The sequence below is a fragment of the Pseudomonas sp. GL-R-26 genome (assembly GCF_019947365.1).
Lineage (GTDB): Bacteria > Pseudomonadota > Gammaproteobacteria > Pseudomonadales > Pseudomonadaceae > Aquipseudomonas.
Genome location: NZ_JAGYGI010000006.1, coordinates 169711 through 227381 on the forward strand (window position 1 = coordinate 169711; position 57671 = coordinate 227381).

45 protein-coding genes (2 of these 45 only partly in view) are annotated in these 57671 nt (G+C 61.9%); 19 read left to right on the plus strand and 26 right to left on the minus strand.

The features are described from left to right. The 5 genes from KGA96_RS09010 to KGA96_RS09030 all read right to left on the minus strand — a co-directional run. Nucleotides 1-1015, minus strand: partial view of an amino acid adenylation domain-containing protein gene (locus KGA96_RS09010; RefSeq protein ID WP_223512475.1) — the 5' portion only. It extends 10787 nt beyond the left edge of the window; the window shows 1015 of its 11802 coding nt (coding positions 1-1015); the start codon lies at nt 1013-1015; its stop codon lies beyond the left edge, outside the window. After that, nucleotides 1012-4110 carry a non-ribosomal peptide synthetase gene (locus KGA96_RS09015; protein ID WP_223512477.1) on the minus strand — a complete coding sequence of 1033 codons (3099 nt, stop codon included), beginning with the start codon at nt 4108-4110 and terminating at the stop codon, nt 1012-1014. Before KGA96_RS09015 ends, KGA96_RS09010 begins: the two co-directional genes overlap by 4 nt. Before the next feature lie 11 nt (nt 4111-4121). Then, on the minus strand, nt 4122-5180 hold the full coding sequence (locus KGA96_RS09020) for a TauD/TfdA family dioxygenase (protein ID WP_223512479.1): 1059 nt from the start codon (nt 5178-5180) through the stop codon (nt 4122-4124). A 52-nt stretch (nt 5181-5232) separates the two neighbouring features. Further along, the gene (locus KGA96_RS09025) at nt 5233-14481 is read right to left on the minus strand and encodes a non-ribosomal peptide synthetase (RefSeq protein ID WP_223512482.1); all 9249 of its coding nucleotides are present in this window, start codon (nt 14479-14481) and stop codon (nt 5233-5235) included. A 243-nt stretch (nt 14482-14724) separates the two neighbouring features. Next, nucleotides 14725-15459, minus strand: coding sequence for a thioesterase II family protein (locus KGA96_RS09030; RefSeq protein WP_046043178.1), 735 nt, complete (start codon nt 15457-15459; stop codon nt 14725-14727). A gap of 502 nt (nt 15460-15961) precedes the next feature. Here KGA96_RS09030 and KGA96_RS09035 point away from each other — a divergent pair. Next, nucleotides 15962-16351 (plus strand): hypothetical protein, encoded by a 390-nt coding sequence (locus KGA96_RS09035; RefSeq protein ID WP_046043179.1) that lies wholly within the window; start codon nt 15962-15964, stop codon nt 16349-16351. Nucleotides 16352-16362: 11 nt separating this feature from the next. Beyond that, complete coding sequence (locus tag KGA96_RS09040) at nt 16363-16995, plus strand: BRCT domain-containing protein (RefSeq protein ID WP_046043180.1); 633 nt, start codon at nt 16363-16365, stop codon at nt 16993-16995. A 38-nt stretch (nt 16996-17033) separates the two neighbouring features. Here KGA96_RS09040 and KGA96_RS09045 read toward each other — a convergent pair whose 3' ends face one another. Further along, nucleotides 17034-18017: a GlxA family transcriptional regulator gene (locus tag KGA96_RS09045; RefSeq protein ID WP_046043181.1), complete on the minus strand. Its 984-nt coding sequence runs from the start codon at nt 18015-18017 to the stop codon at nt 17034-17036. Between the two features lie 89 nt (nt 18018-18106). On the opposite strand from KGA96_RS09045, the gene inhA reads away from it, so the two are divergent. Next, nucleotides 18107-18793, plus strand: a complete 687-nt coding sequence (inhA, locus tag KGA96_RS09050) for an isonitrile hydratase (RefSeq protein WP_223512484.1) — start codon at nt 18107-18109, stop codon at nt 18791-18793. A gap of 286 nt (nt 18794-19079) precedes the next feature. On the opposite strand, the gene KGA96_RS09055 is transcribed toward inhA, so the two are convergent. After that, nucleotides 19080-19568, minus strand: a complete 489-nt coding sequence (locus tag KGA96_RS09055) for an SRPBCC family protein (protein WP_046043183.1) — start codon at nt 19566-19568, stop codon at nt 19080-19082. 198 nt (nt 19569-19766) lie between these two features. Here KGA96_RS09055 and KGA96_RS09060 point away from each other — a divergent pair, with 198 nt between their 5' ends. Next, entirely contained in the window at nt 19767-20165 is a 399-nt protein-coding gene (locus tag KGA96_RS09060) for a GFA family protein (RefSeq protein WP_223465804.1), read from the plus strand. Between the two features lie 62 nt (nt 20166-20227). After that, a complete protein-coding gene (locus KGA96_RS09065; RefSeq protein WP_223512492.1) occupies nt 20228-20629 on the plus strand; it encodes a lysozyme inhibitor LprI family protein in 402 nt (133 codons plus the stop codon). A gap of 119 nt (nt 20630-20748) precedes the next feature. Here KGA96_RS09065 and peaD read toward each other — a convergent pair whose 3' ends face one another. The 5 genes from peaD to KGA96_RS09090 all read right to left on the minus strand — a co-directional run bounded on the left by peaD (nt 20749) and on the right by KGA96_RS09090 (nt 25775). Further along, nucleotides 20749-21867: a quinohemoprotein amine dehydrogenase subunit beta gene (gene peaD / locus KGA96_RS09070; RefSeq protein WP_223465799.1), complete on the minus strand. Its 1119-nt coding sequence runs from the start codon at nt 21865-21867 to the stop codon at nt 20749-20751. A gap of 23 nt (nt 21868-21890) precedes the next feature. Beyond that, entirely contained in the window at nt 21891-22214 is a 324-nt protein-coding gene (qhpC, locus tag KGA96_RS09075; RefSeq protein WP_008016081.1) for a quinohemoprotein amine dehydrogenase subunit gamma, read from the minus strand. Nucleotide 22215: 1 nt separating this feature from the next. After that, entirely contained in the window at nt 22216-23646 is a 1431-nt protein-coding gene (peaB, locus tag KGA96_RS09080; RefSeq protein ID WP_008056152.1) for a quinohemoprotein amine dehydrogenase maturation protein, read from the minus strand. A gap of 96 nt (nt 23647-23742) precedes the next feature. Continuing rightward, a complete protein-coding gene (gene peaA / locus KGA96_RS09085) occupies nt 23743-25323 on the minus strand; it encodes a quinohemoprotein amine dehydrogenase subunit alpha (protein WP_223512494.1) in 1581 nt (526 codons plus the stop codon). Further along, nucleotides 25323-25775, minus strand: a complete 453-nt coding sequence (locus KGA96_RS09090; protein WP_223465795.1) for a hypothetical protein — start codon at nt 25773-25775, stop codon at nt 25323-25325. The genes peaA and KGA96_RS09090 overlap by 1 nt, the downstream gene beginning before the upstream one ends. A 15-nt stretch (nt 25776-25790) precedes the next feature. On the opposite strand from KGA96_RS09090, the gene KGA96_RS09095 reads away from it, so the two are divergent. Further along, complete coding sequence (locus tag KGA96_RS09095) at nt 25791-27281, plus strand: aldehyde dehydrogenase family protein (RefSeq protein ID WP_223465793.1); 1491 nt, start codon at nt 25791-25793, stop codon at nt 27279-27281. A gap of 103 nt (nt 27282-27384) precedes the next feature. Here KGA96_RS09095 and KGA96_RS09100 read toward each other — a convergent pair whose 3' ends face one another. The 9 genes from KGA96_RS09100 to KGA96_RS09140 form a co-directional block, all read right to left on the minus strand. Further along, nucleotides 27385-28383 carry an acyltransferase family protein gene (locus tag KGA96_RS09100; RefSeq protein ID WP_223465791.1) on the minus strand — a complete coding sequence of 333 codons (999 nt, stop codon included), beginning with the start codon at nt 28381-28383 and terminating at the stop codon, nt 27385-27387. Nucleotides 28384-28476: 93 nt separating this feature from the next. Continuing rightward, the gene (locus KGA96_RS09105; protein WP_223512497.1) at nt 28477-29775 is read right to left on the minus strand and encodes an NAD(P)/FAD-dependent oxidoreductase; all 1299 of its coding nucleotides are present in this window, start codon (nt 29773-29775) and stop codon (nt 28477-28479) included. Beyond that, nucleotides 29772-30449, minus strand: a complete 678-nt coding sequence (locus KGA96_RS09110; protein ID WP_223512500.1) for a S8 family serine peptidase — start codon at nt 30447-30449, stop codon at nt 29772-29774. The genes KGA96_RS09105 and KGA96_RS09110 overlap by 4 nt, the downstream gene beginning before the upstream one ends. Beyond that, complete coding sequence (locus tag KGA96_RS09115; protein WP_046043196.1) at nt 30439-32157, minus strand: ABC transporter ATP-binding protein; 1719 nt, start codon at nt 32155-32157, stop codon at nt 30439-30441. Before KGA96_RS09115 ends, KGA96_RS09110 begins: the two co-directional genes overlap by 11 nt. Beyond that, nucleotides 32157-34061, minus strand: coding sequence for a sigma-54-dependent Fis family transcriptional regulator (locus KGA96_RS09120; protein WP_223512514.1), 1905 nt, complete (start codon nt 34059-34061; stop codon nt 32157-32159). Before KGA96_RS09120 ends, KGA96_RS09115 begins: the two co-directional genes overlap by 1 nt. 244 nt (nt 34062-34305) lie before the next feature. Continuing rightward, on the minus strand, nt 34306-35331 hold the full coding sequence (locus KGA96_RS09125; protein ID WP_223512516.1) for a histone deacetylase family protein: 1026 nt from the start codon (nt 35329-35331) through the stop codon (nt 34306-34308). A gap of 151 nt (nt 35332-35482) precedes the next feature. Continuing rightward, on the minus strand, nt 35483-36712 hold the full coding sequence (locus KGA96_RS09130; protein ID WP_223512517.1) for a Zn-dependent hydrolase: 1230 nt from the start codon (nt 36710-36712) through the stop codon (nt 35483-35485). 25 nt (nt 36713-36737) lie between these two features. Beyond that, complete coding sequence (locus KGA96_RS09135) at nt 36738-36920, minus strand: hypothetical protein (protein WP_223465788.1); 183 nt, start codon at nt 36918-36920, stop codon at nt 36738-36740. A gap of 401 nt (nt 36921-37321) precedes the next feature. Further along, entirely contained in the window at nt 37322-38095 is a 774-nt protein-coding gene (locus KGA96_RS09140) for a ParA family protein (protein WP_046043201.1), read from the minus strand. A 179-nt stretch (nt 38096-38274) separates the two neighbouring features. Here KGA96_RS09140 and KGA96_RS09145 point away from each other — a divergent pair, with 179 nt between their 5' ends. The 6 genes from KGA96_RS09145 to KGA96_RS09170 all read left to right on the plus strand — a co-directional run bounded on the left by KGA96_RS09145 (nt 38275) and on the right by KGA96_RS09170 (nt 44139). Then, nucleotides 38275-38544 (plus strand): hypothetical protein, encoded by a 270-nt coding sequence (locus KGA96_RS09145; protein ID WP_046043202.1) that lies wholly within the window; start codon nt 38275-38277, stop codon nt 38542-38544. Between the two features lie 370 nt (nt 38545-38914). Then, complete coding sequence (locus KGA96_RS09150; RefSeq protein ID WP_046043203.1) at nt 38915-39766, plus strand: sugar phosphate isomerase/epimerase family protein; 852 nt, start codon at nt 38915-38917, stop codon at nt 39764-39766. Between the two features lie 14 nt (nt 39767-39780). After that, complete coding sequence (locus tag KGA96_RS09155) at nt 39781-40851, plus strand: isopenicillin N synthase family dioxygenase (RefSeq protein ID WP_046043204.1); 1071 nt, start codon at nt 39781-39783, stop codon at nt 40849-40851. Between the two features lie 46 nt (nt 40852-40897). Next, nucleotides 40898-41692 carry an ABC transporter substrate-binding protein gene (locus KGA96_RS09160; protein WP_046043205.1) on the plus strand — a complete coding sequence of 265 codons (795 nt, stop codon included), beginning with the start codon at nt 40898-40900 and terminating at the stop codon, nt 41690-41692. A 64-nt stretch (nt 41693-41756) separates the two neighbouring features. After that, nucleotides 41757-43304 (plus strand): amino acid ABC transporter permease/ATP-binding protein, encoded by a 1548-nt coding sequence (locus KGA96_RS09165; protein WP_046043206.1) that lies wholly within the window; start codon nt 41757-41759, stop codon nt 43302-43304. A 46-nt stretch (nt 43305-43350) separates the two neighbouring features. After that, complete coding sequence (locus KGA96_RS09170) at nt 43351-44139, plus strand: SDR family oxidoreductase (protein ID WP_046043207.1); 789 nt, start codon at nt 43351-43353, stop codon at nt 44137-44139. A gap of 76 nt (nt 44140-44215) precedes the next feature. Here KGA96_RS09170 and KGA96_RS09175 read toward each other — a convergent pair whose 3' ends face one another. Genes KGA96_RS09175 through KGA96_RS09195 form a run of 5 tightly spaced genes read right to left on the minus strand, consistent with a single transcriptional unit; the run spans nt 44216 to nt 49938 of the window. Beyond that, complete coding sequence (locus KGA96_RS09175; RefSeq protein WP_223465786.1) at nt 44216-45049, minus strand: class I SAM-dependent methyltransferase; 834 nt, start codon at nt 45047-45049, stop codon at nt 44216-44218. Beyond that, nucleotides 45043-46200 (minus strand): acyltransferase family protein, encoded by a 1158-nt coding sequence (locus tag KGA96_RS09180; protein WP_223465785.1) that lies wholly within the window; start codon nt 46198-46200, stop codon nt 45043-45045. The genes KGA96_RS09175 and KGA96_RS09180 overlap by 7 nt, the downstream gene beginning before the upstream one ends. Beyond that, on the minus strand, nt 46197-47063 hold the full coding sequence (locus tag KGA96_RS09185; RefSeq protein WP_046043210.1) for a class I SAM-dependent methyltransferase: 867 nt from the start codon (nt 47061-47063) through the stop codon (nt 46197-46199). Before KGA96_RS09185 ends, KGA96_RS09180 begins: the two co-directional genes overlap by 4 nt. After that, the gene (locus KGA96_RS09190) at nt 47060-48364 is read right to left on the minus strand and encodes a glycosyltransferase (protein ID WP_223512520.1); all 1305 of its coding nucleotides are present in this window, start codon (nt 48362-48364) and stop codon (nt 47060-47062) included. Before KGA96_RS09190 ends, KGA96_RS09185 begins: the two co-directional genes overlap by 4 nt. After that, nucleotides 48358-49938: a glycosyltransferase gene (locus tag KGA96_RS09195; RefSeq protein WP_223512531.1), complete on the minus strand. Its 1581-nt coding sequence runs from the start codon at nt 49936-49938 to the stop codon at nt 48358-48360. The genes KGA96_RS09190 and KGA96_RS09195 overlap by 7 nt, the downstream gene beginning before the upstream one ends. 424 nt (nt 49939-50362) lie before the next feature. Between KGA96_RS09195 and KGA96_RS09200 the strand changes: the two genes are divergently transcribed. The 7 genes in view from KGA96_RS09200 to KGA96_RS09230 are tightly spaced (at most 3 nt apart) and all read left to right on the plus strand, a layout consistent with a single transcriptional unit that may run on beyond the window. Beyond that, entirely contained in the window at nt 50363-51277 is a 915-nt protein-coding gene (locus tag KGA96_RS09200; protein ID WP_046043232.1) for a GDP-mannose 4,6-dehydratase, read from the plus strand. Further along, nucleotides 51274-52245: a GDP-mannose 4,6-dehydratase gene (gene gmd, locus KGA96_RS09205; RefSeq protein ID WP_223512534.1), complete on the plus strand. Its 972-nt coding sequence runs from the start codon at nt 51274-51276 to the stop codon at nt 52243-52245. The genes KGA96_RS09200 and gmd overlap by 4 nt, the downstream gene beginning before the upstream one ends. Nucleotides 52246-52248: 3 nt before the next feature. After that, nucleotides 52249-53691: a mannose-1-phosphate guanylyltransferase/mannose-6-phosphate isomerase gene (locus tag KGA96_RS09210; RefSeq protein WP_223512537.1), complete on the plus strand. Its 1443-nt coding sequence runs from the start codon at nt 52249-52251 to the stop codon at nt 53689-53691. Beyond that, nucleotides 53692-54489: an ABC transporter permease gene (locus KGA96_RS09215; protein ID WP_046043217.1), complete on the plus strand. Its 798-nt coding sequence runs from the start codon at nt 53692-53694 to the stop codon at nt 54487-54489. It abuts the gene before it with no gap. After that, nucleotides 54489-55748 carry an ABC transporter ATP-binding protein gene (locus tag KGA96_RS09220; RefSeq protein WP_223512541.1) on the plus strand — a complete coding sequence of 420 codons (1260 nt, stop codon included), beginning with the start codon at nt 54489-54491 and terminating at the stop codon, nt 55746-55748. Before KGA96_RS09215 ends, KGA96_RS09220 begins: the two co-directional genes overlap by 1 nt. Beyond that, the gene (locus KGA96_RS09225; RefSeq protein WP_223465782.1) at nt 55745-57121 is read left to right on the plus strand and encodes a glycosyltransferase family 4 protein; all 1377 of its coding nucleotides are present in this window, start codon (nt 55745-55747) and stop codon (nt 57119-57121) included. Before KGA96_RS09220 ends, KGA96_RS09225 begins: the two co-directional genes overlap by 4 nt. Further along, on the plus strand, nt 57105-57671 hold the 5' portion of the coding sequence (locus KGA96_RS09230; protein WP_046043222.1) for a glycosyltransferase family 4 protein. The gene runs 564 nt beyond the window's last position; the window shows 567 of its 1131 coding nt (coding positions 1-567); the start codon lies at nt 57105-57107; its stop codon lies off the right edge, out of view. Before KGA96_RS09225 ends, KGA96_RS09230 begins: the two co-directional genes overlap by 17 nt.

Sequence of the window (57671 nt, forward strand, 5' to 3'; positions counted from 1 at the left end):
CCTGGGTGTTGACGAAAAAGCCCAGCAGGTTTTCCACGTCCTGGCGGGTGCGGTTGGCAATCGGCACGCCGACACGGATGTCCTGCTCGCCGCTGTAGCGATGCAGCAACGTCTGCAATGCCGCCATCAGCAGCATGAACAAGGTGCAGCCTTCGCGGCGGGCAAGATCACGCAGTTGAGTGGTCAACGCGGCAGGGATATCCAGCTCGACACTGGCCCCCTGCTGACTCGGGATCGCCGGGCGACGACGGTCGGTCGGCAGGTTCAGTGGCGGGTGTTCATTGCCCAACTGCCCACGCCAGTAATCGAGCTGGCGCTCGGCCTCGCCGGCCTCCAGCCACAGGCGCTGCCAGCGGGCGAAGTCGGCGTACTGGATGCCCAGCTCCGGTAGCTGCGGGGCCTGCCCGGCACTGAGCTGTGCATAGAGCCGGGTGAACTCCTGCAACAGGATCGGCAGCGAGCCGCCGTCGGTGACGATGTGGTGGAAGGTCAGCACCAGCACATGTTGCTGCGCATCGAGGCGGATCAAGCGGCAGCGCATCAACGGGCCGTGCTGCAGATCAAACGGCTGCTCGGCGTTGAGGGCGATCTGGCGTTGCAATTCGACCTCGTTGGCCGCCGAGGCCTCGACCAGCGGTGCCTCCATCTGCGGGTGGATGTGTTGCAGCACCTGCTGTCCGTCGAAGACAAAGGTGGTGCGCAGCACTTCATGACGCTGCACCAGTGCGGTCAGGGTTTGCGCCAGCGCGTCGCGGTTCAGCTCACCGCTCAGGCGAAAGGCACCGGTCAGGTTGTAGGCCGTGGCCTGGGGCTGCATCTGCCAGAGGAACCACAAGCGCTGCTGCGCGTAGGACGCCGGCAACGTGTCGACGGCGCGGTCCCGTGGCGGGATCGGCAGCAGTTCCAGGGTCAGCCCCTGGGCGTGCATCTTCTGTTGCAACGCACGCCGGGCGTCCGCGCTCAAGCCGCAGAAACGCTGGGCCAGGGTCATCATTCTGTCCGGTGCAGCACTCATCGCGCGTGTTCCTCATCCACTTCGTCGAACAACGCTTCGAGGGCGTCTACATCGTTTTCTTTATGGTCACTTTGCTCACGGAACTGCTCGATCTGCGCCGCCAGCCGTTCCAGGGTGTCACCGTCGAAAAACAGCTTGAGCGGGATCGCCAGGTTCAGTTCTTCCTGAATCCGCGCACGAATGCGCGTGGCCAGCAGCGAGTGCCCGCCGAGTTCGAAGAAGTTGTCGTACACGCCGACGCGCTCGACGTGCAGCGCTTCGGCCCAGATCGCCGCCAGGGTTTTTTCCAGGTCGTTGCGCGGCGCGACAAAGACGCTGCGGCGCACATCGAGATCGAGCAAGGCCTGGCGATTGAGTTTGCCGTTGGGCATCAGCGGAAAACGCTCCAGCACCTGCAAGCGCGCCGGTTGCATGTGCTCGGGCAGCGTTTCGGCCAGATGGCTGCGCAATTCGTTGAGGCGGATGTCGGCGGTGTCGGTCGGGGACACCACGAAGCCCAACAGTTGCGGGCCGGTCGGGGTTTCCCGGGCAATCACGGCGGCGTCTTCTATGCCGGGAGCACCGCGCATGGCCGACTCGATTTCGGCCAATTCAATGCGGAAGCCGCGGATTTTCACTTGGTGATCGACCCGCCCCAGATACTCCAGCACGCCATCGGCGCGATAGCGCGCCAGGTCACCTGTGCGGTACAGGCGCTGACCGGCGCTCGCGGTGAAGGGGTCCGGAACAAAGCGCTCGGCTGTCAGCGTGGCGCGCTGCAAATAGCCCCGGGCAATGCCGGCGCCGCCGACATACAACTCTCCTTCGACGCCAACGGCCGCCGGTTGCAGGTCCGGGCCGAGCACATGGATGCGCATGCCGGCAATCGGTTGACCGATCGGCACACTGTCATGCTCTTGACCGAGGGGCAGCTCCCAGGCCGAACACCACACGGTGCCTTCGGTCGGGCCGTATTCGTTGACCAGCGCCACCCCCGGCAATGCCTCGCGATGTCGCTGTACCAGTGCATTGCCGCAGGCTTCGCCGGCGACGATCACACAGGCCAGCGCCTGGTGGTCGAGGTGTTCGAGAATCTGCGCGTGGTAGGACGGCAGGGTCAGGTAGTGGGAAATCTCTTCGCGCTGGATCAACGCCGCCAGTCGGGCCGGGTCCTTGTAGCTGTCTTCGTCCGGCAGGCACAGGGTCGCGCCCTGCCCCAGCGCCCAGAAAACCCCGGCCACCGAGCTGTCGAAGGAGAACGACGAGAGCATCAGGAATGCCCGCAGCGGCTGGCGATAGAAAGTGTTGCGCGCCAGGGTCGAGGCCACGGCGTTGGAATGGCTGATCATCACGCCCTTGGGCTTGCCGGTGGAACCGGAGGTGTAGATGACGTAGGCCAGATTGGCGCTGTCGCCCTGTGGCTCAGGCCGGGTTGGCGTGGCGGACCAGACTTCGGCCCCCGGCATCAGGGAAACAATCCGTTCACTGTGCAACGTTTCGGGTAGCGGCTGGCAGGCCAGCACATGGCGCGCGCCGGTGTCGGCAAGCATGAACGCCAGACGTTCGATCGGGTAGTTCGGGTCCAGCGGCAAGTACGCGGCGCCGGCCTTGAGCGTGCCCAACAAGGCGATGACCATTTCCAGGGAGCGCTGGCCGTAGACCGCCACGATCTGGTCCGGCGCCACGCCTTGGGTGCGCAGGGTATTGGCCACCTGGTTGGAACGCGCATCCATCTCGGCGTAAGTCAGGCGCTGACCGTTGACACTCAGGGCGATGCGTTGCGGATGCAGGCGCGCCTGTTCGCTGAACAGTTCTTGCAGAAAGCGACACGGCAATGCCTGCTCGGTAGCGTTCGGGTTGAAGCCTTCGATCAGGCGAGTTCGTTGCGCAGCACTCAGCAGATCAGCCTGCCCCAGGGTCAGTTCGGGCGCCCCCAGCAATTGGTGGCTGAACTCGACAAACTGCTCCAGCCATTCGGCCAACATCGATTCCGGCAGCGCACCGTCAAGACACGACAATTGCAACTGATCGCCCAGCACCCGCAGGCGCAGGACTTCGGGGTTGCCGTCGTCCACCTCGATAGCGCTTTCAATGGCGGCCTGATAGACGAAGCCGTAACGCAGCGGCGCGGTGCCTTCGGCGCTCAGTTCAAACTCATTGAGGCAATCGAGCCACGACAGCGACTGTTCGACGCTGGCGGCAAACGCCACCAACGCTTGCGCCAGGGTCTGCTGGCTGCGGTGCTCGAAAGCCACCGGCAAGCGCCGGGCGAAGCGTCCGAGGGTGGCGATGGTTTGCTCGTTGCGACCCTCCACCTGCCAGCCCATCAGCAGCTTTTCCTGATGGCCGATGCGCGCGACGAATGCGGTCCACAGTAACAGCGCCAATTGCTCTGCCTCAACGCCCGTTTCTGCAGTGACCCGTTGCACGCCAGCCAACCACGGGGCGTCAATCAACGTTGCTTGACGACGAACCAGCGTGACCTCGACGGCTGTTTCGAACGGCAAGCGATGGGTCACGGCGAACGGCTGTTGCAGGTTGCGCCAGAACGCCGCGCCCTGGTGGCCGATGTCTTCCTCGCGCAGTTCTTCCTGCCATGCGCTGTAGTCCAGGTATTGCAGCGCGTCCTCGTCGTCACCCAGGGTTTCACCGCGCAACAGGCTGCCCAGTTCACTCGCCAGCACCCGCAGCGATACCTCGTCGAAGCTACATGCCGGGGCCAGCAGGGTGATGAAAGTCTGCCCTGCTCCGTCTTCAAGCTGCGCCACCACCAGCGCCTGATTCGAATCTTCAACCATGACTTCACGGCTGCGGCTCAAGGCCTCGGCCACCGAAGGCTGGTTGCCCAGAAGTGTCAGCGGCAAGCCATCGCACAGGCTTTGCACCGGCCACTTCATGCCCGGCAGGCGGCGGTACAGCGTGCGCAGGATTTCATGGCGCTGTCCGAGGGTTTCCAGTGCCCCGCGCAACGCCTGGGCGTCCACTGGCCTGGCGAGCGGCAACGTCAGCGCGGCGAACAGCGGCCGTGCGCCCAGCTCCTGGGCACGCAAATAAAAGGCCTGCTGGGCCGAAGTCTGGAATACGTCTACCGAAGGTTCGAGGGCGGTGGTGTTCATGTCGGGTGTCCTTATTCCTGATCCAGGTCGGCGCTTTTCTGCGCGATGGCCATGGCCGTGAGGATTTTTCTGTAGCCGGTGAATTCGTTGCGCGCATGCACGCTGAGGATGTTGTCGAGCAGCACCACGTCGCCCTTCTCCCAGGCGAACTCGACCATCACCTCGCGGTAGATGCCTTGCAGGTGGCGGATCACATCGTCGGGAATCGGCGAGCCGTCACCGAAGAAGGTGTTTTGCGGCAGGTCCTGCGGGCCGAATTCACGCAGCAGGTTGTCGCGGATGCTGTCCGGCAGGGTCAGTGCATTGAAAAAGGTGCCGTGGTTGAACCAGATGCGCTCGCCGGTCAGTGAATGGCGCACGATGGCGGGGCCGTTCTGCCGGGTGCGCAGGCGGTTGCCCGGTTTCCACTCGGCCTGGATGCCGATTTTTGCGCAGTAGGCCTCGACTTCGCCGCGATCCTCGCTCTGGAACACGGTCTGCCATGGCAGGCCCATACCGTCGCCGTAGTTACGCACGTACATGATGCGTTTACGGGCAAATTCTTCGCGCACCGCCGGGTCGATCCGCGCGAGGATCCGTCGGGTATCGCCAAAGGGTGTTTCACCGCCGGTGGCCGACGGCGTGTCGCAGTAGAAATACAGGTGACGCGGGAACACCGGCGAATACGAGTGTTCGTTGTGCGGGAAGATTTTCTCCGGCGCCGGGTAATCGGTGGAGCTGTAGATCTTGAACTGGCCGCTGATCTGGGTCCGTGGCGAGGCGCGGAACAGGTACTCCAGGGCACCGCCGGAAATCCCGTCGACGCAGCGGTTGAACTCGCCGATATCGGCCACCTGGAAGCCACGGAACAGGATCACCGCGTGTTCCAGCAGCTTGCTTTCGATCAGCGCGCGATTCTGGGTCGCCCATTCCACCAGGCTCACGCCGGACACGGCCGGACGACACACCAACGGCATGCTGAGGCCTTCGAACATCGGCGCAAAACTCACCAGCCGCGCCGGATCGGTGGACAGGCTTTTGCGGGCACCACGGCCCATCCTGGGCATGGACTTGGTCGTTGAAACGGTCATAAACCCCTCCAGAAAATGTTGACGGTGGCGCTCGATGGCGCCACCGCCTGAATCAGTCCGCCGCAGATTGCGCTGCTGGCGCGCCACGGTTCGCCGAGCGACGCTTGATCGCCATGGCGCCGCCGAGCAAGGCCTTGCGTTGCTCGTTCAAGCGCGCATCGGCACGGCGTTGCACCTCGGCGGCCAGGTCCAGCAACTCACCGACCTGCACTCCGTCAGCGCGTATCAGCGCTTCGAGTACCGCCCGGATCTGCTCGAACAAGGACTCCAGCGTGCTCGGCAGGTACTGGCCCACCGGCGTTTCGAAACTCAGGTGAATGTGCTCGGCATCGTTGTAGAACGCGGCGACCATGCCGATCTCGGCGGCCTGGCGCCCGGACGGGAAGTCCTCGACCTGCAGGCCCTCCATCGACGGCAGACGACCGACGCCTTCCTGGTAGATCAGCTTGATGTCGAACAGCGGCGAACGGCCGGCCCGGCGCGGCAGACGCAAGGCTTCCACCAGACGCTCGAACGGCAGGTCCTGATGGTCCGACGCCTCCAGCACCGCCCGGCGACAGGCCTCCAGCAACTGCGCCGCCGCCTGATCGGCATCGACCTCCACTTGCAGTACTAATTGGTTAACGAAGAAGCCGACCATTTCTTCAAGCTCGGCTTGATTTCGGTTGGCGATATCGGTGCCGATGCGCACCCGACTGACCTCGGTACGCTGGCGCAGGACCAGGGTGAAACCGGCCAGCAGCAGCATGAACAGCGACAGATCGCGCTGTTGGGCAAAGTCGCGCAACTGCCGGCTGAGCTCGCCGCTGAAGGTGAAATGGGCGCTGGCACCCTCTTGCGTCGTACGCCCGTCACCGTCGGCGGGCAACTCCAGTACCGCCTGTGGCTCGGCAAGGCGCTGCTGCCAGTAGTCGAGCTGGCGCTGCAACTCGCCGCCCTGCTCCAGCCACTGGCGCTGCCATTTGGCGAAGTCGGCGTACTGCACGCTGTGCGCCGGCAGTTGTGGGGTCTGGCCACGGTTGAGGGTTGGATACAGCGTGACGAATTCATTGATCAGCACGCGGAACGACCAGTCATCGGCTGCGATGTGATGCACCGTCAGCAACAGCACATGCTCGTCATCCGCGACCCGCAGCACCCGCACCCGCAGTAACGGACCGTGGCGCAGGTCGAATGGCCGGGCGACTTCCTCCCGGGCCAGTTGCTGCGCCTCGACGTCCGGCACCGGCCGCTGCCGCAGGTCGCTGGCCTCGAAGCTCAACGGCAATTGCCCGTGGACCCGCTGCCAGGCCTGGCCGTCTTCTTCGTAAAAGGTGGTGCGCAACACCGCGTGACGCTGCACCAGGGTTTCGAAGCTGAGGCGCAGGGCGTCGAGGTTCAACTCACCCCGCAGGCGCAAGGCACCGGGCATGTTGTACATCGAACTGTCGGGCTCCAGGTTCCACAGGAACCACAAGCGCTGTTGGGCAAAGGACAACGGCTGACGTTCGCCGGAGGTGTCCGCTACCAGCGCCGGGCGTTCACAGCTGTGTTGCAGTGCCTGCACCTGAGCGGCGAAATCCTCGAGGCGCGGATGTTCGAACAGGCTGCGCAGGCTCACCGACAGGCCCAGGCGCTGGCGGATCTGCGAGACGATTTGCGTGGCCAGCAACGAATGCCCACCCAATTCGAAGAAGCTGTTTTCCCGGTCGACGCGACTGACCTGCAACACCTGTTGCCAGATTTGCGCCAGTTCGATTTCCAGCGCACCTTGCGGCGCACTGCCGACTTCGGCCTCCCAGACCTCCGGGGCCGGCAGCGCGCCACGGTCGAGTTTGCCGTTGCGGTTGAGCGGCAACGCGGCCAGCAACACCAGTTGCGCTGGCAGCATGTAGTCCGGCAGGCGCTCGCCCAGGGTGCGGCGCACGGTGTCGGTGAGCTGACACGCATCCGCCGCCAGCAGCCCGGCATCGGCCGGCACCACATAGCCGATCAATTGCTTGCCGCCGACGCCTTCGTGCACCAGCACCGCGGCTTCGCTGATCATCGGCAGGCCTTGCAGATGCGCTTCCAGTTCACCCAGTTCGACCCGGAAACCACGGATTTTCAACTGATGATCGATGCGCCCCAGGTACTCCAGCGCCCCGTCCTCGCGATAGCGCGCCAGGTCGCCGCTGCGGTACAGACGCGCCCCCGGCGTGGTGGAAAACGGATCGGCAATGAAACGTTCGGCGCTCAAGCCCGGTCGCAGGTGATAACGCTGGGCAAGGCCGGCGTCGCCGCCGATGCACAATTCGCCGACGCAACCGGTCGGCAGCAGGTGCCCTTCACTGTCCAGCACATACAGCGCGCGCCCAGGCAGTGCCTTGCCGATGGGCACGCCAAGGTGATTGCGGGTATCGGCCAGTGTGCATTCGTGGATGCTGGACACCACCGTGGCTTCGGTCGGCCCGTAGGTGTTGAGCAGGCGCACATCGCCCAAACCGGCGGCGTGCCATAGCTTCAGGCCTTCGAGGGACATGGCTTCGCCGCCGACGTGGACCTGACGCAAACGCCCCTTGTCCCGCTGCGGTTGCGCGGCCCACTCCTGAGCCAGCAGGAACCAGTAGGCCGCCGGCAAATCCGCCAGGGTCACGCCCTGTTCGATGATCTGGCGATAGAGGGTGTCGGTGTCCCACAGCTCATCGCCGCGCATCACCAGCGCCGCGCCCACGCACAGTGGCGGGTAGCACTGTTCGACAAAGCCGTCGAAGCTGAACGTGGCGAATTGCAGCACGCGGTCTTGCGCGGTGAGTTGTGAATAGTCCGCCGCGATCACGCAAAACTCGCGCAGTGCGGCGTGGGCCAGGCACACGCCTTTCGGCCGTCCGGTGGAGCCGGAGGTGTAGATCAGGTAGGCGAGGTCTTCGGCGTTGGCGAGGTTGACCAGGTTGTCGGTGCAATATCCGGCGTCTGCGCCCGGCTCCAGCGCCAGACGCGGCAAACCTTGCGGCAGCGCTACATCGGTCAACAACCCCGGTTGCGCCAGCAGCAGGTCCATGCCGCTGTCTTCGATCATGTAGCCCAGGCGCTCGGCCGGGTAATCCGGGTCCAGCGGCACATACCCGGCACCGGACTTGAGGATCGCCATCAGGCTGACGATCATCTGCGCATTGCGCCGCACCGACAGCCCCACCCGCTGCCCCGGCGCCACACCCTGGGCGCGCAGGCGATGGGCGAGCTGGTTGGCTTGGGCATTGAGCTGGGCGTAGGTCAGGCGTTCGTCACCGACCATCACCGCCAGCGCGTCGGGGGTGCGGGCCGCTTGTTGCTCGAACCGCTGGTGGGCCAGCAACGGGCTGTCCAGTTGCGGTGCCGGTGGTTGCGAGCCGCGTATTACCTGGGCTTGGGCCTGAGCGTCCAACAGGCTGACGGCACCGAGCGCCTGTTGTGGCTGGGCAACAAATTGCGCCAGCACATGCAGCAGGCTGGCGCCCAACTGGCTGATCTGCGCCGCGCTGAACCGGATGCGGTCGAAACTGAAATCCAGACGCAGGCTGGCGCCGACTTCGATGCCCAGGGTCAGCGGGTAACTGGTGATTTCGTGATTGTGCAGCGCGCCAAAGGTCAGGCCCGCCGGCGCTCCTTGCTTGAGGGCTTCGGCCACCGGGAAGTTCTCGAACACCAGCAGGCTGTCGAACAACGCCCCCTGTTGCCCGGCCCAGCCCTGAATATCGTACAGCGGCACGTGTTCGAACTCGCGCAGGCTCAGGTTCAGGGCTTGCAGGTCTTTGAGCCACTGGGCCACCGACTGCCCGGCCTGCGGCGCGGTGATGATCGGCAAGGTGTTGATGAACAGCCCCAATTGCTGCTCGATGCCCGGCAACGGCGCGGAGCGTCCGGCAATCGTCGCACCAAACGCCACACAGGACTGGCCGGTGTAGCGCTGCAACAGCAGGCCCCAGGCGCCTTGCAGCAAGGTGTTGAGGGTGATTTTCTGCTGGCGGGCGAAATCGCTCAGGCGCTGTAGCGATGCGCTTTCAAGGGTCAATTGATGTTCGCCCATGCCGTGCCCTTCGGCGGGCGTCGGCAAGGCTTGCGCCAGCAGCGTCGGTGTTTCCAGGGGCGCCAGCGCCTGTTTCCAGAACTGTTCGGCGGCCAGCAGCGGCTGCTGTTGAATCCAGCCCAGGTAGTCGCGGTATTGCCCCAATGGCCTGACCAAGGTCTGGCCGGCATAGTGCTGAATCACTTCGCCGAGCAACTGCGCGTTGCTCCAGCCGTCCATGAGGATGTGATGGCTGGTATGGATCAGGTGCCAGTCTTCACTGCCCCGACGCACCAGCAGCAGGCGGAACAGCGGCGCGGAGCTGAGTTCGAAGCCGCGGCTGCGCTCCTCGGCGGCCAGTGCATCGCGGTCGATGTCGGCGGCTTCGATCACTTGCAGTTGCAAGTCGATCTGGCGATGAATCACCTGATGCGCGCACTCGAGCCCCAGCCAGTGGAAGCTGCTGCGCAGGATGTCATGCCGGTTGATCGCCGCCTGCCAGGCCCGGCCGAACGCGGCCAGTTCCAGGCCGTGGATGTCCAGGCGCAGTTGATTGATGTAGGCCTCGGCCTGGGGTTCGTACAGGGTGTGGAACAGCATGCCCTGTTGCATAGGCGTCAGCGGGTAAACGTCCTCGATGGCCGGCGCCGTAACAGGCAAGGCATCGAGTTGTGCCTGGGTGATGCGCGCCAGCGGGAAGTCCGACGGCGTGACCTGGCCTGCCGTTGTCGCGCAGCAATGTTCGATCAGCGTCTTGAGTTCTTCGGTGTAGGCATCGGCCAGTCGTTGCACGGTGGACTCGGCAAACAGGTCACGGCTGAAACCCCATTGCAGCGAGAGCTGCCCGCCATAGACCTGGCCCTCCACGGTCAGCCAGTTGGCCAGCGGCGCATCGTCGCCCTGGGCCTGGCCGCCGCTTTCCGGAGCCGGGACCAACAGCGCGGCGTCGTCGAACTGACGGTCGAACTGCCCCAGGTAATTGAAGGTGATCCGAGGCGCCGGCAGGTCTTGCAGGGCCTGACGCTGTGCCGGTTCACCGAGGTAGCGCAGCAAGCCGTAGCCCAGGCCTTTGCCGGGAATGGCGCGCAATTGTTCCTTGATCGACTTGATCGAATTCGCCGCCCCGGCCTCGGGTTGCAGGCGCACCGGAAACAGGCTGGTGAACCAGCCGACGGTGCGGCTCAGGTCGAGGTCGTCGGACAGGTCTTCGCGGCCGTGGCCTTCCAGCTGGATCAGCGTCGAGCCCTGCCCGCTCCAGCGGCAGATGACCCGCGCCAGCGCCGTGAGCAACAGATCATTGACCTGGGTGCGATAGGCCGCCGGGGCCTGTTGCAGCAACAGGCGGGTCAAATCGGCGTCCAGTTTCGACTCGATCTTGTGCCCGTGGCGCTGCTGCAAGCTGCCTTGCGGGTTGTCACACGGCAGGTCACGGGCATCCGCCAGTTGCGCCTGCCAGTACGGAATTTGCCCAGGCACGGTGCCGGCATGCTGTTGCAGGTGCGCGGCCCAGGCCTGGTAGGCGCTGGTTTTCTCGGGCAGCGCCACTTGCCCGTAAGCCTGTTGCAAGTCTTCGAGTAACACCCGCCACGACACCCCGTCCACCGCCAGGTGATGGACCACCAGCAACAAGCGCTGGCTGCCGTCGTCGAGGCTGACCAGCAAGGCACGCAGCAGCGGCCCGTCGGCCAGATCGAGACTGCGTTGCGCTTCATCGCACAGGGCGGTCAAGGCTTCGGCCGAAGACGCCCGACGCTGCCACAATCCAGCCAACTCGACTGGCGCTGCATGGTGCTGCTGCCAGCCTTCGGGGCCGTCTTCGGAGCCGTCGATAAAGCGCAGGCGCAAGGCGTCGTGGTGGTTGATGACAGTAACCAAAGCCCGCTCCAACGCCTCAGGATTCAACGCTTCCCGGGGCGTCAGCAGCAGCGACTGATTCCAGTGCCGGCGCTGGGCGATGGCCTGTTCGAAGAAGTAATGCTGCGCCGGGGTCAGGATCACCTCGCCACTGACCGGGCCTTGATCGACAGTGCTGCGGCTGTCGAACGCCGCGACCAATGCCAGGCTGCGCACGGTCTGGTACTGGAACAGGTCACGCGGGCTGAGGCGAATGCCGGCCTGACGGGCGCGACTGACCACCTGGATGGAAATGATCGAGTCGCCGCCGAGCTCGAAGAAGTTGTCTTCGAGGCCCACGGGGTCCGCGCCCAACACCTCCTGCCAGATCTGCGCCAGCGCGGTCTGCATCGCATCCTGCGGCGCGACGAATGCCTGTTGCGGCGCGGCGTCGGGTGGCGGCAAGGCCTTGCGGTCGAGCTTGCCGTTGGCGGTCACCGGCAAGGCGTCCAGCGGCATCAGGTAGGTGGGCACCATGTATTCCGGCAGGCTGCCGAGCAGCCAGGCCTTGAGGGTTTGCGGCCACTGCTCATCGGCATCGGTATCTTCCAGCACCAGATACGCCACCAGATGCCTGCCGCCCTGCACCAGCACCACGGCCTCGCGCACCAGCGCATGCTGCATCAGGCGAGTCTCGATTTCCCCCAGCTCGATGCGCAGGCCGCGCAATTTGACTTGATGGTCGAGACGCCCGAGGTATTCGATCACCCCATCGGCACGCTGCCGCACGCGGTCGCCGGTACGGTACAAGCGCGCACCGTCATGGAAGGGGCACGGTACAAAACGCTCGGCGCTGAGCGCCGGACGCCGGTGATAACTGCGCGCCAGCCCGGCGCCGCCGAGGTACAACTCCCCCGTCACGCCGGCCGGAACCGGGAGCAATTGCGCATCCAGCACATGGGTGCGCAGATTGGCGATGGGACGACCGATGGGCACGCTGTCGGCGCCTTCGTCGATGCAGGTCCAGTGGGTGACGTCGATGGCCGCCTCGGTCGGGCCGTACAGGTTGTACAACCCGGCGCCGGGCAGCTTTTTGAACACCTGCAATTGGGCATCCAGCGGCAGGGCTTCTCCGCTGCAGACGATGCGCTTGAGGCCGGTGCATGCCTCGACACCCGGTTCGTGGATGAACGCCTGGAGCATCGACGGCACAAAGTGCAGCGTACTGATGCCGTAGTCATCGATCAGGCGGATCAACTGCGCCGGTTCACGATGCGCCCCTGGCGGCGCCATCACCAGACGCGCACCGGTCATCAGCGGCCAGAAGAACTCCCACACCGACACATCAAAACTGAACGGGGTTTTCTGCAACACCGAGTCGCTGCCATCCAGACCGTAAGCCTGTTGCATCCAGCACAAGCGGTTGAGCAGCGCCGCGTGACTGTTGCCGGCGCCCTTCGGCTTGCCAGTGGAACCGGAGGTGTAGATCACATAGGCCAGGTTCAGCGGATGTACTTCAACCTGCGGGCAGGTTTCGCTGTAGCCGTCGAGCCAGTCCTGTTCCTGATCCAGGGCGATGACCTTGACGCCCTCGGCAGGCAGTGCGCCGAGCAAAGTGCTTTGGCTGAGCAGCAAGTCAATTGCGCTGTCTTCGATCATGTAGGCCAGGCGTTCGGCCGGGTACTCCGGGTCGAGCGGTACGTAGGCGCCACCAGCCTTGTGAATCGCCAGCAGGCCGATGACCATCTCCAGCGAACGCTCAACGCAGATCCCCACCAGCACATCCGGGCCGACACCCTGCTCGCGCAAGCAGTGCGCCAGTTGATTGCTGCGGGTGTCGAGTTGCGCGTAGCTGAGCTGACGCTCGCCAAACACCAGCGCCGGCGCGTCGGGGGTGCGTCGGGCCTGGGCCTGAATCAACTCGTGCATGCACTGCTCGACCGGATAGGCCACGGCGGTGCGATTCCAGTCCTGCACCAGCACTCGCTGCTCATCCGCAGTCAGCATCGGCAACTCGCCGATTTTTTGCGTCGAGTCGTCGACTATCGCCTGCAACAGGCGCGTCCAGTGCCCGGCCATGCGCGCAATGGTATCGGCATCGAACAGGTCGCTGGCGTAGGTCAGCGCGGTGTGCAGCTTGCCGCCCTTCTCCCAGGTGTCGAGGGTCAGGTCGAACTGGGTGGTGCGGCTTTGCCAGTCGATGCTGCCCAACTCCAGGCCGGACGCGGTGCTGACCGAGGTCATGTCGGCCACTTGCGGCTGGTGGTTGTACATCACCTGGAACAGCGGCGTGTGGCTGAGGCTGCGTTCCAGTTTCAGCGCCTCGACCAGGCGCTCGAATGGCAGGTCCTGATGGGCCTGGGCGCCGAGGGCGGTTTCCTTGATGGCGCGCAGCAGGTCGTCGACCCGGGTCTGGCCGTCCAGTTGCGTGCGCAGCACCTGGGTGTTGACGAAGAAACCGATCAGGCCTTCGATTTCCGCACGGTTGCGGTTAGCGATGGGCACGCCGACGCGGATGTCGGTTTGCCCGGTGTAGCGATGCAGCAACGCGTTGAAGGCGCCGAACAGCAGCATGAACAGGGTGATGTTGTGTTTCTGTGCGGTGCTGCGCAGTTGCTCGGCCAGTTGCGCCTCGACCGCGAATTCGTAGCGGGTGCCGCGATAGCTCGGCATCGCCGGGCGCGAATGGTCCAGGGGCAATTCCAGCACCGGGTGTTCGTCACCCAACTGCGCCTGCCAGTACGCCAGTTGCCGCGCCTGCTCGCCCGCCTCCAGCCAGCGGCGCTGCCACAGGGCGTAGTCGCTGTACTGGATCGGCAACGCTGCCAGCTGCGGTTGCACGCCCGCATCGAAAGCGTCGTAGCAGCGGATGAATTCGTCGATCAGTACGTTCATCGACCAGCCGTCGGAGACGATGTGGTGCAGGGTCAGCAACAGCACGTGCTGTTGTTCGGCGAGCTTGAGCAAGGTGACCCGCAGCAGCGGACCGGTCGACAGATCGAACGGCAGCACCGATTGATGTTCGGCGGTTTCAGACACGGCACCTTCGCGCTCCTCGGCGGGCAGTGCGCTGAAATCCACGTGCTCGATCCGCAGCGGCGCAGCGGCCGGCACTTGCAGCAAGCTGTCATCGGCCTGACGGGCGAACACCGTGCGCAGGGTTTCATGCCGCGCCACCAGGTTGGCGAACGCCTGCTCCAGCGCCGACAGGTTCAAGCGCCCGGTCAGCCGCACCGCACCCGGCAGGTTGTACGCGCCGCTGTGGGGATCCAGTTGCCAGAGAAACCACATGCGTTGCTGGGCGTACGACAGCGCCTGGCGATCCTCGGCCTCGATGCCGGCCGGAATCGGGAAACGGGCGAAATCCACGCCCTCCTTGTGCAAGGCCGCAAGGAACATCTGGCGCTTTTCCAGGGGCAACCCGATAAACCGGCGAGCAAGTTTCAAGGAGTCTTCAGCATTCATCTATCGGCATCCGCATCAGTAGGCAGCAGGCGCAAAGGCGCGTCGTCCCTATAAAACGAATGCAGGCGGGAAAAATTAGCGGATCAGGCAAAAGGCGAAACGCGGAAAAACAGGTTGATAAATACCCCTGTGGGAGCGGGCTTGCCCGCGAAGGCGGTGTGTCAGACAACGGGTATGTTGCTGACACTCCCTCTTCGCGGGCAAGCCCGCTCCCACAGGTTTTGTGGTGATTTCAGAGCAGGTCTAACCCACCGCCAGCAACCCATGCCTTCGACGATGCACCTCAAGCTGATCCTTGATCACCCGCAGCACCTTCGCTTCCTGCTCATGGATGAAGAAGTGCCCACCCGCCAGCATGTCCACCGAAAAGCTGCCACGGGTTTCCTGGCTCCAGCCGATCAACTGCTCGGCGGTGGCGCGGTCGGTCTTGCCGCCGAGCACATGCACCGGGCACTTGAGCAACGGGCGCTGCACCGGTTCGAATCGCCCGCACAGCAGGAAGTCCGCGCGCAGCACCGGCAGGGTCAGGCTCATCAACTCTTCGTTGGCCAGGATCTCTTCGCTGGTGCCGTTGAGGGTGCGCAGTTGCTCGATCAGTTCGGCGTCGCTTTTAGGCTGGGCAAAGCCCCGGTCATAGTCGGCGCGCAGGGTCGGGGCGGCAGTGCCCGAGGCGAACAGCGCTACCGGCTCCGGGCAACCCAGCGACCGAAACGCATGGGCCATCTCGCAGGCCAGCAGCGCGCCCATGCTATGGCCGAACAACGCGTACGGCGCCTTGAGCGTGTTTTTTTGTTCCTGGGCCAGTTGCAGCGCCAGGCGGCGCATGTCGGTGTGCAAGGGCTCGCCGTACCGCGCGCCACGCCCCGGCAGTTCCACCGGTTGCAGCGTGAGCCACTGCGGCAGCTTGCGCCGCCAACGGCTATAGACCATGGCACTCGCGCCCGAATAGGGCAGGCACAGCAATGTCAGCGGGGTCACCGGGTTTTCCTCGAAAGTTGTCTGTTTGGAGAACGGACGAGGTGCCCAAAGAATTAGCCATGTGAGTAACCCTGTGGGAGCGAGCTTGCTCGCGATGACGGTGTGTCATGCAACATTGATGTCGACTGACACGACGCATTCGCGAGCAAGCCCGCTCCCACAATGGCCGGCTTACACCAATAAACTGTGGCGAGGGAGCTTGTCGGATCGCCGCACCGTCCCGCTCGGCTGCGCAGCAGTCGCAAAACCGCTTAAACACCAAACAACTGACAGATCACGCATGCAATTCAAGGGGTTGTTTCACAACCCAGCGGGACGGTGCGGCGATCCGACAAGCTCCCTCGCCAAAGGTGGTGTGTAGGCCTGAGTCCGACCTGTTATCAACAATATCCTGCCATTTCGCAGGAAATACCCGGTTGCCAGCTGTTACATCCCCACCTAACATCCTTGCTCTACGGGTACAGCGGAGCTGTCCAGAACCACCCGAATTCAAGGAACCAGAATGAGCCAACGCATCCAACGCAGCATCGACTCCCCGCTCCGAACCGGTTTGAACCGCGAAGAACTCTGGGAAGCCGGTGACAAGGGCCTGATCAAATGCTGGGAAGTCGGCCGCCAGCGCGCTGCTCGTTTCCCCGACCTCGCCCGACAGTGCCTTGCCGGCGAGTTGCCGGTACTGGGCTGGAAAGGCGGCGTGAGTCGCAGCCTGAAGAAACTCGAAAAATATGGCTCCCTCAAGTACCTCGCGCAGTGGCAAGGGTTGCGCGGGGAAGACCTGAACGTGGATCTAGCACAGGAACGGGCACTGACATGTGCTCGGACGGGCATGGTGGTGACGTTTACGCCGGATCGGGCGAAGTATTTCAATCAAATAGCGGAAGTTGAATCCTAGGAGCATGGACAATGGTCGATTTGCATCAGGAATTTCAAAACAGTGGATTCTTCCACGAAGCACGCATTGATAGACGTTCAGCCGACGCGCTGGTAGGCATTGCGGCTGGACTCGCTGCCGATGGCAAGATCAACCAGCAGGAAGCCGAGTTTCTCAAGAGCTGGATCGAAGTTCATTTGTGTCATCTGGGTGATCCAGTCGTGAACATCCTCTATAAACGCCTCGCCAACATGCTGAGTGATGGCGTGCTGGACTCCGAAGAATCGGCTGAGCTACTGGACATGCTGCACCAGTTTGCAGGTATGCCGGTTGGCTCTGACCAGATCTTCACAACACCTTGCAGTCTTCCACTCGATAACCCTGCACCCACACTGAACTGGATTGATCGAGTTTTCCTGTTCACTGGGGTTATGGCTTACGGTCCGCGCAAAGAATGCGAGTCGCTGATAGTCGAACGCGGCGGTCTGATTGGTGGTTCGGTCAGCAAAAAAATCAACTATCTGGTGGTCGGCAGCATCGGAAACGATCAATGGCTTCATAGCACTTATGGCACCAAGATCAAAAAAGCCGTTGAACTGAGAGAGAGCGGTGTTCCTATCGCGATCATCAGTGAAGAACACTGGCAAAGGGTGCTGTTCGGGTGACCGTGGGGTAACTGCATCGAGCTAAGGCGAAAAAGGGCTCAAGTCATTGCGGAATCTGCGCCAACACTGACCGAAAAACGCTCACGATAAGCCTGCGGCGTCACGCCCATGGCCCGCAGGAAGCTGCGGCGCAGGGTTTCTTCGCTGCCAAAGCCGCATTGCACCGCCACCCGTTTGATCGGCACGCCGGTATCGCTGAGCAAACGCCGCGCGGTTTCGACGCGGATCAGTTCGATGGCCCGGGCCGGGGTCTGGCCGGTGTCGGCGCGGTAGTGGCGCACGAAGCTGCGTTCGCTCATGCCGGCCTGCAAGGCCAGGGTCGGGATGCCCAGGTCGTGGGTCAGGTTTTCGCTGATCCAGGCGTGAAGTTCGTCGAAACGGTTGCCTTCCTGTTGCAGTGACAGGGTCACGCTGAATTGCGACTGACCACCCGGGCGCTTGAGAAACACCACCAGTTGCCGGGCGACTTCGAGGGCCATGGTGCGCCCCAGATCCTGTTCGACCATGGCCAGCGCCAGGTCGATGCCGGCGGTCACCCCGGCCGAGGTCCAGACCGGGCCGTCGTTGATGAAGATCGGGTTGGGTTCGACATGCAGTCGCGGGTGCTGCTGCGCCAGTTGCTCGCAGCGGGTCCAGTGGGTGACCACGCGCCGGCCGTCGAGCCAGCCGCTGGCCGCCAGCAGGAACGCGCCGGTGCACACCGAGGAAACCCGCCGGCAGCCACGGGCATGTTCGCGCACCCAAGCGACCAACGGCGCATCTTCGGCCGCTACGTAAACGCCCCAGCCACCGGCGATGATCAGGGTGTCGGTGCCCTCCTCCGGTAACGGTTCGGCCAACAGCGCCAAGCCCGCCGATGACATCACCGCCCCGCCGCCGCTGGCAATCACCGTCGGCGCATAGGGTGGCGGCAGGCCTTGCTGGCGAGCGATGTCGTTGGCCGAAGCGAATACCTGCAACGGCCCGGTGACGTCGAGCAATTGCACGTTGGTGAAAGCGAGCACATGGATGGTTTTCGACATTTGGCGTAATTCGTGGGGATATTGGCGTATACGCCAAAGCCTACGAGCCTAGAGTCAAACCGTCCACCCACTTCACGAGAAAAAACACCATGACGTTGCAGATCGGTTTTCTGTTGTTTCCACAGGTTCAACAACTGGACCTGACCGGCCCTTACGACGTACTGGCCTCGCTGCCGGATGTGAAAGTGCATCTGATCTGGAAGGACCTGATGCCAGTCACCGCCAGCACCGGCCTGCTGTTGAAACCGACCACCACTTTCGACGATTGCCCGGCACTGGACGTGATCTGCGTTCCCGGAGGCAGTGGCGTCGGCCCCTTGATGGAAGATGACCAGACCCTGGACTTTCTCAAGGCCCAGGCCGCCAACGCCCGGTACGTCACGTCTGTGTGCACCGGCTCGCTGGTGCTGGGCGCGGCGGGATTGCTCAAGGGTAAACGCGCCACCACTCACTGGGCGTATCACGAATTGCTCAAGCCACTGGGCGCAATTCCGGTGCAAGACCGAGTGGTTCGTGACGGCAATCTGCTGACCGGTGGTGGCATCACCGCCGGTATCGACTTCGCCCTGACCTTGGCCGCCGAGCTGTTCGACCAGGCCACCGCCGAGCTGGTGCAGTTGCAGCTGGAATACGCCCCGGCCCCGCCGTTTACCGCGGGCAGCCCCGAGACGGCCCCGGCCAGAGTGCTGGAGGAGGCTCGCCAGCGGGCTGCCGGCTCGTTGAAGCTGCGGGCGCAGATCACCGAGCGCGCGGCGGCGAAACTCGACCGGCAGTGAAAAAATGGCGGCAGGAACCCGGTTCCTGCCGCCATGACGTTTCATGCGCCCACAAAAAAACCCGCCGAAGCGGGTTTTTCCAAGACCATGACGACTCCTTGTCGTAGCGTTCCTTGCATATGGTCGATCATCCATGATCCTGAGCACTTCCTGTGCTTCAGTGGGTAAGGCCAGAATACGCTTCGGATCCAATTTGTAACAGGCGATATCGCTACCATCGCGTGTAAGACATTCGCTATAAACCACCTTCCGAAAACCCCTAGACGCCTCAGGTTTCGAGCCGATTTCAGCCACTCTGTTGCTCGTGGGACTTGGCATTGTCGATCAAAAACTGCTCGATATTGTTCATTTGCTCTTCCCAGCCGCGACTGTCCATGCGGAAAGCCTTTTCTCGACGGGCCTGGGGAACGTGATCGAAACCGGATTCGGAGACCTTGAGCAACGTGCCGTCGTCCATGTCTTCGAGCTCGAATTTCACCAGGGTGGTGGGTTCCTGGGAGTAATCGACTTCAGGGTTCACGGCATACGGGTGCCAGCGAAACGAAAACAGCCGCTCCGGCTCGACCCGCTCCACCAGCACATTCCAGCGCAAATGTTCATAACCGGGATAGGTAATCTGCCCCTGGGTCCACTCGCCTGCCACAAAACGCTTGCCCGCCAGCGCCACGCCAAACCACTGTCCGAACATTTCGGCATTGGCCAGCACACGCCAGACCTGCGAACGCTTGGTCTTGAGCAGGATTTTCCTTTCGATGCGATCAGATGCTGGGTTCATAAGTCACCTCCTGTACTTGAACAGTAGGTCAGTAAGACCACAAGACCAACTTTAAAGTTGTACCAATGGGGATGTGCAATCAATCATGCCTGAGATATTCGGTCGCATTTGCACGGATAAGTTCTGGGGCTATCGCAAAATCAGTGGGTCGAAACTGCTAACGTTCTGCCTCGAAACAGCATCGAAAAGGATAGCGACATGAACAACCTGCGCGGCAGTTGCCTGTGCAAGGCCATCGAATACGAACTCGACAGCCTCGACATGCCCATCAGCCACTGCCATTGCCAGACCTGCCGCAAGGCACACGCAGCGGCTTTTGCATCGACCGCCGGGGTCATGCGCGAGCATTTTCGCTGGACCAAAGGCCAGGATCGCCTGAGCCGCCATGAATCGTCGCCAGGCAAGTTTCGGTATTTCTGTTCGGCCTGCGGTTCACACCTGATGGCCGAACGGCCGGCCCAACCCCACGTGATCGTTCGGGTGGCGACACTGGATACCGATCCACGGAAGACACCCCAAGCGCATATCTGGACAGCCCATGACGTGCCATGGCTGGAATACGATTCGGTGGAAAAACACACGCAATGGCAAGCGTAGCGGGCTGAATGCCCCTCAGCGCTACACTGCATTTCTCATTCGGTCACAACGAGCACTCCAGCATGAACCCACGCTTACTATTGGCGCTGACGCCCCTGTTGTTCACCTCCATGGCGTTCGCCGTGGATTGTGACAACGCCAACGACCAGGCGACGATGAACCAGTGTGCGGCGCAGCAGAATGCAGCCGCCGACAAGGAATTGAATGCGCTGTACCAGCAGATCACTTCGCGACTCAAGAGCAACCCGGACAGCAAGAAGCAGTTGGTGGGTGCGCAGCGGGCGTGGGTTGCGTTCCGCGATACCGAGTGCAAGTTCTCGGCGTCCGGGGTGGAAGGCGCGAGTGTGTATCCGCTGATCTACAGCAACTGCACCACGGAGCTGACCAAGGCACGGGTTCAGACGTTCAAGAACTACCTGAAGTGCCAGGAGGGGGATATGAGTTGTCCGGTGCCGGGGGTTTGATTTTGCGTTGTTGTTGAGGGCCTCTTCGCGAGCAGGCTCGCTCCCACATTGGATTTGTGGTGCTCACAAAACCTGTGGGAGCGAGCCTGCTCGCGATAGCGTCAGCTCAGGCGTCGCAATTACCGGACAAAAATCTGCGCCGTGGTAATCGCCATGTCCCCGCCCGGCAACTTGATGCTGCCTGTCTGCTTCAGGCTGTCGGCATCAAAGATCGCCACGTCGTTGAAGGTCCCCGCCAGGTAGATCTTGCTGCCGTCCTTGTTGAAGGAAATGCAGTAGTAGGAATGATCGAGCGTGGCGGACTGGAGCATTTTCTTCTGTTTGATGTCGTACTTGGCCAGGCGGTTAAGCACGCCAAACATCAGGTTCGGGTCCTTGGGCGAGCGCATGCCGCTGAAGTAGATTTCCGTCAAAGGCCCGAAGTCGGTGGTTTCGGTCTTGCCGGTCTTCAGGTCAACGCTGAACAGGCCGTACAGGTATTCGGCGGTGGCCGGGTCCTGTTTCTTGTCCTTGAACTTCGCGGCGGTGTAGAGCAGCGAGAAGTCATGCCGGTAGGTCTGCTGGTTCCACACGTAGAGCACGTCCGGCGCGCTGTAGTTCGGGCGCTTCCAGTGGCGGCTGGGGATCAGCACGTCGAACTTGCCGGTTTGCACATTGACCTTGTAGACGTCCGCCCCGGCTACATACAAGGTGCCGTCGTCACCGCTCTGCATGATGGTCAACTGGCGCGGCGCCGGGAAACTGCGCACCGGCTTGGCGTCCATGCCGGCGTCGGTCTTGTACACATCGAGCCGGGGCTGCTGCACTTCGTAGCGATCGTTCATCATCAGCGTCGGGTTGGCGACGGTGAACAGTTCCTTGCCGTCGTGGCTGAGGGTGAAGGCGAACATCGAGCGCGCTTTCTCCCCAGGTTTCTGGGTGATGCTGGCGTGGAACACCTGTTTGCAACTGTCCAGTTCGACACCGTAGACGTCCGCATAGTGATTGTTCAGCACGTAGGCGGTCTTGCGGTCCGGCGACAGTTGCACGGTGCCGGGGCCGAAGGCGTCGGGCATCTTGCAGGTCTTGAACAGCGTGTCAGTGGCCAGGTCGATCACGTGCAGGTTGTTCGGGTAGTTGGTGGTCAACATGTACTCGTGACCGTCTTGCAGTGCGGTGTTTTCATCGGCCAGGACACTGACCGAACAGCTGCTCAGAACGGCGAACGCGGCCAGGCCGCAGGCTTTGATATTACGCATGCTGGAATCCTTCTGATATCCGATCACTTGTCTTTCGGGAAGACAGTGCCGAGGTTGCGCCAGTTGTCGTTGGACGCCTGGGCATCCTTGTTCCAGTCCGGGTAGGTGCTCATCATGTCGGGCACCTGGGCCGGCCACCAGCAGGGGTCGGAGCAACCGTAGAGGTCGGCCTCCATCGGCTGGCACAGCGACGACACACCGCCGAACGCATCGATTTCCCAGCCCGGGTCGGTGGTCGAGGCACAGCCCGCCACGGAACTCATGGCCACCACTTCTTCAATGCGGTTTTCATCCGCGGCCTGATCCAGCTTCAACGCTTTGTTATTGATTGCCTTGAGATGTTTCATATCAGTGAGCCTTGCGCGGAGTGATGTAACTGCTGATGAACGCAGGGTTATTGGCCATGATCCGGGTGTAGACCTCGATGCCGAAGTCGACCCAGTCACGCATCAGTTCGCAGTAGTGATAGGTCGGGTGCGTCGGATCGCCGTAGCGGGCGTAGCTCTCGTGGTAGCAGCCGCCGGAACACAGGTTGCGGATCTGGCAGTCTTCGCACCCGGTGTTGGTGCGGTCCAGGCGCTGGGACAGGAAGTCGTTCAACTCCACCTGTTTCACGCCGCTGTGGACATTGCCGAAGGTCGGCAGGCTCGAACCGGTAAAGCGGTGGCACAGGTTCAGTTCGCCCTTGTGATCCACCGCCAGCATCTTCAGGCCCGCGCCGCATGGCAGGGCTTTCTTGTGGCCTTCGTGGATGTCGGTGATGAGCTGGTGCAGGTTGGAGAAACCGATGTTGCGGTGCTCCAGCGCCGCTTCCAGATAGCGTCGACCGAGGGCCTTCATGTTGGCGAACACCTGCACCAGTTCATCGCTGGTGAGGTTGAAGCTGCTGATGTCGCCGGAGGTCACCGGGGCGAAGCCGACTTCGGCAAAACCCAGTTCGTTGAACAGGTGATCCCAGATGGTTTCGACGTCGGTCACGCCGGTGGTGAGCGTTACGCGGGCACCGACCGGACGGCTGTTGTAGCGCGACAGCAGCATCTCGGCCTTGCGCCGCACCACGTCGTACGTGCCCTGCCCGCCCACGGTGATACGGTTGCGGTCGTGCACGGTCTTCGGCCCGTCGATGCTCACCGACAGCCCGAAACGGTGGGCGTTGAGGTAGTCCACGGTTTCTTCGGTGAGCAGCGTGGCGTTGGTGGTCATGACGAATTCGACGAACTTGCCCGCCTCGCGAAAACGCTTCTCACAGTAGTCGACCATGTACTCGATCAGCTTGCGGTTGCTCAGCGGTTCGCCGCCGAAGAACACCACGGTGAAACGCTCTTCGTCCGGGGATTCGCGCAGCAGCATTTCTACCGAGGCGATCGCCGTTTCGACGTCCATCTTCTTGCCCGCCGACGGCTTGTCGAGGTCTTCCTTGTAGCAATACGTGCAGCTCAGGTTGCAGCCGGTGTTGACGTTGAGCACCACGGTATTGATCGCCGTGCGCTCGACACGCTTGGTGGCGATGTCCGGGGTCAGCGGCGAACCGTCGCTGACCAGTTCCAGGGCCATCAGCTCGCGCAGGGTCTCGGTGATTTCCTCGCCGTTGAAACGCGCGGCCAGGCGCTGGATCAGGTCGTCCGAGGAACAACCGGGCCCGCGCAAGGTATCGATGATGGTACCCGTCAGTTCATCGCTGGCGAACAGCGAACTGCTGGGGATGTGAAACAGCATGCGGTCTGCATCGACCTGCACTTCGTGCAGGTTGCGTTCGACCAGATTCAAGATAGCGCCCATTGCCAACCTCCTGTGCAGGCCCCGCTTGGCGGGGCTTGCGGTCATTCCGAAAAGTGTCTGTAGCCTTGAAGCCGTGTTAAGCCAAGGACAGCCAACTCATGGAATGGGTGGATTGTTCCAGCGTTGCACGGTCACGATCATGTGGCCTTCACCGGTCAGGGATTTCCCCGCGTCGTCGACGGCGGCGATCACCTTGAGGTTGCCGGCATTGTTGGTGGACATCTTGCGTGCCGGGTTTGGCCCGGCATCGCCCGGGGTGAACACGCCCGCGTCGGCCTGCATGGTGCCGGCGAACTTGACGTCTTCGTCTTCCTTGGCGCGGTCGTCGAAGGCTTCGACTTTCCACTGCGCCGGGAACACACCGATGCGATACGGCTTGCCGTCAGCGCCCTTGCCCCAGGCTTCCGCGTCGAAACGCCCCTGGACTTTCGGCGTCGAACCACCGCCCTCGCCGATCCGTGCCACCGAGAACTCCGGCACAACCTTGACCGAGGCAATCTTGCTGTACACCGACAGACTCGGGCCCTTCAACGCGCCGACGCTGACCGCGCGCACGCCCGGTTGGGCATTGGCGGCGGCCTTGAGCTTGACCTTGATCCGCTCAGGGCTCTGCTCGACCACTTCGAGCACTTCCACGCCTTTGCCGAAGTCCGGCTTGCCGCTCATGCCGCTGCCGATCAGGGTCACTTCGGTTTCGCTGCCAGCCTTCAGATAGCCCGGCTGCACCGCCAGCAAACGGTTGGAACCCTGCTTGGCGGCGACGAAGTCCAGGCCGCGCTCGTCGTGCTCGGCCTCGAACATCCGGCCCTGCATCGCATTGCCTTGGGCGGCGAACACCTGGCGCATGGTCACGCCATCGATGGTCACGTTGCCGCGCCATTCGTAGCCGGTGTAGAGAATCGCGCTGCCGTCGCCATTGAACGGGCTGCCGTCGGCGTACTGACCTTTGACGCTGACCTTGAAGGTGTCGCTGCCATCGGCACTCACAGTCATGACACCGGCCAGCTCACCCTTGCCCGGCAAGTGGCCGCTGAAGCTCCAGTCGCCCACCAGAGCACCGGCTTTGGGCGCCGCGCTCTGCCATTTTTTCCAGGCCGGGTTGTCCAGCGGATAACGCTTGGCCAGCAGCGGCACCATGTCCTTGCGGGCGATGTCGAACCAGTCGCGGTCCCGGGCCAGCGCCTGGTACTCCAGGGACGGCCACTGACCGAGGTGGAAGTTCACCAGGCGCTCCCACTCCTGGGCCGGACGCCGTTGCAGGGCAACCCGTGCACCGGAGTGGCAGCGGCCGCACATCTGGCTGGTCTGGTCGTCGAAGTGTTCGACGGTGTTGAGTCGCCGCTCCAGCGCATAACGCACGCCATCGGTTTCGCTCGGCGCCAGGCCCTGGGTGTCAGCCAGGTACTTGACCAGCGTGCGACGGTCGTCATCGCTGATCTGCAAACCGTGCATGGTCTGCATACGGGCGATGCTCATCAACCAGCCTTCCGGCGTTTTGCGCTGGTGGCTGATGCGGCTGAGAGCGTTATCGGCTTCGGGGGTGTGACAGCCCTGACAGGTTTCCTTGAGGATGGTCTGGGCGTCGCGGGCTGCCAGGCTATGAGGCGAATGCAGCGCTACTAAAGCGGCTACGGCCAGCAGGCTGGCGCTCATGCCTGATCGGAGTTTTCTCTTCATCAACGTCGAACCTCGCACGGTGCGTTCTTATTGTTGTGGCTTATCGTTTTTATGGTTTCTGCCGCCGGCGGTGTACCGCTGACGGAGGCAAGAGAAACGTCTGCGATGAGCAATACACAGAGCGTGCCAGCTTGCGGATAAGCTTTTTTATCAATTACTTGCGTTGATTTGTCTGCATTGACCGGTGCGTGGATGTGGTCCGCTGCGTCTAGTTTCGCGACAGCTGTTGCAGTCTGAGACAGCATAGTTGCCCGGCCAAAACTGTTCATTGGCCCACGATTGACGGCCGTGGCGGACAGGTGCTGCGTTGTCTCAACGGCTGTCGCGAATTGCGACAAACCACCCGGTCTTCTCCACTGCCGTTCATCAAGCAAAACCACGCCAGCCAAGGCCGAACCAGCGTTCTCGCGGACTTGGCACAGCCATTGCGAAAGCCCGGTTCTCACGAACAACAAGAGGCCTCGCCAATGTCGCTCCCAAACCTGCTTCCCGCCACTTCGGCATTCATCCAGCGCGCCCCGCGCATGCTCATCGGCGGTGGCTGGGTCGAGGCCGCCGACGGCCAGACCATGCCCCTGCACAACCCGGCCACCGGTGAGGTGTTGTGCGTGGTGCCACGGGCAACCCCGGAGGATGTCGACCGCGCCGTTCTCGCCGCCCGCCAGGCGTTCGACGACTCAGCCTGGACCCGCACCCGTCCCCGGGAGCGGCAGAACCTGCTGTGGAAACTCGCCGACCTGATGCAGCGCGACGCCGAGTTGCTGGCGCAGCTGGAATGCCTGAACAACGGTAAAAGCGCGGCGGTGGCCCAGGTGATGGACGTGCAACTGTCCATCGACTTCCTGCGCTACATGGCCGGTTGGGCGACCAAGATCGAAGGTTCTACGGTTGACGTGTCGGCACCGCTGATGCCCAACGACCAGTTCCACAGTTTCATTCGACGCGAAGCGGTGGGCGTGGTCGGCGCCATCGTTGCCTGGAACTTCCCGCTGTTGCTGGCCTGCTGGAAACTAGGTCCGGCCCTGGCCACCGGTTGTACGGTGGTGCTCAAACCCGCCGACGAAACCCCGCTGACCGCACTGAAACTCGCCGAGCTGGTGCTGGAAGCCGGTTATCCCGAAGGCGTGTTCAACGTGGTCACCGGCACCGGCATCACCGCAGGTTCGGCCCTGACCCACAACCCGCTGGTGGACAAGCTGACCTTCACCGGCTCCACTGCGGTGGGCAAGCAAATCGGCAAGATCGCCATGGATTCCATGACCCGGGTCACCCTGGAACTGGGCGGCAAATCGCCAACCATCGTCATGGCCGACGCTGACCTGAAAACCGCCGCGGCCGGGGCCGCCAGCGCGATCTTCTTCAACCAGGGCCAGGTCTGCTGCGCAGGTTCCAGGCTGTATGTGCAGCGCAAGCACTTCGACAATGTGGTGGCGGACATCAGCGACATCGCCAACGCCATGAAACTCGGCAACGGCCTGGACCCGAGCGTCGACTTGGGGCCATTGATCTCGGCGCGGCAGCAGGAGCGCGTCTACGGGTACATCGAAAAGGGCCGGGAAAGCGGTGCGACCATCGCCTGCGGCGGTGAACAGTTCGGGCCGGGGTTCTTCGTCAAGCCGACAGTGATTGTCGACGTCGATCAGAAGCACTCACTGGTGCAGGAAGAAATCTTCGGGCCGGTGCTGGTGGCGATTCCGTTCGATGACGAGGCCGATGCCCTGCGCATGGCCAACGACAGCCCCTACGGCCTGGGGGCGAGCATCTGGTCCAATGACCTGGCGGCGGTGCACCGGATGATTCCACGGATCAAGTCAGGATCGGTGTGGGTCAACTGCCACAGCGCCCTGGACCCGGCGTTGCCATTCGGCGGCTACAAGATGTCCGGGGTCGGGCGTGAGATGGGGTATGCGGCGATCGAGCATTACACCGAGCTGAAGTCGGTGTTGATCAAATTGTAATTTGCAGCGTTCTTTAGTCCGCTTTCGCGGGCAAGCCCGCTCCCACATCGGAATGCGTTCCCCGGTGGGAGCGGGCTCGCCCGCGAAGGCGCCCCCCCAGCCACTACGCCTCTGTTTTGCGGCCCTGCGGTTGACCCACCCCAGTTTTTGCGCCGGCCCGAAGCGCGTGACGAAGCTTCAGGGCCGGCCGTTCGACGCAGTAGTACGAAACGCCGCTGAGCAGCAACGACAAGGCCAGCACCGTTGCAACAATGGCCCCATCGTAGGCAACCGACCAGATAGCGTGCAGGAAGTACATCACCACATAGTGATTCAGGAACACGCCGTAGCTGATATTGCCGAGGAACTCGTCAATCCGGTGAAACCTGAGCTTTGTCAGCAGGTACACGGCCGGCACGCCCAGCGCTATGCCGGCGGTCACTTCGGCATTGAACGGTCGGCGCTCTATCCATCCCGCCATGATGGCCGCAAACATCAGGGCCGCCACCACGGTGGTGCCGGCAGCGATCGCCAGATCCTTCGGCTGCGCTTTGTACAGGTAGCTGCCGCACAGGAACATGAACAGTACGCCCGGCAATAGACGGTAGCCGTACAGGTCGGTGTTGATGAAACCCAGGCACGCGACCATGAAGACAACGACCGATAGAGCAAACGCAACGCCCCGCGCCCTGTAGATGATCAGGAAAGGGATCACCAGGTAGAAGCACATCTCAAGCCCCAAAGACCAGGCCGGCGGCAAGATCCACGATCCTGCCGCTCCGAACATGTAGAAACCGAGTGGCACAATAGCCAGGCTTGCGGCGATGTTGCGCAGCGTCAGCTCGGCGGCTTGAGGCGTGCCGGGCAGCAGGAAATAGATCACCGCACAGGAAACTGCGAAGTAGAACAGGAATTGAGGGTAGAGCCGCAGGGCGCGGTCCAGGTAGAACAGGCCGACTTTCTCCGGCGCCTTGTAGTTGCGCTCGATCAGCGAGGTCATCACGAAACCGCTGATGATCAGGAAGGACATCACGGCAATCACGCCGGGGTTTAGCCCCATGAACGTCTTGCCCATATGAGAAACGGCCACCAGAACGGCCAATAGCAGACGATAGACTCCCACTTACACCCCAAAATTCCTTGTCGTTATGGCGCGTAAATTACGATGCTTTGCGCTGGGAGAACAGGCTTTTCGCCGGCTCCGGAGGTTCTTCACTCAGGGTTTGAAACCCTGACCCAGCAACCAGCTGCGAACCATCCGCCCCTGCTCCACCGTCAAACCGGCCAACGCCTGCTCCGCCGGCTCTCCCTGCTTTAACCTCTGCACCAACGCCGCCACCTCAACCCCTTGCACATGCCAGATGCCCAGCGGCTGATCCGCAGTGATCACCACCTCGGCCTCATCGACAAAACCGTCACGCAACACTGGCGCCCGCTCAACCCTCAGCGCATTGAAATCCGCCTCGGCATGGGCCACCTCGGCGTCCGGCCAGTTCCGTCGTGCCTGCCAGAACGGCTGATCCAGCCAGCGTTGTTCATCGGCATAAAAATCCCGGCCGATCCGCGCAAACCGCAAAAACAATTGCTCCAACCGCTGCTGGTGGAAACGCTGGGCAAGAGCCGCCCGCTCAGGTTTGCACAGCAGCGTGTTGATCACTGCCGGCGCTTGCAACGCCGAAGACAAGGACTGAAAAATCCCGTTGCCCGACAACGGGTCGACCGCCATGGCCGCATCGCCGACCCGAATCCAGTTTTCGCCACACACCTGCGGGCTCAGAATCGCCGTGCTGCTGCGGGCGTGCAGCTGTAGATCAGCTTCCGCTTCGCCAGCAAAAAAAGCCGTGGCCAGCTTCGAACCCTGGCGCCGCTGTCGGCAGTAATCGAGCAACATGGCCTTGCCCGGCAACCCGGCGCTGGCCACGTCCACCGTCCATTGCCAGTAACACTGGCCGTCGGCGCGCCGTGCCATCCATGCCCAGCCATCCTCGAGGCTTTCCACGGCACTGGCGGTGCTGCCCGGCAAACCCTGCCAGCGATTGAGCAAACTGACCGTCTCGGGTCCACGCAAGCCCTTGCCGATAGCGGGGGCCTGACGTCCTCGGGCTTCCACCAGAAACGGTGCGAGCAGCGGTTCGCGCCCGTCGATTTCGATTCGATGACCATTGGCCGATGACTGAACCGTCAGCACCCGGCCTTCGATCAGCTCGACCCCCGCCAGGCGCAAATCCTCACGCAGGCCTCGGTCAAACACCGGACGGTCGAGCAAGTATTCGATGTTCTGCGCATGGTGCTTGCCATTCCAGCTCACCTGGCGTTGAGAGGGCAGCGTCGCCTGCGCCAAAGCCTGGTGCAGGCCCGCGCCGCGCAAGGCTTCCAGAACCCGCACCGACACGCCTTCGAACGCGGCAAACCGACGCCATTCGCTGATCAGCGTGACGCCATGGCCCAGCCGCCGCAATCCCAGTGCGACGGCGGCGCCGGCCGGTCCGGCGCCAAGAATGACGATGTCGGTCATGGCCCGAGTCGCCGTTCAGGGCCACGGTAGCGGGCATGCTCGCGCAACCACTCGATGACTTGCACATTGCTGGCGTCAGGCTGTTCGGCGAAGAACCCGGCGATGTGTCCGCTCAACGCGGCACAACCGAGGCTCGCCCCGGATTGCCCCGGGTAGGTGCCATGCACACAGGCGGCGAAATCCGCCTGGGCGCTGTTGAGCCACGACCATTCCTGCTCGGCGCACCGTGCATCGCCGGTCACCCGCACCACCTGCGGATAGTTCGCCGGATACACCCCTTCCCCTTGGGCCGGGCTCGACGCACACAGCAGCACGCCCCGTGCCACCGCCGCCGCACAGGCCGCGCGCAACAGGCTGCGATCCTGGCGCAGGCCGAGGCTCAGATTGATCAGTCGCACGTCCTGCGTCAGCAGCCAGTCAATCGCCGTGGCGATCTGCAAGGCGCTGGTGACACCCCGCTGGTCGAACACCTGGGCCACGCAAAATAGCGCCGAAGGTGCACGCCGGCCGATCGCCTCGATCACCGCGCTGCCATGCCCCAGCGGGTCGTCGCGCAAGTCGCCCTCGGCCAGGCCGTCTTCAAGCAATGAAAAGCGCCGACCGGCGATCACTTGCACCCGTTGTGCCGCCGAGTGGCCGCTGTCCACCACACCAATGCGTAACTCAGGTTTCATGCAGCACCGTTTTCGAGGTCAGCACGCCGTCGAGCAATTCGAAGCGCAGATCGGCATCGGCCAGGGTTGAGGGGCGATGGCTGATCAGGATCCGCGTACGCCCGGCGAACAAGCGGTCGATGGCGTCGATGACTTCGCGCTCGGTGGCTTCATCCACCGCGGACGTGGCTTCATCAAGCACCAGGATCAAAGGGTCCTGCAACAGCGCCCGGGCAATCGCGATGCGTTGTTTCTGCCCTCCGGACAACTGCTGACCCCGCTCGCCCAACGGGCTGTCGAGGCCTTCGGGCAAGGACTCGATCAGACTGTCGAGTTGCGCCAGTCGCGCCACGTCGGCAATCGCCTCGCGGCTGGCATCCGGCACCGCGTAGGCCAGGTTGTCGGCGAGGCTGCCGCGAAACAGCACGATGTCCTGGCTGACGATGGCAATGCGCCGACGCAACTGGAACAGGTCCAGTTCACGCAGATCGACGTCGCCCAGCAGTACCCGGCCCGATTGCGGATCGTGATGACGTTGCAGCAGGTCGATCAGGGTGGATTTACCCACGCCCGAGCCGCCACTGAGGGCCACTTTCATACCGTAGGGAATCCGCGCTTCGATGCCGCGCAGGGTCGACTGACGGCCGGGATGGGCGAAGTGCACGTTGTCGAACCAGAGATCGCCGCCATTGGGCATCGCCCGTGGCGCGGCGGGCGTCAACACGGTCGGTTGTTCCCCTCGCAGTTCCATGACCCGGCCGAGGCTGACGGTCATCCGCTGAATGGCGACGTAGAGCCCGAGCAAGCTCTGCACCGGCCCCACGGCCATGCCCAGGTAAGTGGAAAACGCAATCAGCGCGCCGAGTTGCCAGGTGCCCTGCACCACCCAGTAACCGCCGATCAAGAATGCGCAGGCCCGGGACAGCGAGGTCAGGGTACCGGGCACGGCCTGGGTGAAAAATTCGGTGACTTGCAGACGCAGCAACTGGCTCATGTAGCCCTGCCCCAGCGTCTCGAGGCGCCGTGCTTCGCGCTGTTGCTGACCGGCGGACTGGATGAATTTCATCACCGGCAGCGTCTCGACCATGAACGACGACATGTCCGCCGAACGCTCGCGCAACTGCCGCACATCGCGCTCGACCTTGCGCCGCATCCAGCGCAGCCAGAGGACATCGAGGGGAATCAGCACCAGGGCCAGCAACGAGAGTTTCCAGGACAGCGTCAGCAGCATCGCGATGGCGACCACCAGGCCGATCACACTCGACACCGCCGAGAACAGCGAGTCCACGGCAAACCGCTGGATTTCCGCGACGTCGCCATCGAGGCGCGACATCAGGTCGCCGATGCGCCGCTGGCCGTAAAAGCTCGGCGACAGGGTTTGCAAATGCCGGTACAGGTCGTCGCGCAGAGCAAACAGCATGCGCCCGGACAGTCGCGTGTGCAGGTAGCGGTTGATGCCCGAGAGCGCCGTCCCCAGCAACCCCGCGACGATCATCAGCCCGGCAATCAACACCAGCATCGGGAAGTTGCGCGCCAACAGGCCATCGTCGATCAGCAGTTTGGTCAGCCACGGCTGCACCAGCACCAGCGCCGAGGCGCAGACCGACAAACCCAACAGCCCGGCAATCGCCAGGCGATGGGGTCGCACGAAGCTGTACAGCCAGCGCAGCGATGCTTGCAGGGCCTCGGGGTTCTGGCTGTCGATCAGCCGAACGATCAAGCGCTGCATCACGAACGCAACTGTTTGAGCTTGCGATAAAGCGTCGCGCGGCTGATGCCCAGGGCGTCGGCGGCGGCCGAGACGTTGCCCTGGTGCGTGTCCAGGGACTGACGAATCAGCTCCAGTTCGTTTTCCCGGATGCTGCCGGCCTGGGGCCGTTCGCTGGCGGTCAACTCGTCGAGCATGCTGTCGGGCAAGTGATCGAGGGTCAGCACGGTTTCGCCCGGTTCGCGCATGGCCAGCGCGGTGCGCAGGACCATCTCCAGTTGGCGGATGTTGCCCGGCCAGTGATAGCCGCTGAGCAAGCGATCGAGATCGTCGTGCAGGACCACGGTGGGGGCGCCCAGTGTTGACAGCATGCGACTGACCAGCGCGCCGAAATCCTCGCGTTCGCGCAGGGCCGGGAGCATCACGCTGATGCCGTTGACCCGGTAGAACAGGTCCTCGCGAAAGTGTTTTTCTTCCACCAGGCGCTTGAGGTCGCGGTGGGTGGCGCAGATCAGCGCGACGTCGATGTCCTGCTCTTCGCCTGCGCCCAGGGGCGCGACCTTGCGATCCTGCAACACCCGCAACAGCCGGGCCTGCAAGGCCAATGGCATGTCGCCGATTTCATCAAGGAACAAGGTGCCTCCATGGGCCTGCTGCAAGCGCCCGACCATGCCGCCCCGGCGTGAACCGGTGAACGCGCCTTCGCGGTAGCCGAACAGTTCGGACTCGATCAGGCCTTCGGGAATGGCCGCGCAGTTCACCGCCACGAAGGGTTTGTCGCAGCGCGTTCCGGCCATGTGCAGGGCGCGGGCGATGACCTCCTTACCGGTGCCGGTTTCGCCCAGCAACAAGACCGGCAACTCATTGGCCAGGCCTTGACGGGCCATGCGCAAGGCACGGGCGTAGCGCGTATTGCTGCCGGCCAGCGCTTCCAGATCCGGTTGCGCCTTGGGTGTTTTCGCCGCAGTGCGCGGCGGGCTGCTGACATTGATCGAGCGTTGCGGCGCGCGCAGGGTTTTGTAGAAGAATTCACCCTTGGCGGTTTGCAGGCTGCCAGCCCCACCTTGATGCAGGCGCGCCAACAACTGCAGGCCGTCGACGCCGAGAAACTCCTCGCAGCGCCGACCGACCAGGGCCGAGCGCTCGGCGTGGAGCAACTGGCAGGCCTGGGCGCTGACCGCCAGGATCTGCCCGCCGAGGCTCACGGCCAGCAGGCCTTGCCACGGGGACTCCAGGTATTGCCTGCGGCTGTGGAACGCCAGGACGATTTCGTCCGGATAACTGGCGTTGAACACCCGGCTTTCGATCTGGCTGACCGCCATGGCCAGCAGCGCGGTGCTGTCGTGGGCGCGACCGAGGGGGCCTTCGCGGGTCAGGTCGAGGACGCCAAGAATGTCGCCTTGGGGGCAATGGATCGGCACCGAAGTGCAGGAAAAATCACTGAGGCGATCCAGATAATGTTCGCCGCAATCGATCAGGGTCGGCCGGGCTTCCACCAGCGCCGTGCCGAGGGCGTTGGTGCCGCGAACCGCTTCGCTCCAGCAGGCGCCGAGGGTGATGTCCTGCAAGCCACTGCCCTTGAGACGGTCGGCGCGGCCTTCGACGGCGAGGATAGTGGCGTCGGAGTTGGCGAGGATGATCAGCCCCTCCTTGCCCTGACGCTCGGCCAGGTAATCGATCGCTGGTAGCGCGGCGTCGATCAGCAAACGGTTGCTGGCCAGCAACACGTCGAGGCTGGCACTCGATTCCAGCGCCAACTCATGCTTGGCATTGAAATGCACGCCATGGCTCAGGCTGCGCCGCCACGAGGCATCGATTTCCGCTCGCAGGACGCCATCCGGCACTTCGCCTTCCAGGTGCAGCTTTTCCCGGGCCAGCCGGGCTTCGCGATGCAGTTTGGGGGAGTTTGTTTTTATTGGCGTCATCAAGCGCTCCGGGTCATCCACCCTGCGCCTTCATACGTCGGCGCCCTGGAGCAATCTTTACGTTAACGTAAGGGCTATGGCAAGTGCCGTAGGGCGCTTGTGTTCCGTCAGGTAGACCACGTTATCGTTCTTCGCGAGCAAGCCCGCTCCCACAGTGTCCGAGTAGAACCGCAGATTTGTGGACGACGCGAAACCTGTGGGAGCGGGCTTGCCCGCGAAAGCGATCTTCCAGACACCCAAGATCTCAGAGCTGCCAAACCTCAGGGCTCACAAAAAACGCTCGCGCATTATCCTCCAGACTCTCCAGGTGATACCCGCCCTCCTGCACAATCAGGCACGGCAACCCCAGGCTGCGAATCCGCTCCCCGAGCACGGCAAACCCTTCGCGGCTCACCGCCACCTTGCTTTGCGGGTCCAGTTCGAAAATATCGAAGCCCAGGGACAACACCAGCACCTCGGCGCGAAAGTCCTTCACCGCCTTCAGCGCTACATCCAATTGCTCGAGAAAATCCGCCTCGCTCGCGCCATGGGCCATCGGCAGGTTGAGGTTGAAACCCTCCCCCGCCCCGACACCGCGCTCATCGGCGAAACCTGCGACGCCCGGATAGAAGTTGGTCGGATCGCCGTGCACCGACACGTAAAGCACGTCATCGCGGTCGTAGAAAATCTCCTGAATCCCCTGGCCGTGGTGCATGTCAGTATCCAGCACCGCCACCCGCGAAAAACCGCCGCGCAATACCTGCGCCGCCACCGCCGCATTGTTCACATAACAGAAACCACCCGCCGCTTCCGCTCGGGCGTGGTGACCCGGTGGACGGCACAGGGCATAGGCTGCCGGCTCGCCATCGAGCAACGCCCGGGCCCCGGCGATGGCGCTTTGCGCCGACCAGTAGGCCGAACGCCAGGTCTGCTCGCCCACCGGGCAACTGCCGTCGGCCAGATAGCGCGCCGCCTGCGCGAGAATCCCGCGCAGGGCATTGGGCTCGCGGACGAAGATGTTAGACATCACCTCGTCGCCCCAATCCTCGGGAATCTCTTTCCAGCGCTGATGGGCTTCCTGCAAAAACGTGAGGTACGGCGCACCGTGCACCGCCAGCAGCGGATCGAGCCCGGCATCGGCCGGTTGCTCGACGGTAAACCCCAACGCGTGAGACGCCTGCACCAGGCGCTGTGCGCGCTCAGGCACTTCCTGCGGCGTACGCATCTGGCCACGGGAGTAGTAACTGCGGGGATGGTGGAGTAATTGTTCTGGGTGGAAAAAACTGCGCATGGAATGAATACCTGTCAGTTAACGAAAATCTTGAAACCGGACACATCCCTCTGTAAGAGCGAGCCTGCTCGCGATGAGGTCGGCACATTCAACATTGATGGCGACTGATCCACCGCTATCGCGAGCAGGCTCGCTCCTACAGGGATTGTGTTTAGTCGGCTTTCCCGGCTCGAGCCAACACCGCGTTGAGCAACACATCGGTGCCCTGCCGCACATCTTCGGGCAACACGTCTTCGGCTTCGTTGTGGCTCAGGCCACCCACGCACGGGATGAACACCATGGCCGTCGGGCAGTACCGCGCCAGGTGGATCGCGTCATGTCCGGCGCCGCTGACAATCGACTGTTGAGCGTAGCCCAGCGCATCCACGGCCTGTTGCACCGCCGCCACGCAGTCCGCGTCGAACGGCGTCGCCGGGCTGATCCAGTGCGGGGTGATCGCCAGGTTCAAACCGCGAGCGTCGGCTATCGCCTGCAGCCGCGTACGGACCTGTTGCTCCATCGCCTCGATGGTTTCATCGCGGTGATGACGCAGGTCGACGGTGAAGTTCACCAGCCCCGGAATGGTGTTGCGCGACGACTTGTTGATGCTCAACTCGCCGACCGTGGTCAGGCCTTCGGGGGCGAAGTCCGCCGCCAGGCCTTCGATGGCCTGGATCATCTGCGCCACGCCGTACAAGGCGTCCTTGCGCAGGGGCATAGGCGTGGTGCCAGCGTGAGCCGCCATGCCTTCTACCCGTACGTCGAGCCAGCGAATCGCCTGGCCGCCGCTGACGACGCCGATGCTCTTGGCGTTGTCTTCGAGGATCGGCCCTTGTTCGATGTGGGCTTCAAAGTACGCATCCACCGCGCCGCCCAGCGGGCGCTCGCCGGCATAGCCGGTGCGTTGCAGCGCCTCGGCGACGCTGACGCCATCGATGTCGCGCACCGCCAGCGCGGCGTCCAGCGCCATGATGCCGGTGAACACCGCCGAGCCGAACATCGCCGGGGTGAAGCGTACGCCTTCTTCGTTGGTCCACACCGCCACTTCCAGCGGCTTGCGGGTCTGGATGCCCAGATCATTCAAGCATCGCACCACTTCCAGGCCGGCAAGCACGCCGTACACGCCATCGAACCGCCCGCCTTCGGGCTGGGTGTCGAGGTGGCTGCCCATCATCACCGGCGCAGCGTCGGGATCAGTACCGGCGCGGCGGGCGAACAGGTTGCCAATGGCATCCACGCTCAGGGTCATGCCGGCTTCGCGGCACCAGTGGGCAAAGAGTTCACGACCGGCCTTGTCCTCATCGCTCAGGGCCAGGCGGCAGCTGCCGCCACGGGCAGTGGCGCCGATTTCGGCCATCGCCATCAGGCTCGCCCAGAGGCGTTCGCCATTGATCTTCAACATGAGTTTCTCCAGGAAAATTCAGGGATCAGGCCTTGGCCAGTTCCACGCGTTCGGCGCTGGCATGGCGACGGGCAAGGGACAGCACACACAGCAGCGAAGTCGCGGCGATCAGGCTGTAGAACACCGCCCCGCCCCACTCGCCACCCACGGCGAACGTGCCGAAAGCGGCCATGGTGCTGAACAGTTTGTCATCGGAGGGAAAAAACAACGCGCCGAACACCAGCACGGCGCGGCTGGGACGAAGCGGGAGGCTTCATGGGGGACTCCTTTGGTTATTTTTCTGGCAGGAGAGAAACGGAAAATCCACGGAGCTCTGGCGGCGCCGGTCTGGGGATGATTTTTCGTTCCGGGACCATGATTAGTCAATTTTCTATTTATTATTCGAAGTATTAATACAGCTTATAATTGAGAGCAGCAGCCACTTGTGAACTTCGACAAGCCGGGGACGAAATGCAAAAACTGCAAATGCGGCGTCCAAAAAACGCTGGCAAAAAAAGGCCGCCCCAAAGGCGGCCAGGAAAACAGGTGTTGATTCAAAGCAGAAGCTAGCGATTGCGCGCGAGTTATCGTACTGGCCTTTCGATTGCAATTTTATGTTCAGCGCACGGATTAACCGGCTCTTTCCAAAGCGGAAAACAGGCTGACGAATTCCAATGAAAGCTTATGGTGTGGCGCCAAATGGATCATGGGCACCGACGCTTCATGGGACTCACGCATTTTGACCGTGCTGCTCAAATAATCCGGTAACACGGGCAAGCCCTCGGCCACCAATTCGTCGATCAGCATCTGGTGCACGCTGGCACGTGCCACAAACTGGTTGACCACCACTCCTTCCACGATCAACGACTCATTATGGTCAGCCTGCAACTCGGCCACTTCGGCGATGACGCTATAGAGCGCCTGACGGGAAAAGCTGTCGCAATCGAATGGAATCAGCACGCGGTCGGCGGCGATCAGTGCGCTGAAGGTATAGAAATTCAAGGACGGCGGAGTATCGATATAAATGCGTTCGTAATCTTCGGAAAGCTCCACCAACAAGCGGCGCAGCTTATTGATCTTGAATTTTGACTCAAGCTTTGGCTGCAGATCGGCAAGCTCGTGGCTGGCCGTGACCAGGTGCAGATTGTCGTAGCGAGTATCCGTGATGGCCACCCGATTCTTTTTGCTGGCCGGGCCACTGGATAAAGTTTGCTTGAAAAAATCGGCGATCCCCATGGGGATATCATCGCCTGTCAGTCCGGTCAGGTATTGGGTCGAGTTAGCCTGGGGATCGAGATCCACCAGTAGCGTCCTGTAGCCTTCGGCAGCACTGACAGCCGCGAGATTGCAGGCGATGCTTGATTTTCCAACGCCTCCTTTTTGATTGAACACAGCTCGACGCATGGGGGAGGTAACCTGAAAAAGATCTCCCTCGATCATAGGATTGAAACATTTCAGTAATATTTCTACGCGACAATTTTGTTTCATTTTTAAGACAGCAACTGCCATTCCCTGACTGCGCCATCCGACATGCAGTTAACGATAGGCGTGTCTGTACTTATGGCATTACAAGGAGGTCGACAATGCAATGTTCACTGGATGAAATACGCCACCAGATCCTGGACGCACAACCCGTGTTGAAACGACTCGATATCGAGATGGAAGGGATTCAGTTTGATCCGCTGGTACCTTCAAGCGTCACCGCTGCCTACGCCAAGGTAGATCGGGTGATTGAGCATCTGTTGGCCCGGTTCAAAGCAAACCCCATCCTTGGGCCGTTAACGACAGAGCTGAGGTCCCAATATCTTGATGGCATTCGAGCGAAGGTAGCGCATGCCAGGAATGGCAAGTAGCCTGGAACTTCGTCGGCAGCGACCGGTTGAATCCGGTCAGTCTGGAAGGACCGTCTTTTCAGCAGAATCGAGCAAATGCCAACCCTCAGCGGCTTGGTGTCGCTTGGGACTCTTCAAAATGATGCCGTAACAATGGCATCTCTCGCTAATAGCCAACGTAGACACGTTCTCGCCGATAAAATCCCTCCTTTGCAGCACTATAAGTAGCTAGCTATTTGTTAATGAAAGTCTGAAGTATTCATTTGAACTTTCGGATTCTTTCAGTCTGCGGCCTGTGCCTAACATCGGCTCCACAGCGAACCAGCCTCTTGGCAGCCTGGCGCCGTCGAAGTGCTTTTGCAGCAGGCCCTGGGATTTTTGAGGATCACCGATGAAGCTGGAAATTTTTCGCACGCTGTGGGGCTACACCGCCAGCAAGGCTCAGGCGCTCGAGGAGTTGCTGCAAGCGGGCTTTGATGGCATGGAAGCACGCCTGCCACTGGACACCCGTGAACGGGCCGAGTTCGCCGCCTTTCTCCAGGCCAATCGCCTGGGCTATATCAGCACGGTCTTCACCGCGTACGACGTGCTGCCGGATCAGTCGGCAACCCCTGCCGTCCACCTCAATGACCTCGACCAGAAACTCGCCTGGGCCGCCGAACTCGGCCCACGCTTCGTCAACGTGCTGGCGGGCAATGACCGCTGGTCCTTGCCACAGCAAGTAGAGTTTTTTGGCCATGCGCTGGAACTGGCGCGCAAGCACGGCCAGGTCTGCAGTTTCGAAATCCACCGCTCGCGTTCGCTGTTCAACCCCTGGGTGACCCTGGAGTTGATCCGGCAACTGCCCGAGCTGCTGTTTACCAGTGACATCAGCCATTGGGTGGTGACCTGCGAGCGCCTGTTGAATGACCCGGCCGATGACCTGAGCGCTTTCATCGAGCGGGTTCACCATATCCAGGCCAGGGTCGGTTATGACCAGGGACCGCAGGTTCCGCACCCGGCGGCTCCCGAATATGCAAGGGAGCTGGCCTTCCACCAGCAGCACTGGGAAAGCATCTGGCGCTCGCAGCAAGCCCGCGGTTACCAGGTCAGCACCTTGACCCCGGAATTCGGCGCCGACGGCTACCTGCATCACTTGCCCTTCACCAATGTCCCGGTCGCCGACCTGTGGTCGTTGAACGTGTGGATGGGCCAGACCGAGCGTGAACACTTCGAGCGTTTCAGCCACTCAAGCCATCCTTAGGGAGCCGATGCGTCATGCCTGACAACAAAAACAACAGCGCAAGCACTGACTCACACAAAGCCAACTTCAACAGCATCCCGGTGGTCAACATCGCCGGTCTGTTCAGCTTTGAACTGGAACACCGCCTGGCCGTTGCCGAACAATTGGGGCGCGCTGCCAGCGAGGTCGGGTTCCTCTATATCACCGATCACGGTATCGACCCGCAACTGATCGCCAACCTGCGCAAGGCTGCCAAGGACTTTTTCGACCAGCCGCTGGACGCCAAGATGCGCCACTACATTGGCACCTCGCAAACCCACAAGGGCTTTGTGCCCGAAGGCGAAGAGGTCTATTCCAAGGGCAAGCCGGACCACAAGGAAGCCTTCGACGTCGGTTTCGAAGTCCCGGCCGATGACCCGCTGGTGCTGGCCAACACCCCATTGCTGGGGCCCAACGACTGGCCGCAGCTGCAAGGTTTCAAGGCGTCGGTGCAGGCCTACTATGAAGCCATCTTCGCCTTGGGCCGGCGCCTGTTCGGCGGCTTTGCCCTGACCCTGGGCCTGGAAGAAAACTACTTCGACAGCCTGGTTACCCGTCCACCGTCCAAGCTGCGCCTTATCCACTATCCCTTCGACGGCGCAGCCCATGACGCACCAGGTCTTGGAGCCCATACTGATTACGAGTGCTTCACCATTCTTTTGGCCGACAAACCGGGCCTTGAGGTGATGAACAATCTTGGCCAATGGATCGATGCACCACCGATTGCCGATGCCTTTGTCGTCAACATCGGCGACATGCTGGAGGTGATGACGGCAGGCGCTTTCGTTGCCACCGCGCACCGGGTGCGCAGCGTGAAGGAGGAGCGTTATTCCTTCCCGCTGTTTTATGCCTGCGACTATCACACCCAGATCAGACCGCTGCCCGGATTCGCCCAGGCAGGCAACGACTACGAAGAAATCACCATCGGCGAACACATGTATGGCCAGGCGTTGCAGACCTATCAGTATCTGCGCCAGAGGGTGGCCAACGGGGAAGTTCAACTGCCAGGCAAGGCACGAAAGCCCGCCAGTTTCGGACATTTGAAAAATCAGGCTCAACCGTCCTGATTGAAGTTTTCAGCTAAACCCCTACCTACGCCGGAGTCAGCACGTCATGAAAAACAACAAGAAAAACCTTTTGAGCCTGGCTGTATTGGCAGCCGGCATGTTCGGCGCCTCGGTGAGCATGGCCGCGGCAGACACGTTGAAGGTCGGCATGGAGATCACCTACCCACCCTTCGAGTCCTATGACAAGGACAAGAACGTAGTGGGTTCGGACCCCGAACTGGCAACGTCACTGGCCAAACACATGAACGCCAAGGTGGAGTTCGTCGACACCAAGTTCCCGAGCCTGATCCTGGGCCTTAACTCCGGCAAGTACGACGCGATCATTTCCGGCATGTACATCACACCGGAGCGCCAGACCCAGGCCCAGACCATCGCCTATGCCAATACCGGTGCCGCGGTCATGGTGCCCAAGGGCAGCGAGATCAATGCAAAAAAGCCTGAAGACCTGTGCGGCCTGAAACTGGGCCTGGAACAGGGCACCACTTGGGTCAAGGAATTCAAGAAGCTCTCCGATGAATACTGCGTGCCGAACAACAAAGGCGCGATCACCGTCAGCGAGTACCCTTCGGCACCTGAAGTGACCCAGGCCTTGCTGTCCAAGAACATTCAGGCCCAGGTTGAAATCGCCGGTGCGGCAAAAATGATCGCGGAAAAGACCAACGGCCGGGTAGTGATCACCACCGAACATCCGATTTATCAGCAAACCCTGGGCATCTTCGTCAAGAAAGGTAACGACGAAACCTTCCAGGCCGTGCAAAAGGCCTTCGAGGAGAGCAAAAAGAGCGGTGAATACGCGGCAATTCTCCAGAAATATGGCCTGGAAGAACCGACTGCCAACTAAGAACCTGTCCTTGTAGTCTGGTCATCTGCCTCCCCTGCACCGGGGCGGCAGTTCGAGGTGCCCCATGCAATTCGATTGGTCGTATTTCTTATCCCTGTTCTCCCTGCCGGACTTCTGGAAGGCCTGCGTCACGGTGGTCCAGCTCAGCGCCCTGGCCTGGTTCATCGGCATGCTGCTGGGTTTTGTCCTGGCCTCGGCCAAGCTGTCCCAATCGCCCTTGCTGCGCATTCCCGCAGCGGTCTACATCTGGTTCTTCCGCAGCATCCCGTTGCTGGTGCTGGTGGTGTTCGTCTACAACCTGCCGCAATTGTTTCCCGGTAGCGGCCCGATTCTGTCCAACCCCTTCTACGCAGGGTTGCTGGCCCTGGTGGTCACTGAAGCTGCGTACATGGCGGAAATCCATCGTGGTGGCCTGATCTCCGTGGCCAAGGGCCAGAAGGAAGCCGGGCGCGCGCTGGGTGTCGGCCCGTTCGGCATGCAACGCCTGATCGTGATCCCCCAGGCTTTCCGTATTTCGCTGCCCACGCTGATCAATGAATACATCACGGTGGTCAAGCTGACCTCGCTGGTCTCGGTCATCTCCCTGACCGAAATCCTCACTGTCGGCCAGCGCCTCTATGCCACCAACTTCCTGGTCATGGAAACCCTGGCGGCGGTAGGCGTCTATTACGTGTTGATCGTCACCGTGTTCGGTTATTTCCTGCAGCGCCTGGAGCGCTATCTGGACCTGAACTTCCGCAAGCCGCACACACTCGACGAGGCCACCATCGCCAGGTTCAAGGCCAGCGCCGAAGCGTTGCCCGACACTGCGCGCAAAGCCGCCGGCAACAGCGCGACGCCCATCCTGCAACTGAAGAACATCCAGAAGAGCTATGGCACCCACAAGGTGCTGATGGGTATCGACCTGAATGTCGAATACGGCCAGGTGGTCTCGATCATCGGGCCATCCGGCTCCGGCAAGACATCGCTGATCCGCACGGTCAACGGCCTGGAAACCATCGATACCGGCGACATTCTGTTGTTCGGCGAAAAATTCATCGAAGCGTCGGACAAACCCAACAGCACCCGCCTGCGCAAAGGCGTGCGGCACATCGGCATGGTGTTCCAGAACTTCAACCTGTTCCCGCACCGTACCATTCTCGACAACGTCACCCTGGCACCGCGTTACCACGGACAGCCGGGCGAGCTGAGTGAACATCGTGCTTATGCGCTACTGGACAAGGTCGGCCTGCTGGCCCATGCCCACAAGTATCCGCACCAGCTCTCCGGTGGGCAGCAACAGCGCGTGGCGATCGCTCGAGCCCTGGCGATGGAGCCGCAGATCATGCTGTTCGACGAGCCGACCTCGGCCCTCGACCCGGAACTGGTCAACGATGTGCTGAACGTGATACGCGACCTGGCCAAAGAAGGCATGACCATGCTGATCGTGACCCACGAAATGGACTTTGCCATGTCGATATCCGACCGGGTCGTATTCATGGAGAACGGTAATATCCAGCTGGATGCCGCACCGCAAACCATACGATGCGAAGCCGAAGGAGAACGCGTGCGGCGCTTCATGGGCATCAGTACTCGATCGCCGAACCTGTCTGCAACGCTGGATCATGCATGAGCAGGCAAGCACTTTCTTCGAACGTCCTTCTTTCAGGAAAACGTACATGAATCTGGGAATAGCAGGACGCTGGGCACTGGTGTGCGCCGCCAGTAAAGGTCTGGGCAAAGCCTGCGCACAGGCACTCGTTAACGAAGGCGTGAACGTGGTGATCACCGCACGGGGCGAACAGACGCTAAATGAAACAGCCCGTCAGCTCAGGGCGATAAACCCTGAAGTGACGGTCATCGCCGTCGCCGGAGATATTTCGACGCCCGAGGGTCGAGCGGCAGCGCTCAAGGCCCATGAGCATTTCGATATCCTGATCAACAACGCTGGAGGCCCTCCCCCCGGGGATTTCCGCGAGTGGAATCGCGACGCCTGGCTCAAGGCGCTGGATGCCAACATGCTGACGCCTATCGAGTTGATCAAGGCCACGGTAGACGGTATGGCGTCACGTGGATTTGGTCGAATCATCAACATCACGTCGAGTGCCGTGAAATCCCCGATCGAAAGCCTGGGCCTGTCCAACGGCGCGCGCAGTGGTCTGACGGGGTTTGTCGCAGGGCTTGCCCGGCAAGAAAACATTGCCAGTCGCAATGTGACGATCAACAACCTGCAGCCGGGCTCATTCGACACCGATCGACTGCGTGACAACCTGGTCGCTGCTGCTGAAGAGTCGGGGCAAGACAGTGAGGTATTCCTGGACGAATGCCGTAGCGAGATTCCCGCCAAACGCTTCGGCTCACCAGAAGAGTTCGGTGCGCTGTGTGCCTTCGTTTGCAGCAGCCATACGGGCTACCTGACCGGGCAGAACCTGTTGATTGATGGTGGGGCTGTTCGCTCCAGCCAATAATTGGCCGCCAACCGGATCGGCACCCGTGGCGGTGCCGGACGGCCTGGTGCAGGCCGTCGCTCCCACAGGTGACTAATCAGGGTTTACGCGCAATGATCACCTGACTTTTCGCCACCACCGCATCCAGCGCCTGCTTGATCTGTGCACCCCGTGGCGAGGCCAGGATCGCCTGCCAGGTATCCGCCCAGTGGTTGAGCAGCGGATGGTCCGGGTTGCTGAAATCGACCTTGGCTTCCCAGAACAACAGCATCCACATCGACCAGTAGAATCCGTACTGACTGTGGCTGATCACTTCCAGGCCGGCATCGCTGACTATGGCCTTGAACTGCTCCTCGCTGATGATGCGGATGTGGTTGGGCTTCTGGAAATACTCGGCCGCCGCGATATCTTTCTGCAGGTCTTCGGAGCTGGGATGCGGGACGCTCAGCAGATACAACGCGCCCGGTTTGCCGACGCGCACCAACTCTGCGAGGAACTGCGCCGGATCGTCCACGTGCTCGATGACCTCGGTGGACACCACCCGGGTGGCGGTCCCATCGGCAATCGGCAGCGGGTTGCAGTCGGTGACATGGCATTCGACGTCGCGGGCCGGTGTATCGCCCAGGCGCTGGCGGGTCGCCTCGACCTTGGCCGCGTCGATATCGGCGATGATGATCTTCGCCCCGCGCATCCCGCAGAAATGCACGTTACCACCGTCGCCGCAGCCGACATCCAGCAGCGTGTCTTCGGGGGTCACCGGGAAGCCGGTGAACAGTTCGCCGGTTTGCTGATTGAACCAGCCGCTGAGCATCGCGTCGTGCAGGCCGAGCATGTAGGGATCGACCTTCTGGGCCACTGGCGCCGCGGGCGGTGTCTCTGGCTGCACAGGCGTGGGCGTGCCCGCCGTGAGTTTCTTCAAAAGGCTCAGCATGAGGTGGCTCCAGAGGATGGGACGGCTGTTCGGGAGTTGCCCAGGCGTTTGACCAGCGAGGCGCCGCGGTTGCGCATGGGCATTTCAATGAAGCGATAGTTGAGTTCGCTCAGCAGCACGATCAGGCCGCCAGCCATCAGCAACATCAGAATCGGATGGCCAGCCGGACTGGGCAGCCCGGCAGCCTGTAAACGGAAAATGAACTCACGAACCAGCAAGTAGGCCGGGATATGGATCAGGTAAATCCCGTAGGAGCGGCTGCCGACCCAGGTCATCAGGTTCTTGAACATTCCCTTGGGCATCAGGTAATCGCGGTTGTAGGACGCGATCCACACCAGCAGCGCACACAGCAGCGCAATCACACCGATTCGGTAATGGGTAAAGGTGAAACGGTCCGTCGCCATGAAACCGAGCACCAGTGCAATCCCGACCAGTGCCGACAGGCCGGCCCAGGAGCGACGCAGGAAAGTCGGCTCCCAACGCCGGTACGAAGGCTGCGCGCTCCACATCGCCAACAGCACGCCAAGGGCCAGCGCGTCGGTGCGCACCACCATCAGGATCGGTGTGCGCAAGGTCAACAACTGCACCGCCACCAGCGCCAGCAACGCCCACACCAAGTGCTTGCGAAACAGCACGATCATCAGCGGAAACAGCAGGTAGAACTGCTCTTCCAGCGACAGGCTCCAGTACACGAAACTGGTGCCGTATTCGTAGCGATAAAAACTGTCGGCAAAGCGGAAGTTGGCGTACTGCGCGATGCCGGCCAGGGTCGCCTGAATGTTCGCCTGCAGGGTGCCGAACGCGCCGGAGCGGTTGAGAAAAAGGCACGCCAGCAACATCAGCGCCAGCCATAACCAGGCCGACGGCAGCAATCGAAAGGCCCGGCGCAACCAGAAGTTGCGCGTCTGTTGCCAATACTCCTGACGCGTGGTGCAGCGGCGCAAGGCCGAGATCAGGCTGCGGGCAATGACAAAGCCCGAGATCGCGAAGAACAGATCCACGCCCCACCACGGCTGACTGTACAGCGTGATGGCCTGCAACAACGGCACAGCCGCCGCAAACAGGCTGTCCTGCAGGTGATGAAACAACACGCCAAGCACCGCAATGCCGCGCAGCAACTCGATGTCCATGATCCGTTTTTCGTTGCTCATGCACCCTCCTGGACATGAGGTTTGCGAGCAATGATCACTTGGCTCTTGGGCATGAACCGGTCCAGCATCTGCTTGATCGCCAACCCGTCGGGCTGGGCCAGCAAGTCCTGCCAGGTTTTCGCCCAGCTCTCCATCAGCGGCGGATACGGCGCCTGAATCCGGTCGCGAACCGCACCGCCCAATTCACGCCCGGCAGCCCGCTCACTGGCCCAGAAAAAAATCATGCCCATGACCCAGAAAAACCCGGTGGCCTGGCGATGCTCGATGACCAGGCCCGCGTCTTCCACCAGCGCGGCGAATCGCTCGGGGCTGAAAATCTGCACGTGATTGGGCGATTGAAAATAGCTGGCCGGGGCGATGCCTTTCTGCAGATGCTCGCCCACCGGGGACGGTACGCTCAGCAGGTACAGTGCACCGGGGCGGCCCATGCGCACCAGTTCGGCCATGAAGGGTTCTGGCTGATCGATGTGTTCGAGCACTTCCATGCACACGACTTTGCTGGCGCAGCCCTCGGCCAATGGCAGCGGCAAACTGTTGCTGACCAGCCCCAGGTTCGGCTTGTCTGATTGTGCCGCCACTTGCCGGGCAAGCTCGCGGACCTTGTCGTGTTCACTGTCGGTGAAGATCACCGAAGCGCCCTGCCGGACCGCGAACAAGGTCGCCACGCCTTCGCCGCAACCGACATCCAGCAAGGTGTCGTCGGCGGTGATGGCAAACCCCTTGAGCAATTCGCCGCTGTCGCCGAGAAACCAACCGTCGAGCAGGGCATCGTACAAACCGATATCCCTGGGCGATACCCGCGTTTCTGGCTGGGCGACCACTACCGGTGCGGGCCGTAACTTCGCAAGCAGGCGCCGAATCATGTGCCCGACGCTTGTGCGCAGTTTGCTTCACGCCGTTCCAGCACCTGCTCGAGCACCGCCTTCAGGCGCTGTTCGGCAACGGCCTGGCTGCAGAATCCCTGCAGACTACGCACGGCATGGGCCGACATCCTTTGATAGCGCTCGACGTCCTGTCTGGCAACGTCATGGCTGGCGGAAAAAGCCGTACACAGCGAGTCCCAATCCGTGACGTAGCGCAGGGTACGATACGCGGCGCGAGGATCGTGGGGCCAGGATGTCAGTTCATCGGTACTGTCGACGATAAACGCGTTGTCACGGTCGATGTAGTCGGCCATGGCGGTGTTCAGCGGCGCAATCGCCGGCTTGCCGCAGGACATGAACTCCATCAACGGCAGGCATTGCCCTTCGCCGTAGGAACAATTGACGACGTAACTGGTGGCCTCGACCAGGCGCTCGTAGTCGACGTCGGACAGATAGCCGTGGATCAGCACGATGCGGCACTGATAGGACTGATTCTTGTAGACATGGTGCAGCATGTCGTTCAGCGCGTTGGCGATGTCATGGTGCGTGAGCTTGAGCACCAGGGTCGCGTCGGGCCTGTCGCGAAAGGCGGTGCAGAACGCACTGATCATGTCCTTCCAGTTCTTGCGTCCGTCGTAGGGATTGAACACCGAGGTGTAGACCACGCCCTCGAGCAGCAGCTCACAGTCGCGCGGCGGCTGGTCGAAGGCAATCGGCGTGCCCTCGCGCAAACGTTCCGGGCCGTAGGGGCGCAAGTCCGTGGTGCGACTGTCGATCAACAGCCCGCGCAGGTTCAGGCGCGTAGGGCCCACGACCGGACGCTTGTCCAGAAGCTCGCCACGGGCGGCAAAACGGTCCCAGACAGGCGCCGCGATAGCGCTGATCGGGTAATCGGGGCCCATCACATCGCGCACGGCATTCACGGTAAAACTGGAGTGGGTGATCGCCGTCCCGCTGGCGCCCAGCACCGTCCGCCAGTCATGCCGTGGTTCGCCCTGCCAGCTCTCGGTGGGAATGGTGCTGAACTCCCAGGCGAACACCGGAATCGTCGGGCACGCGTAGTGGACCGGCGTGCGATGCGGTGGCGAAAAGGACAGGAACACACAGTCTTCGCCCCGGCTCTGGCAATCGAAATACAGCCGATCGACCAGTTCGTCCGGGTTGCTGACCTCAATCACCTGCCCGAGTCGTTCGAGCACCGGACGGAATTCCTTGAGGACGAAGTAATAGCTGTACTCGGGCCGCCCCAGGTTCTGCTGGATGTTGCTCTTGTTGGTTTCCGAATGAATGATGATCAGCACGATGCAGCCCCCGTTTCGGCAACCACCGGCACGACGTCACGGGCAGGTTCCTGTTTGAAGAACAGTGCCAGTCGCTGCTGCACCGGGGCGAAGCTGCAGTACTGGTGCATGCGTTCGCTGGCCGCGTCCGCCATGGTCTGCCAGGCGTCCGGTTGGTTCTTTGCCATCGCGTAGCTGTTCTCATAAGCCATTTTCAACGAGCCCCAGTCCGGACGGTGGCGCAAGGTGCGGTACAGGATGCGCGCGTCTTCCGGCCAGATCGTCGGCTCCTGGCTGGACTTGACGACGAAAGCCACGCGCTCGTCGATGTAGTCGCGCATCGCCGTGTGGTTCGGGGCAATGACCGGCCGGGCGCAGGACATGAACTCCATCAGTGGCAGGCACAGACCTTCGCAGCGCGAAGCGTTGACGTAGTAACTCGCCGCGCCATAGAGCCGGGCGAACTGCTCGTCCTGCAGATAACCGTGCATGACCACCACGCGACAGGCGAAGGGCGAGAGCTGGGACAGCAAGGTGATGAGTTCGACGTAATAGGTCGACAGGTCGTTCTGGGTCATCTTCAACACGAGCGTGGCGTCTTGCACATCACGCAGCGCCCAGCAGAACGCCGTGATCAGGTGGTGCCAGTTCTTGCGCCCGTCATCGGGGTTGAACACGCTCACGTAGATGACGCCATCGACCTCGATTTCGACCGTTTGGCTGGTGTCGGGGAAAGCTGCTTGTGGATGCTCGTCCTGCGCGGAGGTTTCGCTGATGACAGGTTCATCCGCCACGGGCGCTTCGCTGACTGCGGATTCGACCGGCAACGCTTGAGGCGTCCGAAATCTGGCCAGCCATGGGCGAACGGCATCCGGCACCAGATCGCGAATGGCTTCGCGATACCACAACAGCAGGTAATGCCTGGTAATGAAGAGGCGTCGACGCAGGGTCAACGGCGGCACCGGAGGTTCGGGTTCGGGTTCGGGTTCGGGTTCGACGATTTCCTGCGGCGGTTGCTCGATGAGCGGCGCGATCAAACCATCGGCGGACAATCCCATCGAGCGACTGTCCAGGATGCAACCCTTGATCTGCAACGTGGCGCCCGCGTTAACCGGCGTACCGGGATATTGCTGGCGAATGTCGGCGAATCGTTCCCACAAAGGCGTCGGCAACACCAGCACCGGGAAGTCGTCGCCCAGGGTCCGGCGGATGGCTTCGGCGGTATGGGTGGACAAGGTGATCACCCGCCCCAGACGTGCCAGTGTCTGGCTCCAGTCCTGACGCGGATCGTTGTCCCAGTGCTCGGCGGGAATGGTGTCGAACTCCCAGGCAACCACGCACACCATCGGGCATTGCAAGTCGGTGGGAGTCTTGTGCGGTGGCGCGAACGAAATGAACAGGCAGTCCTGACCGGCCTGCTGCAACTGTCGATATAGCGGATCGACCTCGGCGGCCGATGACACCACATGCACCGGTCCGAGGCTTTCGAACAGCGGTCGGTACGCCTTGAGTACGAAGTAGTAACTGTACTCGGGACGGCCGAGACTCTGGCTGATGGAGCTGTCGTTGACGTCGGAGTAAAGAATAAAATTCATGGCATCCCACGGTGACGCCGCCAATCCGGCAGCCTCACGCTATGACGGGGAGGACAGGGTTCGAGCCAGTGTTCACTGGCGCTCGTCCATTGTCTTACTGCCCGTCTTCGTTCTTGTTTTAGTGGTCAGTTCCTCGCAGTTTCGAAGCGACGCTGCCGAACCCTGGATCATCGTGACGAGGGGCATTCTAACCACATCCGTTGAGGATTCGTGAACCGCTCGACGAGAATAAATCAGGCTACGCTGACGAGAACTGACCAGTCACGGTTGGACCTGTTGAAATTGCCGAGCAAATGGCACAGATTGGCTACCAAACAACTACAACAAAACATTTCACCTGTCTTTGCGAGCGATCCTGTTGATTCGTGAGACCCTTCCATTAAGTCTGTAGGAATGGATGAAATGCATGACCGGGGGGGCGCTGTTGAAAAAACGTCTGTTTGTCACGGGCCTGACTGGATTCGTAGGACAACACATCCAATCGCGCTTGCAGGCTGATGCCTCGGAGTGGGCGCTTCTGCCTGTGCCTTGCCAGTACGATCTCGCCGTGCCGGACAGCCTCGAAGGCTTGTGGCCGGAAATGCCCGATGCGGTGATTCACCTGGCCGGCCAGACCTTCGTCCCGGAAGCCTTTCGTGATCCGGCGCGCACCCTGAACATCAATCTGCTGGGCACCCTGAACCTGCTGCAAGCGCTCAAGGCGCGCGGCTTCACCGGCACGTTTCTGTACGTCAGCTCCGGTGATGTCTATGGCCAGGTCACTGAAGCCGATTTGCCCATCACCGAATTGCAGCCACCCTGCCCGCGCAACCCATACGCCGTGAGCAAACTGTCGGCAGAGTTCCTGAGCCTGCAATGGGGCCTGAGCGAAGACTGGCCCGTACTGGTCGCCCGCCCGTTCAACCACATTGGAACCGGGCAGAAAGACAGCTTCGTCATCGCCAGCGCCGCCCGCCAGATCTGCCGGATCAAGCAAGGCCTGCAAGGGCCACAACTGGAGGTCGGGGACATCGACGTCACGCGCGATTTCCTTGATGTCGGGGACGTGGTCTCGGCCTACCTGGCATTGCTGGAGAACGGTACGCCGGGGCAGGTCTACAACATTTGCTCGGGACGCGAGCAGAGCATTCGCAGTTTGATCGAACAACTGGCAGATCTTGCCCAGGTCGACCTGCAACTGGTCCAGGACCCTGCGCGACTTCGCCGCGCGGATCAGCGTCGTGTGTGTGGCAGCCCTGCGAGGCTGACCCAAACCACCGAATGGAAGCCTGAAATCACAACACAACAATCCCTGCGGGCGATCCTGTCCGACTGGGAGAAGCGAGTACGACAAGAATGACTAAAAGTGCATTGATCACAGGTATCACCGGCCAGGATGGCGCTTATCTGGCCAAACTGTTACTCGACAAGGGCTACAAAGTCCACGGCCTGGTGGCGCGTCGCAGCAGCGACTCGCGCTGGCGCCTGCGCGAGATGGGGGCCGAGGCGGACATCGTCTACCTGGACGGCGACATGGCCGATGCCTGTTCAGTGCAGCGCGCGGTGATCAAGTCGGCGCCGGACGAGGTATACAACCTTGCCGCGCAAAGCTTTGTCGCGGCCTCCTGGGATCAACCGGTGACCACCGGCATCGTCGACGGTCTGGGCGTTACCCACCTGCTCGAAGCGATTCGTCAATTCAGCCCGCACACGCGTTTCTACCAGGCGTCCACCAGTGAAATGTTCGGTCTGATCCAGGCCGAGCAGCAGGACGAGAACACTCCGTTCTATCCGCGCAGCCCTTATGGCGTGGCCAAGTTGTACGGCCACTGGATCACCGTGAACTACCGCGAAAGTTTCAACCTGCACGCCAGCAGCGGCATTCTGTTCAACCATGAATCACCGCTGCGCGGCATCGAGTTCGTCACGCGCAAAGTCACCGACGCCGCCGCCCGCATCAAGCAGGGCAAGCAGCAGGAACTGCGCCTGGGCAACATCGACGCCAAGCGCGACTGGGGCTTTGCCGGGGACTACGTCGAAGCCATGTGGCTGATGCTGCAACAGGACAAACCCGACGACTTCGTGGTGGCCACCGGCGTGACCACCACCGTGCGCGAGATGTGCCGGATCGCCTTTGATCACGTGGGCCTGAACTACCGCGATTTCGTGAAGATCGACCCCGCGTTCTTCCGCCCGGCCGAAGTCGAAGTGCTGCTCGGCAACCCGGCCAAGGCCCAGCGTGTGCTGGGCTGGAAACCAAAAACCGATCTGGATGCCTTGATCCGCATGATGATGGATGCGGACATGAAACGCGTCGCCAAGGAGTAGGCCATGCTGATTCCCGTGATTCTCTCCGGCGGTGCCGGTACAAGGTTGTGGCCGGTGTCGCGTGAAGGCCATCCCAAACCGTTCATGGCATTGCCCGACGGCCAGTCGCTGCTGGGCAAGACCTATCGGCGTGCCGCGGACCTGCTCGATGGCTGGGGCGATATCGTCACGGTGACCAACCGCGAGTACTACTTCCAGAGCAAGGATCACTTTCGGGACGCGCACCTGGGCCGGCATCGCGGGCACTTCCTGCTGGAGCCGACGGGTCGCAATACCGCGCCGGCCATTGCCGCTGCCGCCCTCTCCCTCCAGGCCCTGCATGGCGACGACGCGATCATGCTGGTCATGCCCGCCGACCATCTGATCGTCAATGTCGACGCGCTGAAGGACGCGGTCGAGCATGCCGTGACATTGGCCAGGCGCGGTCACCTGGTGACCTTCGGTGTCGTGCCGACCGCTCCGGAAACCGGTTTTGGCTACATTGAAGCCGGCACATCACTGGACGACAAAGGCGCGGCCAGCGTGCGGCGCTTCGTCGAAAAACCCGACCTGCAAACCGCGACGCATTACGTGGAAAGCGGCAACTTCCTGTGGAACTCCGGGATGTTCTGCTTCTCGGTCGCCAGCCTGCTGGCCGAACTGCAAACCCATGCTCCCGATTTGCTGGAGCAGACGCAGACCTGCATGACCGCCAGCGCTGCGGTGGAAAACGCCGGAAGCCTGCAGCAGGAACTGTCGCCGGCCCTGTTTGGCGAAATCATGGATATTTCCATCGACTACGCGTTGATGGAGCGCTCCGACAAGGTGGTCGTCGTGCCGGCCCGTTTCGACTGGAGCGACATCGGTTCCTGGAGTGCGGTGGCCGCGCTGGTACCGGCGGATGCTCAAAACAACCGCGCCGTCGGCGAGTCGATTTTCATCGACAGCCACGACAACTTCGTCCAGAGCGATAACCGTCTGGTCGCAACCGTGGGCGTGGACAACCTGATCATCGTCGACACCGCCGACGCGGTGCTGGTGGCCCACGCCGACCGCGCCCAGGATGTGCGCCGGGTGGCCAGGCAGCTCAAGGATAAAGAGCACGAAGCCTATCGCCTGCACCGTACGGTCAGCCGACCATGGGGCACCTATACCGTGCTCGAGGAAGGCCCGCGCTTCAAGATCAAACGCATCGTGGTCAAGCCCGGCGCCAAGTTGTCGTTGCAGATGCACCACCATCGCAATGAACACTGGGTGGTGGTCGAAGGCATGGCCAAGGTCACCAACAATGGCACCGGCACGCACCTGGTGGCCAAGAACGAATCGACCTTCATTGCCGCCGGTCACAAGCATCGCCTGGAGAATCCCGGCGTAATCGATCTTGTGATCATCGAAGTGCAAAGCGGCGAATACCTGGGAGAGGACGACATCGTCCGCTTCGAAGATCAATACGGCAGGACGGTTTGAATGCTGCGTAATCTTTACCAATCGCTGTGGAATTACCGGGGTTTCATCCTCGGCAGCGTCAAACGGGAGTTTCAGGCGCGTTATCGCAACTCGCTGTTCGGTGCCTTGTGGACCGTGCTCAATCCGCTGTCGATGATCCTCGTCTACACGGTGATCTTTTCCACCATCATGCGCGCCCGCTTGCCAGGCGTGGACGACGGGTTGGCCTATAGCGTCTACCTGTGCGCCGGCCTGCTGACCTGGGGACTGTTCGCCGAGATCACGACGCGCAGCCAGAGCATGTTCCTGGAGAACGCCAACCTGCTGAAGAAAATCAGCTTCCCGCGCATCTGCCTGCCGGTCATCGTGCTGCTCAATGCCGGGATCAATTTCGCAATCATCCTGGGGTTGTTCCTCGGCTTTCTGCTGATCAGCGGGCGGCTGCCCGGCATGGCATTGCTGGCGCTGGTGCCGTTGCTGGTCCTGCAAGTGATCTTCGCCGCGGGGCTGGGGATGATTCTGGGCGTGCTCAACGTGTTCTTTCGCGACGTCGGGCAGTTTTTCGGCATCTGCCTGCAATTCTGGTTCTGGCTGACGCCCATCGTTTATCCGCTGTCGATCCTGCCGCCGGGCATCCAGCGCGTTATCGAGCTGAACCCGATGACCGCACTGATGAACAGCTACCAGAACCTGTTTCTCTACAATCAATGGCCAGACTGGAGCTCGCTGGTGCCGTTGCTGGTGATCGGCCTGTTGTTCTGTGGGATGGCGCTGCGGCTGTTCCGCCAGCGTGTCGGTGAAATGGTGGACGAGCTCTGATGGGACATATACGTGTCAGTGGCCTGGGCAAGGCCTACAAGCAGTATCCGAATCGCTGGAGCCGGCTGTTCGAATGGCTGGTGCCGTTTTCCCGCACCCGGCATCACCTGCACTGGGTGCTGCAAGGGGTCGATTTCGAGATTCAGCCGGGCGAAGCCGTGGGCATCGTCGGGGTCAACGGAGCCGGCAAAAGCACGCTGTTGAAGATGATCACCGGCACCACCCAACCCACCTGCGGCGACATCCGGTTGCAAGGTCGCGTGGCGGCGCTGCTGGAGCTGGGCATGGGCTTCCACCCGGACTTCACCGGTCGGCAGAACACCTTCATGGCCGGGCAGTTGCTCGGCATGCAGGTCGAAGAAATCGAAGCGCTGATGCCGGAGATCGAGAGCTTCGCCGAAATCGGCGAGGCCATCGACCATCCGGTTCGCACCTACTCCAGCGGCATGCAGATGCGCCTGGCCTTCAGCGTGGCCACCGCACGGCGCCCGGACATCCTGATCGTCGATGAAGCGCTGTCCGTGGGTGACGCCTATTTCCAGCACAAAAGCTTTGATCGCATCCGCAACTTCCGCAAGGCCGGCACCACGTTGCTGATCGTGTCCCATGACCGCTCGGCGATCCAGTCGATCTGCGACACCGCGATCCTCCTGGAAAACGGGCGCATGGCCATGCGCGGCAAGCCCGAAGAAGTGATGGACTACTACAACGCCATGCTCGCCCAGCGCGAGGGCCAGACGGTGCGCCAGGAAATGCTCGCCAACGGGCAGGTACAAACCATTTCCGGAACAGGCGAAGCGGGCATTCTCAGCGTCCGCCTGCTTGACCCCAAGGGCCGTTCGGTAGAGGTGGCGGAAGTCGGTCAGGCGATGGTCCTGGAAGTGCAGGTCGAGGTGCGCCAGGACATCGAGCGACTGATTCTCGGTTTCATGATCAAGGATCGGCTCGGCCAGCCCATGTACGGCATCAATACCCACCGGGTCGACAAAGCCCTTACCGACCTGAGTGCCGGCGAACGCATCACCTACCGCTTTGCCTTCGACATGCGCCTGGGCAAGGGCAATTATTCGGTGGCCCTGAGCCTGTCGCGGCTGGATTCGCACCTGGATCGCAATTTCGAATGGCGTGACTACGGGCTGGTCTTCCACGTGATCAACAATCGCCAGGAAGACTTCGTGGGTTGCTCCTGGCTCGAAGCGCAGACCAGCGTGACCCGTTCCAGTGAGAATCGGGTGGAATCCATTGGGGAAACACAATGAGCAGACTGTTGGTGGAATGTACCTACGTCTTCGAACACCCGGATGCCAACTCGGGCATTCAACGGGTCGTTCGCAATGTGATTCAGCAACTGCCGGCCGCCGATGCCCAGCGTGAATGCATTCCGGTGGTGATGATCAATGGCGCGTTGTTCGAGGTGAAAAGCCTGGCGCCCTTGCCGACCGTCAAAGTGGACCTGATGAGCCTGCGGGTGAAGCTCGAACAGTTCGCCAATCAATTCTGGCTGCGCCACCGCACACTGGAACGACGCCGCCCTTTCAGCCAGTCGAAGCTCGCCCGCCGGGTGCTTTACGTCGGTTGCCGTCTGACCGCGTTCGCCTGCCTGAGCCTGCCGATGCGCCTGCTCGATCGCGCACTCAAGGGCAAGAAGGTTCCCGAACGCTGCGTGCCGTTGCAGCATCGCGCCGGCGATCAACTGGTGCTGCTGGATTCGTCCTGGCACGCCAACTTCTTCCCCCTGGCCGAGCAACTCAAGCGTGACGGGGTGGGCATCGTTTCGGTGATCTACGACCTGATTCCCCTGACCCACCCGCAGTTCTGCGACGCAGGATTGGTGAAGGTGTTCAACGAATGGTTCGACTGGATCGCCCGCACCGCCGATGGCTACGTGGCGATCTCGACCACCATCCGCGACCAGGTTCGCCAGGAGATGACCCGCAGGATCGGCTCCACGCAGGTACAGCAACGCTGGTTCGACTACTTTCACCTCGGTTCCGAACTCGACTTGACCGATGCCCGTTCCGCCGTCGACCCGGGGCTGCTGCAGATGTTCAAGACACCGGATCCTGTGTTCCTCATGGTCAGCACCATCGAGCCGCGCAAGAACCATGCGTATCTGCTGGACGCGTTCGAGCTCGCCTGGGCGGCCGGGTCAAAAGCCCGGTTGTGCATCGTCGGCAAGATTGGCTGGAAGTGCGAGGTGCTGATCGAACGTATCCGCCGGCATCCGCAATTGAACCAGCGCCTGTTCATGTTCAACACCCTCTCGGACAAGAGCCTGGAACACGCCTACTCCCACGCGACATCGCTGGTGTTCCCCTCCTACGTCGAAGGGTTCGGCTTGCCGCTGGTGGAAGCCATGCAGCGAGGCCTGCCGGCCATGGCCAGCGATATCCCGGTGTTCCGCGAAATCGGTGGCGAGTACATGGCGTATTTCGACCTCGCCGACCCGCAGAACCTGGCCGACCTGGTCACCGACATGGAAAGCGGCGGCGCGTTTCCCGCCCCCCTCAACCTGGATAACTGGCGTTGGCTGAGCTGGCGCGAGGCGAGTGCACAACTGGTCGGACGCATCCAACGCAACCTGCACAGCGATGCGAAGGTGCCTGAGAGTCAGCATGCGAATTGCCCTTAACGCCCGCATCCTCCAGGCCCCGCGCACGGGCATCGGCCACTACGTCGCCGAACTGGCGACGGCCCTGGCCCGCGAACCGGACGTCGAGTTGTCGTTGTTCCATGGCTGGGGCTGGAGTTCGACCCTGCCTGAGGCAGCGATGCCCGGTTACTCGCGTCTGACGCCGTTGCTGCGCCAGATCCCGGGAGCCTATCAGGCGCGGCGCTGGCTGGAGCAGAAACGCTTTGATCAGGGCCTCGCGCAAGCCATCGACCTCTACCACGAACCGAGTTTTTGGCCGCTGTCGTTCGACGGCCCGACCGTCATCACCCTGCATGACCTGACTCACCTGCACTATCCCGAAACGCAGCCACCGGCGCGCTTGCGAGAAATCGAACGGCGCGTGGCCGACGGCGTGCGACAGGCAAGCCTGATTCTTACCGACTCGCAATACATTGCTGACGAAACCCAGGCGCATTTCGGGTTACCGGCCGAGCGCTTCGTGGTAGCACCGCTGGGTGTGGCCGCGCGCTTCCACCCCCGTGAACCCGAGGCCATCGATCAGGTCCTC

What these genes read in the sequence shown, in the direction of transcription:
- KGA96_RS09105 (WP_223512497.1), bottom strand. Translation starts at nt 29,775, where the DNA reads ATGACCGACATCGTCATTCTTGGCGCCGGACCGGCCGGCGCCGCCGTC.
- gmd (WP_223512534.1), top strand. Translation starts at nt 51,274, where the DNA reads ATGACTAAAAGTGCATTGATCACAGGTATCACCGGCCAGGATGGCGCT.
- KGA96_RS09180 (WP_223465785.1), bottom strand. Translation starts at nt 46,200, where the DNA reads ATGAGCAACGAAAAACGGATCATGGACATCGAGTTGCTGCGCGGCATT.
- qhpC (WP_008016081.1), bottom strand. Translation starts at nt 22,214, where the DNA reads ATGAAACATCTCAAGGCAATCAATAACAAAGCGTTGAAGCTGGATCAG.
- KGA96_RS09120 (WP_223512514.1), bottom strand. Translation starts at nt 34,061, where the DNA reads ATGACGCCAATAAAAACAAACTCCCCCAAACTGCATCGCGAAGCCCGG.
- KGA96_RS09040 (WP_046043180.1), top strand. Translation starts at nt 16,363, where the DNA reads ATGGTCGATTTGCATCAGGAATTTCAAAACAGTGGATTCTTCCACGAA.
- KGA96_RS09215 (WP_046043217.1), top strand. Translation starts at nt 53,692, where the DNA reads ATGCTGCGTAATCTTTACCAATCGCTGTGGAATTACCGGGGTTTCATC.
- KGA96_RS09140 (WP_046043201.1), bottom strand. Translation starts at nt 38,095, where the DNA reads ATGCGTCGAGCTGTGTTCAATCAAAAAGGAGGCGTTGGAAAATCAAGC.
- KGA96_RS09165 (WP_046043206.1), top strand. Translation starts at nt 41,757, where the DNA reads ATGCAATTCGATTGGTCGTATTTCTTATCCCTGTTCTCCCTGCCGGAC.
- KGA96_RS09065 (WP_223512492.1), top strand. Translation starts at nt 20,228, where the DNA reads ATGAACCCACGCTTACTATTGGCGCTGACGCCCCTGTTGTTCACCTCC.
- KGA96_RS09125 (WP_223512516.1), bottom strand. Translation starts at nt 35,331, where the DNA reads ATGCGCAGTTTTTTCCACCCAGAACAATTACTCCACCATCCCCGCAGT.
- KGA96_RS09220 (WP_223512541.1), top strand. Translation starts at nt 54,489, where the DNA reads ATGGGACATATACGTGTCAGTGGCCTGGGCAAGGCCTACAAGCAGTAT.
- KGA96_RS09015 (WP_223512477.1), bottom strand. Translation starts at nt 4,110, where the DNA reads ATGAACACCACCGCCCTCGAACCTTCGGTAGACGTATTCCAGACTTCG.
- KGA96_RS09060 (WP_223465804.1), top strand. Translation starts at nt 19,767, where the DNA reads ATGAACAACCTGCGCGGCAGTTGCCTGTGCAAGGCCATCGAATACGAA.
- KGA96_RS09160 (WP_046043205.1), top strand. Translation starts at nt 40,898, where the DNA reads ATGAAAAACAACAAGAAAAACCTTTTGAGCCTGGCTGTATTGGCAGCC.
- KGA96_RS09175 (WP_223465786.1), bottom strand. Translation starts at nt 45,049, where the DNA reads ATGCTGAGCCTTTTGAAGAAACTCACGGCGGGCACGCCCACGCCTGTG.
- KGA96_RS09035 (WP_046043179.1), top strand. Translation starts at nt 15,962, where the DNA reads ATGAGCCAACGCATCCAACGCAGCATCGACTCCCCGCTCCGAACCGGT.
- KGA96_RS09155 (WP_046043204.1), top strand. Translation starts at nt 39,781, where the DNA reads ATGCCTGACAACAAAAACAACAGCGCAAGCACTGACTCACACAAAGCC.
- KGA96_RS09095 (WP_223465793.1), top strand. Translation starts at nt 25,791, where the DNA reads ATGTCGCTCCCAAACCTGCTTCCCGCCACTTCGGCATTCATCCAGCGC.
- KGA96_RS09225 (WP_223465782.1), top strand. Translation starts at nt 55,745, where the DNA reads ATGAGCAGACTGTTGGTGGAATGTACCTACGTCTTCGAACACCCGGAT.
- KGA96_RS09115 (WP_046043196.1), bottom strand. Translation starts at nt 32,157, where the DNA reads ATGCAGCGCTTGATCGTTCGGCTGATCGACAGCCAGAACCCCGAGGCC.
- KGA96_RS09025 (WP_223512482.1), bottom strand. Translation starts at nt 14,481, where the DNA reads ATGAATGCTGAAGACTCCTTGAAACTTGCTCGCCGGTTTATCGGGTTG.
- peaA (WP_223512494.1), bottom strand. Translation starts at nt 25,323, where the DNA reads ATGAAGAGAAAACTCCGATCAGGCATGAGCGCCAGCCTGCTGGCCGTA.
- KGA96_RS09055 (WP_046043183.1), bottom strand. Translation starts at nt 19,568, where the DNA reads ATGAACCCAGCATCTGATCGCATCGAAAGGAAAATCCTGCTCAAGACC.
- KGA96_RS09210 (WP_223512537.1), top strand. Translation starts at nt 52,249, where the DNA reads ATGCTGATTCCCGTGATTCTCTCCGGCGGTGCCGGTACAAGGTTGTGG.
- KGA96_RS09150 (WP_046043203.1), top strand. Translation starts at nt 38,915, where the DNA reads ATGAAGCTGGAAATTTTTCGCACGCTGTGGGGCTACACCGCCAGCAAG.
- inhA (WP_223512484.1), top strand. Translation starts at nt 18,107, where the DNA reads ATGACGTTGCAGATCGGTTTTCTGTTGTTTCCACAGGTTCAACAACTG.
- KGA96_RS09020 (WP_223512479.1), bottom strand. Translation starts at nt 5,180, where the DNA reads ATGACCGTTTCAACGACCAAGTCCATGCCCAGGATGGGCCGTGGTGCC.
- KGA96_RS09170 (WP_046043207.1), top strand. Translation starts at nt 43,351, where the DNA reads ATGAATCTGGGAATAGCAGGACGCTGGGCACTGGTGTGCGCCGCCAGT.
- KGA96_RS09185 (WP_046043210.1), bottom strand. Translation starts at nt 47,063, where the DNA reads ATGATTCGGCGCCTGCTTGCGAAGTTACGGCCCGCACCGGTAGTGGTC.
- peaB (WP_008056152.1), bottom strand. Translation starts at nt 23,646, where the DNA reads ATGGGCGCTATCTTGAATCTGGTCGAACGCAACCTGCACGAAGTGCAG.
- peaD (WP_223465799.1), bottom strand. Translation starts at nt 21,867, where the DNA reads ATGCGTAATATCAAAGCCTGCGGCCTGGCCGCGTTCGCCGTTCTGAGC.
- KGA96_RS09045 (WP_046043181.1), bottom strand. Translation starts at nt 18,017, where the DNA reads ATGTCGAAAACCATCCATGTGCTCGCTTTCACCAACGTGCAATTGCTC.
- KGA96_RS09195 (WP_223512531.1), bottom strand. Translation starts at nt 49,938, where the DNA reads ATGAATTTTATTCTTTACTCCGACGTCAACGACAGCTCCATCAGCCAG.
- KGA96_RS09145 (WP_046043202.1), top strand. Translation starts at nt 38,275, where the DNA reads ATGCAATGTTCACTGGATGAAATACGCCACCAGATCCTGGACGCACAA.
- KGA96_RS09110 (WP_223512500.1), bottom strand. Translation starts at nt 30,449, where the DNA reads ATGAAACCTGAGTTACGCATTGGTGTGGTGGACAGCGGCCACTCGGCG.
- KGA96_RS09130 (WP_223512517.1), bottom strand. Translation starts at nt 36,712, where the DNA reads ATGTTGAAGATCAATGGCGAACGCCTCTGGGCGAGCCTGATGGCGATG.